36 protein-coding genes, 4 tRNA genes and 1 pseudogene are annotated in these 48,576 nt (G+C 63.7%); 23 read left to right on the top strand and 18 right to left on the bottom strand.

What is annotated here, in order from left to right; translation table 11 throughout:
• The coding region (locus ACGYLA_RS17780; protein WP_394434238.1) for a hypothetical protein at nt 1-320 on the top strand (320 nt) is incomplete at its 5' end.
• Between the two features lie 566 nt (nt 321-886).
• Here ACGYLA_RS17780 and ACGYLA_RS17775 read toward each other — a convergent pair.
• Nucleotides 887-3,754 carry a response regulator gene (locus ACGYLA_RS17775; RefSeq protein WP_394434236.1) on the bottom strand — a complete coding sequence of 956 codons (2,868 nt, stop codon included), beginning with the start codon at nt 3,752-3,754 and terminating at the stop codon, nt 887-889.
• A 373-nt stretch (nt 3,755-4,127) separates the two neighbouring features.
• Here ACGYLA_RS17775 and ACGYLA_RS17770 point away from each other — a divergent pair, with 373 nt between their 5' ends.
• The 3 genes from ACGYLA_RS17770 to ACGYLA_RS17760 all read left to right on the top strand — a co-directional run bounded on the left by ACGYLA_RS17770 (nt 4,128) and on the right by ACGYLA_RS17760 (nt 9,034).
• Nucleotides 4,128-5,258, top strand: a complete 1,131-nt coding sequence (locus ACGYLA_RS17770) for an exonuclease SbcCD subunit D (RefSeq protein WP_394434234.1) — start codon at nt 4,128-4,130, stop codon at nt 5,256-5,258.
• Nucleotides 5,255-7,855, top strand: a complete 2,601-nt coding sequence (locus tag ACGYLA_RS17765; RefSeq protein WP_394434232.1) for a chromosome segregation protein SMC — start codon at nt 5,255-5,257, stop codon at nt 7,853-7,855. The genes ACGYLA_RS17770 and ACGYLA_RS17765 overlap by 4 nt, the downstream gene beginning before the upstream one ends.
• A 72-nt stretch (nt 7,856-7,927) precedes the next feature.
• Nucleotides 7,928-9,034, top strand: a complete 1,107-nt coding sequence (locus ACGYLA_RS17760) for an AI-2E family transporter (RefSeq protein WP_394434229.1) — start codon at nt 7,928-7,930, stop codon at nt 9,032-9,034.
• Nucleotides 9,035-9,040: 6 nt separating this feature from the next.
• Here ACGYLA_RS17760 and ACGYLA_RS17755 read toward each other — a convergent pair whose 3' ends face one another.
• The 3 genes from ACGYLA_RS17755 to ACGYLA_RS17745 form a co-directional block, all read right to left on the bottom strand.
• Complete coding sequence (locus tag ACGYLA_RS17755; protein ID WP_394400591.1) at nt 9,041-10,441, bottom strand: TRAP transporter large permease; 1,401 nt, start codon at nt 10,439-10,441, stop codon at nt 9,041-9,043.
• Nucleotides 10,441-11,070 carry a TRAP transporter small permease subunit gene (locus tag ACGYLA_RS17750; protein WP_067260512.1) on the bottom strand — a complete coding sequence of 210 codons (630 nt, stop codon included), beginning with the start codon at nt 11,068-11,070 and terminating at the stop codon, nt 10,441-10,443. Before ACGYLA_RS17750 ends, ACGYLA_RS17755 begins: the two co-directional genes overlap by 1 nt.
• A 97-nt stretch (nt 11,071-11,167) precedes the next feature.
• On the bottom strand, nt 11,168-12,184 hold the full coding sequence (locus ACGYLA_RS17745) for a C4-dicarboxylate TRAP transporter substrate-binding protein (protein WP_271689627.1): 1,017 nt from the start codon (nt 12,182-12,184) through the stop codon (nt 11,168-11,170).
• A 349-nt stretch (nt 12,185-12,533) separates the two neighbouring features.
• Between ACGYLA_RS17745 and acs the strand changes: the two genes are divergently transcribed.
• Nucleotides 12,534-14,489: an acetate--CoA ligase gene (gene acs, locus ACGYLA_RS17740; RefSeq protein WP_394434227.1), complete on the top strand. Its 1,956-nt coding sequence runs from the start codon at nt 12,534-12,536 to the stop codon at nt 14,487-14,489.
• Nucleotides 14,490-14,549: 60 nt separating this feature from the next.
• A complete protein-coding gene (locus ACGYLA_RS17735; RefSeq protein ID WP_394434225.1) occupies nt 14,550-15,122 on the top strand; it encodes an MOSC domain-containing protein in 573 nt (190 codons plus the stop codon).
• A 72-nt stretch (nt 15,123-15,194) separates the two neighbouring features.
• On the opposite strand, the gene ACGYLA_RS17730 is transcribed toward ACGYLA_RS17735, so the two are convergent.
• On the bottom strand, nt 15,195-15,701 hold the full coding sequence (locus tag ACGYLA_RS17730) for a DUF992 domain-containing protein (protein WP_209218611.1): 507 nt from the start codon (nt 15,699-15,701) through the stop codon (nt 15,195-15,197).
• 278 nt (nt 15,702-15,979) lie between these two features.
• Between ACGYLA_RS17730 and ACGYLA_RS17725 the strand changes: the two genes are divergently transcribed.
• Entirely contained in the window at nt 15,980-16,498 is a 519-nt protein-coding gene (locus ACGYLA_RS17725; protein ID WP_067260558.1) for a flavin reductase family protein, read from the top strand.
• A gap of 33 nt (nt 16,499-16,531) precedes the next feature.
• Here the strand turns inward: ACGYLA_RS17725 and ACGYLA_RS17720 are convergent, their stop codons facing one another.
• The 3 genes from ACGYLA_RS17720 to ACGYLA_RS17710 form a co-directional block, all read right to left on the bottom strand.
• Nucleotides 16,532-20,692 (bottom strand): translocation/assembly module TamB domain-containing protein, encoded by a 4,161-nt coding sequence (locus ACGYLA_RS17720; RefSeq protein WP_394434222.1) that lies wholly within the window; start codon nt 20,690-20,692, stop codon nt 16,532-16,534.
• The gene (locus tag ACGYLA_RS17715) at nt 20,692-22,506 is read right to left on the bottom strand and encodes an autotransporter assembly complex family protein (RefSeq protein WP_394434220.1); all 1,815 of its coding nucleotides are present in this window, start codon (nt 22,504-22,506) and stop codon (nt 20,692-20,694) included. Before ACGYLA_RS17715 ends, ACGYLA_RS17720 begins: the two co-directional genes overlap by 1 nt.
• A 290-nt stretch (nt 22,507-22,796) precedes the next feature.
• A tRNA-Leu gene (locus tag ACGYLA_RS17710) sits at nt 22,797-22,882 on the bottom strand.
• 220 nt (nt 22,883-23,102) lie between these two features.
• On the opposite strand from ACGYLA_RS17710, the gene ACGYLA_RS17705 reads away from it, so the two are divergent.
• The 5 genes from ACGYLA_RS17705 to ACGYLA_RS17685 all read left to right on the top strand — a co-directional run bounded on the left by ACGYLA_RS17705 (nt 23,103) and on the right by ACGYLA_RS17685 (nt 26,893).
• Nucleotides 23,103-23,783 (top strand): DsbA family oxidoreductase, encoded by a 681-nt coding sequence (locus ACGYLA_RS17705; protein WP_394434218.1) that lies wholly within the window; start codon nt 23,103-23,105, stop codon nt 23,781-23,783.
• Nucleotides 23,784-23,829: 46 nt separating this feature from the next.
• On the top strand, nt 23,830-24,510 hold the full coding sequence (lipB, locus tag ACGYLA_RS17700) for a lipoyl(octanoyl) transferase LipB (protein WP_394434216.1): 681 nt from the start codon (nt 23,830-23,832) through the stop codon (nt 24,508-24,510).
• 186 nt (nt 24,511-24,696) lie between these two features.
• On the top strand, nt 24,697-26,370 hold the full coding sequence (gene ctaD / locus ACGYLA_RS17695) for a cytochrome c oxidase subunit I (RefSeq protein ID WP_067261244.1): 1,674 nt from the start codon (nt 24,697-24,699) through the stop codon (nt 26,368-26,370).
• A gap of 218 nt (nt 26,371-26,588) precedes the next feature.
• Nucleotides 26,589-26,663 (top strand) — tRNA-Gly (locus ACGYLA_RS17690).
• Nucleotides 26,664-26,818: 155 nt separating this feature from the next.
• Nucleotides 26,819-26,893 (top strand) — tRNA-Gly (locus ACGYLA_RS17685).
• Between the two features lie 250 nt (nt 26,894-27,143).
• Here ACGYLA_RS17685 and rlmB read toward each other — a convergent pair.
• Nucleotides 27,144-27,920, bottom strand: a complete 777-nt coding sequence (rlmB, locus tag ACGYLA_RS17680; RefSeq protein WP_394434213.1) for a 23S rRNA (guanosine(2251)-2'-O)-methyltransferase RlmB — start codon at nt 27,918-27,920, stop codon at nt 27,144-27,146.
• Nucleotides 27,921-28,033: 113 nt separating this feature from the next.
• Between rlmB and ACGYLA_RS17675 the strand changes: the two genes are divergently transcribed.
• Nucleotides 28,034-28,117 (top strand) — tRNA-Tyr (locus tag ACGYLA_RS17675).
• Between the two features lie 80 nt (nt 28,118-28,197).
• Here ACGYLA_RS17675 and ACGYLA_RS17670 read toward each other — a convergent pair.
• Complete coding sequence (locus ACGYLA_RS17670; protein ID WP_394434211.1) at nt 28,198-28,773, bottom strand: hypothetical protein; 576 nt, start codon at nt 28,771-28,773, stop codon at nt 28,198-28,200.
• A gap of 92 nt (nt 28,774-28,865) precedes the next feature.
• Between ACGYLA_RS17670 and ACGYLA_RS17665 the strand changes: the two genes are divergently transcribed.
• Together ACGYLA_RS17665 and ACGYLA_RS17660 are read left to right on the top strand one after the other, a co-directional pair.
• A complete protein-coding gene (locus ACGYLA_RS17665) occupies nt 28,866-29,870 on the top strand; it encodes a hypothetical protein (protein ID WP_394434209.1) in 1,005 nt (334 codons plus the stop codon).
• Nucleotides 29,871-29,946: 76 nt separating this feature from the next.
• Nucleotides 29,947-31,239 carry an O-acetylhomoserine aminocarboxypropyltransferase/cysteine synthase family protein gene (locus ACGYLA_RS17660; RefSeq protein ID WP_394419256.1) on the top strand — a complete coding sequence of 431 codons (1,293 nt, stop codon included), beginning with the start codon at nt 29,947-29,949 and terminating at the stop codon, nt 31,237-31,239.
• A gap of 51 nt (nt 31,240-31,290) precedes the next feature.
• On the opposite strand, the gene ACGYLA_RS17655 is transcribed toward ACGYLA_RS17660, so the two are convergent.
• On the bottom strand, nt 31,291-31,992 hold the full coding sequence (locus tag ACGYLA_RS17655; protein WP_394434206.1) for an SIMPL domain-containing protein: 702 nt from the start codon (nt 31,990-31,992) through the stop codon (nt 31,291-31,293).
• Between the two features lie 151 nt (nt 31,993-32,143).
• Between ACGYLA_RS17655 and ACGYLA_RS17650 the strand changes: the two genes are divergently transcribed.
• A complete protein-coding gene (locus tag ACGYLA_RS17650) occupies nt 32,144-34,927 on the top strand; it encodes a hypothetical protein (RefSeq protein ID WP_394434204.1) in 2,784 nt (927 codons plus the stop codon).
• Between the two features lie 63 nt (nt 34,928-34,990).
• On the opposite strand, the gene hppD is transcribed toward ACGYLA_RS17650, so the two are convergent.
• The gene (gene hppD, locus ACGYLA_RS17645) at nt 34,991-36,085 is read right to left on the bottom strand and encodes a 4-hydroxyphenylpyruvate dioxygenase (protein WP_394434202.1); all 1,095 of its coding nucleotides are present in this window, start codon (nt 36,083-36,085) and stop codon (nt 34,991-34,993) included.
• Nucleotides 36,086-36,222: 137 nt separating this feature from the next.
• Here hppD and ACGYLA_RS17640 point away from each other — a divergent pair, with 137 nt between their 5' ends.
• Nucleotides 36,223-36,678: an Lrp/AsnC family transcriptional regulator gene (locus ACGYLA_RS17640; RefSeq protein ID WP_271689612.1), complete on the top strand. Its 456-nt coding sequence runs from the start codon at nt 36,223-36,225 to the stop codon at nt 36,676-36,678.
• Between the two features lie 18 nt (nt 36,679-36,696).
• A complete protein-coding gene (locus ACGYLA_RS17635) occupies nt 36,697-38,610 on the top strand; it encodes a monovalent cation:proton antiporter-2 (CPA2) family protein (protein ID WP_394434200.1) in 1,914 nt (637 codons plus the stop codon).
• A 46-nt stretch (nt 38,611-38,656) separates the two neighbouring features.
• Here the strand turns inward: ACGYLA_RS17635 and cobT are convergent, their stop codons facing one another.
• Nucleotides 38,657-39,670: a nicotinate-nucleotide--dimethylbenzimidazole phosphoribosyltransferase gene (gene cobT, locus ACGYLA_RS17630; protein ID WP_394434197.1), complete on the bottom strand. Its 1,014-nt coding sequence runs from the start codon at nt 39,668-39,670 to the stop codon at nt 38,657-38,659.
• A 79-nt stretch (nt 39,671-39,749) separates the two neighbouring features.
• Between cobT and cobS the strand changes: the two genes are divergently transcribed.
• On the top strand, nt 39,750-40,556 hold the full coding sequence (gene cobS / locus ACGYLA_RS17625; RefSeq protein WP_394434195.1) for an adenosylcobinamide-GDP ribazoletransferase: 807 nt from the start codon (nt 39,750-39,752) through the stop codon (nt 40,554-40,556).
• Between the two features lie 52 nt (nt 40,557-40,608).
• On the opposite strand, the gene ACGYLA_RS17620 is transcribed toward cobS, so the two are convergent.
• The 5 genes from ACGYLA_RS17620 to ACGYLA_RS17600 all read right to left on the bottom strand — a co-directional run bounded on the left by ACGYLA_RS17620 (nt 40,609) and on the right by ACGYLA_RS17600 (nt 45,763).
• The gene (locus tag ACGYLA_RS17620) at nt 40,609-41,121 is read right to left on the bottom strand and encodes a CarD family transcriptional regulator (RefSeq protein WP_007120274.1); all 513 of its coding nucleotides are present in this window, start codon (nt 41,119-41,121) and stop codon (nt 40,609-40,611) included.
• 313 nt (nt 41,122-41,434) lie between these two features.
• Complete coding sequence (fdxA, locus tag ACGYLA_RS17615; RefSeq protein WP_067262482.1) at nt 41,435-41,770, bottom strand: ferredoxin FdxA; 336 nt, start codon at nt 41,768-41,770, stop codon at nt 41,435-41,437.
• 51 nt (nt 41,771-41,821) lie between these two features.
• Nucleotides 41,822-42,205 carry an RNA-binding S4 domain-containing protein gene (locus tag ACGYLA_RS17610; protein ID WP_394434193.1) on the bottom strand — a complete coding sequence of 128 codons (384 nt, stop codon included), beginning with the start codon at nt 42,203-42,205 and terminating at the stop codon, nt 41,822-41,824.
• Nucleotides 42,206-45,190 carry a helicase-related protein gene (locus ACGYLA_RS17605; RefSeq protein WP_394434191.1) on the bottom strand — a complete coding sequence of 995 codons (2,985 nt, stop codon included), beginning with the start codon at nt 45,188-45,190 and terminating at the stop codon, nt 42,206-42,208. It lies immediately after the preceding gene.
• Between the two features lie 15 nt (nt 45,191-45,205).
• Entirely contained in the window at nt 45,206-45,763 is a 558-nt protein-coding gene (locus tag ACGYLA_RS17600) for a hypothetical protein (protein WP_394434189.1), read from the bottom strand.
• 74 nt (nt 45,764-45,837) lie between these two features.
• Here ACGYLA_RS17600 and ACGYLA_RS17595 point away from each other — a divergent pair, with 74 nt between their 5' ends.
• The 4 genes and pseudogenes from ACGYLA_RS17595 to ACGYLA_RS17580 form a co-directional block, all read left to right on the top strand.
• A complete protein-coding gene (locus ACGYLA_RS17595; protein ID WP_067262473.1) occupies nt 45,838-46,128 on the top strand; it encodes an SCP2 sterol-binding domain-containing protein in 291 nt (96 codons plus the stop codon).
• The gene (locus ACGYLA_RS17590; RefSeq protein ID WP_394434187.1) at nt 46,128-47,075 is read left to right on the top strand and encodes an alpha/beta fold hydrolase; all 948 of its coding nucleotides are present in this window, start codon (nt 46,128-46,130) and stop codon (nt 47,073-47,075) included. Before ACGYLA_RS17595 ends, ACGYLA_RS17590 begins: the two co-directional genes overlap by 1 nt.
• 57 nt (nt 47,076-47,132) lie before the next feature.
• Nucleotides 47,133-48,137: a ligase-associated DNA damage response exonuclease gene (locus tag ACGYLA_RS17585; protein ID WP_394434184.1), complete on the top strand. Its 1,005-nt coding sequence runs from the start codon at nt 47,133-47,135 to the stop codon at nt 48,135-48,137.
• A pseudogene (locus ACGYLA_RS17580) lies at nt 48,134-48,576 on the top strand (ATP-dependent DNA ligase); the annotation flags it as partial. The gene ACGYLA_RS17585 and the pseudogene ACGYLA_RS17580, both read left to right, overlap by 4 nt.

The raw sequence follows: 48,576 nt of genomic DNA, 5'->3' as shown, positions 1-48,576 counted from the left end.
CGATCGCCTGTCAGGATGGTTGGTCTGTTCATTTTGCGTGTTCTCATGAATTGAGAGGCAGCGCGTCGGGAAGCTTGGAAAACAAAAGGCCGCCCGTGCGGCGGCCTCGGAATACGTTTGGTCATCCGGCCACCCTGTCAGGAGGCCAGCCACCAGTTCATTGCGATGGTCGTAGTGTTTTCCATAAGACGGCAGATATCGTCGACACGATCATGCGTCAATCGAATGGTAGAAAGAGTTTGATCAAACGTTTCGCTGCAGGAGTAATGAAAGTCCGCTCAGTCCTGTCAGCTGGCGTTAACGCAGCACGCAGCGAATGACGGATTTCTGCTTTCTATCCCCAAGTTCTTACATCCGCAGAGAAAACTGAGCGCCTGCAGCGAACGGCAGAAAGGTTCCACTCAACTATTCCAACCAGAGTATCGCCGATGCGTAGGTGAGCAAAACCGCACAGGCCGCGCCGGCGCAGAAAAATGTTGCGTGCATCGCGATTTCCCGGTCGAGTTCTTGCTCAAAGCCTCAAACGAGAAGCCACCCAGCCATTGCCCTCGACGGCATCGAGCCCCATCCGGTGCGGCGATCAATTTTGGAAACTAAGCTCAAACCTTTGAGCGCCCAACTGTGCTACTAGAGCGCTACAAACCTCGGAGATGGTCTGTAAGACACTGAAGCAAAACGATAAAAAGAACACCCTACCGATCCATCATGGGTGCCACGCTTAGGCGCGCGGCGCGGTAAACCTCGGCATGGGTGAGCTTTTGCTCGTGCATGCGGCGGGCTCCGTCTTTGGGTCACGGCCTTCTGCACGGCTTTGCAGGGGTGGCGCAAGCTGTTCTTATGCCGCAGCCGCCCCCGCGCGGGATGTCGCGAAGCGCGGCTGGCCGCGTCATACCGCCGTCGCCGTTTCCGCCAGAATGCCCAAACGCGTGAAAACCCGTTCAAGGTCGCGGTCGCCGAAGGGTTTCTGCACCACGGCACAGCGGCCCAGCGCCTCGGCGGCGGGCACTTCTGCTTGGCCGGTGGCAAAGATGATCGGGATATCGGGATGCGTTGCCCGGACCCGGGTCGCCACCTCTTCGCCTGAGATATCTGGCAGGCCCACGTCGATCAGCAGTGCGTCGTATTCGCCAGCCTGCAGCCTATCCAAGGTTTCCTGCCCCGAGGCGGTTTCCGTGACTTCAGTGCCAAGCCCGCTGAGGATATCCGCCAGATCGAGCCGGATCAGCGCGTCGTCTTCGCAGAGCAGCACATGACGGGGCCGGTCGGGTATCTCCTGCGCCGGAGTCTTGGTCGAGGCGACCGGGGCCGAAGACAGCGCATCGCGCACCTTGATCGCCAAAGCGTCTTTGGTGAAGGGTTTGGCGAGGAACTGTACCCCGGCGTCGACCCGGCCATCGCGCACGATCGCATCGCGCGAATAGCCGGAGATGAACAGGATCGGCAGATCGGGCCGCTCGGCCTGAAGGGTTTCGGCCATCTCGCGGCTGCTGAACTCGCCGGGCATGACGACATCCGATATCACAAGGTCAAAGTCCGGTGCTTGCCGCGCTGATTTGAGCGCCGCGGTGGGGTCTTCTGCGGTGCGCACGCTATAGCCCAAATCCGTCAGCAAGGCAGCGGTGGCGTCGCGCACCTCGGCGTCGTCTTCGACCAGCAGCACGGTCTCACTCCCGCCTGCGATCTCGGATGGGTCGTGCCACTGCAATGGTTCCGCCGCCGTCTCGGCCCGCGGCAACAGCAACGTCACCGTCGTGCCCGCGCCGGGGCGGCTGGCGATGGTCACCCGCCCGCCCGATTGCCGCGCGAAGCCGTAGACGGTGGACAGGCCCAGCCCGGTGCCCTTCCCCACGGGTTTGGTGGTAAAGAAAGGGTCAAAGACCTTGGCCAGCGTCTCGGCCGGGATGCCGGGCCCCTGGTCGATGATTTTGACCTCAACATAGTCGCCCGCCACCATGTCAGGCTCACCAAAGAGCTCTTCGGGGCCGACGTGCCGGTTTTCGACAGCGATCTTTAGCTTGCCGCGCCCCTCCATCGCGTCGCGCGAATTGATCACGAGGTTCAGCACCGCATTCTGGGTGCTGGCCGCATCGGCATAGGCGGGCCAGAGGGCCTCGGGCGTGTCGATCTCGACCTCCATCCCCTCGCCCAAGGCGCTGCGCATGATGTCGTCGATATCCCGCAGCAGATCGCGCAGGTCGATCGAGCGGGGTTGCAACGGCTGGCGGCGGCTGAAGGCGAGCAGTTGCGAAGAGAGCGAGGCACCGCGCTCCACCGCGCGCATCGCCGCATCGATCCGCACCCGCGCAGGCGAATCCGCGGCGATCTCGCGCGCGGCCATGGTCAGGCTGCCGGTCATCACCTGCAACAGATTGTTGAAGTCATGGGCGATGCCCCCGGCAAGATTGCCCACCGCCTCGACCCGCTGGCTCTGCGCCAATCGGTCGTGCAGCTCTTCCAACTCACGGTTGCGCTTCTCGACACGTTCTTCCAACGTCGTGTTCAAATCGGCCAGTTGGCGGGAGAGTTCTTTCTGCTCGTGGATGTCGGAGTTCGTGCCGACCCATCGGATCAGCGCGCCATGCTCATCCTTAATCGGTGCGCCCCGAACCAGATGCCAGCAATAGGCCCCATCGGCCCGCCGCAGCCGGAATTCCGTTTGATAGACCGATCCAGTTTCCACCGCATGGGCCCAAGTCGTCAAGGCCTTCGCACGGTCATCGGGGTGAATGATCGTCGGCCAAGCATCCCCCACCAGACTGCCCGGCTCGGCCCCGGAAAAGGAATAGACCTGATCGCTGATCCAGTCCAAATGTCCATCGGCGGTGGCGGTCCAGACATGAACCGGCATGGTATGCGCCATGGTGCGGAACCGTTTCTCGGCCTCGCGCAGCCGGATTTCGGCAAGCTTATGGGCGGTCACGTCATTGCCTTGGATCATGATGCCGATGGTCTCGCCCCGCACATTGTCGAGCGGTTGGAAAACGAAATCGACGACGACACGCTCCGCCGGGCCATCTGCGCTGCGTTGCAGCCACGCCTCGGCCCCATGCTGGCTAAGGGCCTTGCCGGTCCGATAGACTTCGTCCAGCATTTCGAAAAAGCCTTGGCCTGCGATTTCGGGCAAGGCTTCGCGGATGGGTTTGCCAATTAGCTCGCGTTGGCCCACCAATTGCATATAGGCGGCGTTGACCGTCCGGAAGACGTGGTTCGGCCCCATAAGGGTGACCATGAAGTTCGGCGCCTGTTCGAAGATCATCTTGAAAAGGCTTATGCCGGTATCAAGCTCTAGGTTCTGCTGCGTCACCTCATGTGCACGGCGCATCACGGCGGCATGGGCAGAGCCCGCTCGCTCTTCGCCGGGGGTCTCTGCGATATAGGCTTCGGTCACATCCTGCGTGTGTTGCAAAAGGAATTCCACCTCCCCTTCCGGGCCCAGGATCGGCGTATGGGTCGCACTCCAATAGCGGTCTTCGGTTTTGCCGTCGGCCGTGTCGATCGGATAGGGAATGACAGGCAGGTGATCCGTGGTGCCATCGCGGAACACCCGCTCGAAAGACGCCCGCAGCATCCGCCCCGACTCGCTTTCGGGGTCCGAGGGGAACTCGTCGAAGAGGTTCTTTCCAATAAGCCCCTCCATCTTGCGGTCCGTCACCTGCAGATAGGCGTCATTGGCCCAGACCACCCGAAGCGCACTGTCCAACAACACGAAAGGCGACGGCGCAGCTTGGAGGATTCTTTCAAAGTCGTGGTTCATATTGGGGGGTCTTCTATCCAATGGAAAGTGCTGGTCGACAGGCCGAAGGGCGCAAGGACGCCCGCAGCTGACAAGCGGTGCCCGCCACGTTGGGGCGGATTTCGAATGCGGGTCTACATGGTATCCTATCTCGGAACTGTCGGGTTTGGGCAATGGCGCCGCTGCGTTTCGAACGCGTTTCGGGCATAGTTAGCGCGCAATCTGCCGAGTGCCAGAAATTCCCGCATATTTTGCATGGCCTTGCACTCCGCGCTGAGTTTGCGATGAATGGGGAGGCAGCGATGGGCCGCCCCGGCTGGCCGCGCAGCCGATCGACCATTGCCCTCTGCCTATTGAACCCCCGCCCTTTGCCAAAGCCATTCAGGACCCCCGCATGACATTCCGCTTCATCCACGCGTCTGACCTGCACATCGGGCGTAAATTCGCGAATATCCCGCAGGCGCCCGATGGCAATATCCGGGGGCGCCTGATGGAAGCGCGGCATGGCGCCATTGCCAAACTGGCCCAGGCCGCGCGGGATCACGGGGCGGCGCATGTGCTCTTGGCGGGCGATACATTCGACACCGCGACACCCTCGGCCAGCGTGCTGCGGCAGGCGCTCACCGCCATGGGCGAGGCGGCGGAGGTGACATGGTGGCTCCTGCCCGGCAACCACGACAACCTGCGCGATGCCGAACCCCTGTGGGAGGTCATCGCCCGCGATGCGCCGCCCAATCTGCGTGCCCTTACCAAAGCCGTCCCGACTGAGATCACCACGGGCGTCAGCCTACTGCCCTGCCCCATTGCCTTTCGCACAGGCGCCAGCGATCCAAGCGCGCCCTTGGACCGGATGACCACCCCCGAGGGCCATCTGCGGATCGGCCTTGCCCATGGCGGGGTCACGGATTTCACCGAAAGCGGGGACGCCATCGCGCCCGACCGGGACCAACGCGCGGGGCTGGACTATCTCGCGCTTGGCGACTGGCACGGGCGGATGACCGTCTCGGACCGGGTGCAATACTGCGGCACGCCCGAGCAGGATCGTTTCAAACATGGGCGTCGCGGCGTCTGCCTTGCTGTCGAAGTGTCAGCTCCGGGCGCCCTGCCCACGGTCGAAGAGGTCGAGACCGGCAGCTTCCTGTGGTCGGAAGCCGAAGTCACCCTGCACCCCCGGCAAGACGCGGCGGCGGCATTGCAAGCGCTCTTGCCCGCCGCAGGCAGGCGCGATCACCTGCTGCGCGTCAAAGCGTCCGGCTGGGCGGGGCTTTCCGATCGGGCGGCCCTTGCCCGCGCGGCCGAATCCTGCGCCCCCGATTTCGCGCATTTCGAACTTCAGACTGACGGCTTGGGCACGCAATATGAGGCTGCGGACCTCGACGACATCGACCGCGGCGGCGCGCTTCGCATGGCGGCGGAGACCTTGGTAAGCGAGGCGCAGTCCGAGACCCTTTCCCAGTCCGAACGTGACGTGGCCGCCGACGCGCTGGCCCGGCTGCATGCCTATGTGCAGGGGGCCAAAACATGAAAATCCGCGCCATCACCCTCAACAACGTCCGCCGTTTCACCGACCCCGCACAGGTCACCGGGATCGGCGATGGGATCAACGTGCTGAGCGAGCCGAATGAACACGGCAAATCCACTCTCTTCGATGCGATACAGGCGCTGTTTTTCAAACCCTTCGGTTCGCGCGACAAAGAGGTATCGGCCCTGCGCCCCCATGCAGGCGGCGCGCCTGAGGTCACCATCGAGGTCGAGACCGAGGCGGGCCGTTTCGCCCTGCACAAACGCTGGTTGCAAAAGCCCCTCGCCACCGTGCACCGCGAGGGCAAGCTGATCGCGCAGGCGGATGAGGCCGAAGCATGGATCGCGCAGCTTTTGGGCGGCGATGCGGGCGGCCCCTCGGGGTTGATCTGGGTGCGGCAGGGGATGACCGCGCTGACCGGCGGCTCGACCAAGGAAGAGAAACTGGCGCTGGAAGCACGGCGCGATCTGATGACTTCGGTCGGGGCCGAGGTAGAGGCGATGACCGGCGGGCGGCGCATGGACAAGGCGCTGGCGCAATGCCGCGAAGAGCTTGCCCAATACGCCACCAGCACCGGAAGGCCACGCACCGGCGGGCCGTGGAAAGAGGCGCAGGATCAGGTCGAGGCGCTGACGGCCACGCGCGATCAACTGGCCGCGACCGCACGCGCGTTGCAAGACGCTTTGGCCGAACGCCAGCGCGCGCGGCGCGCCTTGGCCGAGCTTGAAGCGCCCGAGGTGGTCGCCGAACGGCGCGAAAAACTGGAGGCCGCCCGCGCCGCCCATGCCGCCGCGACCCGCCATGCGGAAGAGATGGAAGCGTTGAGCCGGGCCGTGGAACTGGCCCGTCTCAACGCCGATAATGCCACATCGCGTCTCAACAACTACCGCGCCGGAGAGGCCGAGCAAAAGGCCGCCCGCCGCGCTGAGGCCGCAGCACGCGAAGCGGCGGAGGCGGCCCGCGCCGCCCTGTCAGACCGTCGCGCCACGTTGGAGGCCGCAGAGGCCGCCGCCGCCGAGGCCCGAACGGCGCTCAAAACCGCCGAGGATGACCACCGCCACGCCCTCCGCGCCCGTGCGGCCCGCGACGGCGCTGACCGACGCCAAGCGCTCGAAGCGCGTATCAAAGAGGCCGAAGACGCCCGCCGCCGGATGGAGAGCGCCAGAGCCGCCGCCAAATCCGGCCCGGACGCCGCGGCGCTGCAGCGGTTGGAAAGACTATCCGCCGAACTCTCTGCCAGCCGCGCCGCCCGCGACGCGGCAGCCCCGCAGGTGACAGTCCGCTACGCCCCCGGCCAATCAGGCGCCATCCACGGCGATGACGGCCCCTTGGCCGATGGCGCCCCCCTGCCCCTGCCGCGCCGCACCACCCTGCGGATCGACGGGATCGGCGATTTGGAGATCGAGCCGGGCGCGGACGGCGGCGAGGACGGCTCCGTCGACGCCGCCGCGGCCCGGTTGCAAACCGCCCTCGACGAGATCGGCGCGGCTGATCTGGCGCAGGCCCGCGCCGCCGGTGCTGCGCGTGTCGAGGCCGCCGCGCGGGAGGGAGAGGCGAAAGCTGTGCTGGCCAGCCTCGCCCCCGATGGGATCGACGCGCTGCACCAAGCCCTCGCCGCCATTCCTGCGCCGGAAGAGGTCTCGGGCGCGCCGGATCTCGCGCAGGCCGAAGACGCGCTGCAAACCGCGCAGACCGTACATGAGCGCTGCCGCATCGCGCGTGAGACTGCCGCCGAGGCGCTGGCCGATGCCAAGGCCGATGCGGCGGGCAAAGAGGCGCAGCTTGCCTCGCTAAGCGACCGGCTGCAGCGCGCCGAGGCGCAGCAGGCCAAGCTGGGCGATGTCACAGAAGAAGACCTCGCCGCCCAAACCGTCACCACCGCTGCCGCGCTGGAGGCCGCCCGCCTCGCCCATGCCGAAAAGGCCAAGCACGCGCCGGATGCGGCCAGCCTTCAAGCCGCGCTCACCCGCGCGGAATCGGTCGAGGCGCAGGCCCGAGAAGAGATCGCCCGCCTGCACCCCCTGCTCGCCCGGCTGAGCGAACGCATCACCCGCGCCTCGGGCGACGCGGTGGAGGAACGGCTGGCCGAGACCGAAGACCAATTGCAAGCCGCCGAAGCGGCCCTTGCCCGGATCGCCCATGAGGTCGCGGTGCTGACCCGGCTGCAAGAGGCCTTGCAGGAGGCAAGGAACGAGGCGCGAGAGCGCTATTTCACCCCCATCGTCAAGGAACTGAAACCGCTGCTGCAACTGCTTTGGCCCGATGCGGAACTGACATGGGGCGAGGAATCGCTCCTGCCCCATGCGTTGATCCGTGAGGGCCGGGAAGAGCCGATCGAGGTGCTTTCGGGCGGCACGCAGGAACAGGTGGCCCTGCTGGTGCGGCTAGCCTTCGCGCGGATGCTGGCCCGGGCGGGGCGTATCGCGCCGGTGATCTTGGACGACGCGCTGGTCTTTACCGATGACGACCGGATCGAGCGGATGTTCGACGCGCTGCACCGGCAGGCGGGGGATATGCAAATCATCGTCCTGACCTGCCGCCAACGCGCCTTTCGCGCCCTTGGCGGGCAGGCTTTGCGGCTGCAAGCGGTGGCCCCCTAGCCGCGAATGAACTTTTCCCCCCGTTCCGCGTTAGCCTTCTGACGTATGCGCAGGGCATCTGGGGGGAAGACATTGAACGATATCGCCGCGATCAGACGGCTGTTGGAGGTGCTCGTTCTGATCGCCCTCTTCGTGACTGCCTATTTCGCCAAGGATTTGCTGCTGCCCATCTTATTGGGCTTCCTTCTTGCGCTGACGCTTAGCCCGCTGATCCGCTCTTTTGAAAAGTTCGGCATTTCCCCTCCTTTAGGCGCCGTGCTGCTGATCGGCTGTGTCGGGCTGATCATCTTTGTGCTGGCCGGTCTGTCGGCGGGCACCGTGGCCACTTGGTCAGACGAAATCCCCAGCATGGGCAACGAGATACGGCGCAAGCTGCAGGGCTGGGCGCAGACGGTTGAGGATGTCCGCTCGGCCACCGAACAGGTCGAACAGATCGGCACCGAGAATGGCAGCGGGAAGCCCGAAGAGGTGGTGGTCAAACAGCCCGGCCTGCTGGACAACGCCATGAACACCGGCGCGCGGATCGGGGGCACCGTGGCGGTCGCTTTGGTCTTGGCGCTGTTCCTGCTTGCCTCGGGCGATCTGTTCTACCTCAAGCTCGTGCAGTCCTTTCAGACCTTCACCGGCAAGAAACGCGCCTTGAAAGCGGTCTATGATGTGGAGCGCCGCGTGTCGCGCTACCTACTGACCATCACCATCATCAACGCAGGCCTGGGCATTTCGGTGGGGCTCTACCTCTTCGCGCTTGGGCTGCCCGTGCCCTACGTCTGGGGCTTGGCGGCGTTCTTGCTGAACTTCCTGCCCTATATCGGCGGGGTGATCGGCGCGGTGCTGGTGGGGGCCTATGCCATCGCGACCTTCGACAGTGTCGGCTATGCCATCCTCGCCCCGCTTGGCTATCAGATCCTCACCGGGATCGAGGGGCAATTCATCACCCCCTACCTCGTGGGGCGGCGGTTGGAATTGAACACCGTCGCGGTGTTCCTCACCGTGGTCTTCTGGGGCTGGCTCTGGGGGATTGCGGGCGCGCTCGTGGCGGTGCCCTTCCTCGTGGTTTTCAAGGTGATCTGCGAGAACGTGACCGCACTCAACATGATCGGGCATTTTCTGGATAAATCCGCCCCTGATGTGGCGGCAACCGCGGCGGATGAACCCGCCGCGGAAAAGCCCGGTGGCTAGGGCCGCTTATCCCGCGAGGGACGGCAGCCAGAGCACGATCTGCGGGAAGGCGACCAGAAGGCCGATTGTGACCGCATCGGCGATGAAGAAGGGCATCACACCGCGGAACACGTCCTGCACGCTGAGGTCGGGGCGCACGCCCGCGACGACAAAGCAGTTGAGGCCGATTGGCGGGGTGATCAGACAGAACTCCGCCATCTTCACCACCAGAATGCCGAACCAGATCGCGCACATCGGACCCGACATGCCAAAGGCACTGTCGGCGGCCGAGACCATCTCGCCCCCGTTGAGCGCCATAACAGCCGGATAGACCACCGGCAGCGTCAAGAGCAGCATCCCGATGGCGTCCATGAACATGCCCAGCACGGCATAGGCCAAGAGAATGCAGATCAGGATCAGCATGGGCGAGGTTTCGAGCGATGAGATCCAGTCGGCAAAAGCGCCCGGCAGATCGGCAAAGCCGAGGAAGCGGACATAGATCAGCACGCCCCAGATGATGGTAAAGATCATCACCGTCAGCTTCGCGGTCTCCAACAGAGCATCCTTCAACTCGGCCAGCCGCATGCCACGGAAGACGGCCATGCAGAAGACGATAAAGGCGCCCACGGCCCCACCCTCGGTCGGGGTGCCCCAAGCGTCGCCGAAGGGGTTGTAAACGAAGAAGATGATGATCACGACCACGGCGACAATCGGCATCGCAGCGGGGAGCGAGGCAAAACGCTCGCCCCATGTAAAGCCGCGCACCGGCGGGCCGACGCTTTTCCAGATCATCGCGATGCCGATGATCAACACCGCATAGACCACCGCCGAGAAGGCACCCGGGATAAAGCCCGCGAGCAGCAACTTGCCCACGTCCTGCTCAACGATGATCGCGTAGATCACGAGGATCGCCGAGGGCGGGATCAATGAGGCCAGCGTGCCCCCTGCCGCCACGACACCGGCTGCGAATTGCTTGTTATAGCCGATCTTGAGCATTTCGGGGATGGCGATACGGGCAAAGACCGCCGCGGTCGCGACCGACGCGCCTGACACTGCCGCGAAGCCCGCCGTGGCGAAAACGGTCGAGACCGCCAAACCGCCCGGCACCCAGGCGAACCAACGTTTCGCCGCCTCAAAGATCGCCTTGGTCAGGCCCGCGTAATAGGCCAAAAAGCCGATCAGAATGAAGGTCGGGATAAGCGAGAGTGTCTGGCTCGAAACCTTCGAGTGCGGCACTTGGCCTGCGGTCTTGATCGCCACGGTCAGCGCCCAGCCAAGCTGGTCCCACTCCATGCCCTTCTTGGCCCAGAAAATCCAGATCAGGCCGACAAGCCCCGCCATGGCCGCGGCAAAGGCCACCCGCATGCCAAGCACCACCATGACGAGCATACCGCCCGAGACCCAAAGGCCGATTTCAATAGGATCCATCAGTCACGTCCATCCAGTTGTTCGGCCTCGGCCATTGCTTGTTCCGCCGCCGATTGTACCAGCGGCACGGCCACGGGGCGTTCCAGCCCCAGCACCAAGGCCCGGCCATAGCCCCAAATTTGCAGGCAGAGCCGCAGAGAGATCACGACGAAAGCCAGCGGCACCACCAGTTTGCTGGGCCAGATCGGCAGGCCGATGTCGATCGAACTGTCGCGGCTCCACATTGGGGCGTTCATGTCAAAGCTGCGGTCGAAATGCGCCCAAGCGCCCCATGTCAGCGCCAGCATCAGCAAAAGGATCAGCACCACCGACAGCAGTTCCGCCGCCCAAAGCGCGCGGCCCTTCAGCTGGCCGATCAGGATGTCCATGCGCACATGGCCGCCCATCCGTTGGGTATAGGCGATGCCCATGATGGCGATGAAAGGCATCGCCGCTTCGATCCAGTCGACATAGCCCGCCAGCGGCGTGGAAAAGAACTTGCGCCCTCCCACGGACCAGACGGCCAGTATCATCAGTGAGAAAACGGCAAGCCCCGAGATCAGGGCAAAGAAGGTTTCCAGCTTCAGCAGGCCCCGGTCGAGGCGGCTGAGGAGGCTGCTGTCCTCCAGCACGGCGGATGATCCGGCCATCGGCTCTCCTTTTCAGAAAGTCTGTTTGTTGCGTTTTGGAAGTCGAAGGGGCCGCGCGGTCAATCCGCACGGCCCCCACAGTCATGCCCGGCTGGGCTTAGTTCGAGGCGCGCTCTTTTTCCAGCGTCTCCATCACGAGGTCATAGAGTTCCTGACCCGGGATGCCCTGCGCTTCCATGTTTTCGATCCATGCTTCGCGCGCGGGATCGGCCGCTTTCTCTTTGAACTCGGCGATGACTTCGGGGGAATACTCAACCTTCTCCACGCCTTTTTCTTCGAGAACGGAATCCCATTTCTCCAGCAGTTCCGCATAGTTGGCGAGATAGTGATCCAGCGCCTCATCGACCGAGCTGTCGAGCGCTTCACGCTCTTCGTCGCTCAGCATTTCATAGGCGTCGATGTTCACCACGACAGGGCAGTTCACGGTGCCGGGGTTGAGGTTCGCGGTCCACCAATCGGCTTTGTTGATGGTGCCAAAGGACAGATGCGCGTGCTGGGCGAAGGCCACGGTGTCAACGACACCCGATTCCATCGCGTTATAGGCTTCGGTCGCAGTCACGGATGTGGGCACAGCGCCGACGGCTTCAAAGGCTTTGCCCAGACCGCCGGTGGCGCGGACGCGCATGCCGTCGAAATCTTCCAGCGTTGTGCGCGGATCGCCGGTGCCGACAAGGTTGTACTGCGGCATGGGCGAGGTCATCAGCATTTTCGCGTTCCACTGCGCCATCTCCTTGGCGACGGCGGGGTGGTCATAGACCGCTTTGGAAACCGCGACTTCCTCTTCAAGGTTGCTCACCCCCAGAAACGGCAGTTCCAGCACGGTGATCGCGCGGTTCTTGTCGGCGTGGTAGCCGGCGCAGAACTGGGCCATCTCGAAAGCGCCGATGGAGATACCATCGAGGTTTTCGCGGTTCTTGGACAGGCCGCCGTAGCTGACATTGATGGTGAATTCACCGTCGGTCTTCTCAGAGACCAGTTCGGCAATCTTTTCCACATGTTCGGTGAAGGCGCGGCGCTTGCCCCAGACCGAGGCGTTCCATTCGGTCGCGGCAGCTTCGCTTACAAACGCGACAGTCAGCGCACAGGCGGCGGCACCGCTCAGCAGATTTTTCATGATGGCTCTCTCCCATAGTTGCCGCCCTTGGGTGGGCGGATTGGCGCACAGGCTACCCCGCGGGGGCTGGCCTGCCAACCCCGTCATGCCGCGCAAATACGACAGCCGCAAGACAGTAGCGCCAAGTTTGACTGGCAAGGCTTTGAAAAACCGCGCCAATCACCGGGCAAGAGCGGAAAATTTACAGAAATAACCCCGATCGGGAAAAACCTTTACAGGCAAGCCCTTGTAATCCAGTTGCTTATTCCCTTCTTTTCACGGGCCGCTATGATCCGGCTGAGGAGGACGCCACGGCCACCGGGTTTGACCCGCGCCCCGTGGCGATGCGAACATCAAGGGAGGAACCACCATGTCCGACGCCACCGCCAAGACCTATCCGCCATCCGCCGACATGGCCGCCCGGGCCCATGTGGACGCGCAGACCTATGACAAGATGTACCAAGCCTCGGTCACCGACACCGATGGGTTCTGGCGCGAACAGGCGCAGCGGATCGACTGGATCAAACCCTTTACTCAAGTGCGCGATGTGAACTTCGAACTTGGGTCGGTCAGCATCAATTGGTTCGCGGATGGCGAATTGAACGTCAGCGCCAATTGCATCGACCGCCATCTTGAGACGCGCGGCGATCAGACCGCGATCATCTGGGAGCCGGACAGCCCCGAAGATGAGGCCAAACACATCAGCTACCGCGAGCTCCACAGCGCCACCTGCCGCATGGCCAATGTGCTGCGTGATCTCGGCGTGGGCAAAGGCGACCGCGTCATCATCTATATGCCGATGATCCCCGAAGCCGCCTATGCCATGCTGGCCTGTGCGCGGATCGGGGCGATTCATTCCATCGTCTTTGCCGGGTTTTCCCCGGATGCGCTGGCCGCCCGCGTCAACGGTTGCGAAGCCAAGGTCGTGATCACCGCGGATGAGGCCCCGCGCGGCGGCAAGGCCACACCCCTCAAGGCCAATGCCGACAAGGCGTTGGCGCGATGCGATGCGTCCGTGCAATGCCTCGTGGTGCGCCGCACGGGCGGTGACGTGGCATGGGACGATGCCCGCGACCGTGATTACAACGCACTGATCAAGGATGCCGCCGAGACCTGCGAAGCGGAAGCGATGGGCGCCGAAGACCCGCTCTTCATCCTCTACACCTCAGGCTCCACCGGTCAGCCCAAGGGCGTTGTCCATACCACCGGCGGCTATATCACCTATGCGGCGCTGACCCATGAGGTGACGTTCGATTACCACGACGGCGACATCTACTGGTGCACGGCGGATGTGGGCTGGGTCACCGGGCATAGCTATATCGTCTATGGCCCGCTGGCCAATGGCGCCACCACGCTGATGTTCGAAGGCGTGCCCACCTACCCCGATGCCAGCCGTTTCTGGCAGGTCTGCGAAAAGCACAAAGTTACGCAGTTCTACACCGCCCCCACCGCAATCCGCGCGCTGATGGGGCAAGGCAATGACTATGTGACCAAAAGCGATCTGTCGTCGCTGCGCATCCTTGGCACCGTGGGCGAGCCGATCAACCCCGAGGCGTGGAACTGGTATCACGAGGTCGTCGGCCAGAACCGCTGCCCCATTGTCGACACGTGGTGGCAGACCGAGACCGGCGGCCATCTGATGACCCCCCTGCCCGGCGCGCATGACATGAAACCGGGGGCCGCGATGAAACCCTTCTTCGGCGTCAAACCGGTGGTGCTGGACCCAACATCGGGTCAAGAGATCGACGGCAACCCCGCTGAGGGCGTGCTTTGCATCGCCGACAGCTGGCCGGGGCAGATGCGCACCGTCTGGGGCGATCACGAAAGGTTCGAAAAGACCTATTTCGCCGATTACCCGGGCTATTACTTCACCGGCGACGGCTGCAAACGCGATGCCGATGGCGATTATTGGATCACGGGCCGCGTCGACGACGTGATCAACGTCTCGGGCCACCGCATGGGCACGGCCGAGGTGGAAAGCGCCCTTGTCGCGCATGACAAAGTGGCCGAAGCCGCCGTGGTCGGCTACCCGCATGACGTCAAAGGCCAAGGCATCTATTGCTATGTCACCTTGATGAGCGGTGAGGAACCTTCCGAAGAGTTGCGGGCCGAGTTGCGCAATTGGGTCCGGCAAGAGATCGGCCCCATCGCCTCGCCCGATCTGATCCAATGGGCGCCGGGCCTGCCGAAAACACGTTCGGGCAAGATCATGCGCCGCATCCTGCGCAAGATCGCCGAGGATGATTACGGCGCGTTGGGCGACACCTCGACGCTGGCGGACCCCGGCGTGGTGGACGATCTGATCGGCAACCGCATGAACCGCTGACACGCTGCGCGGCGCGGGCGGCTACCTGCCCCCACGCCGCGTTGCATGAGAAAGAGAGACATGGACCAAACCGCCCCCCAAGTGCCGCCCCCCGCCTCCGCTGCGGAATGCGACGCCGCCCTGCCGGATATCCTCGCCGCGCCCAAGGATGGCGCCGTGATCGAAGAACTTTGCTTTCGCCCCGATTACGGGGAGCGGGATTTCCGTGATGAACTGGATCTGACCGTGGCCCAAGGCATCCTTGGCGAACGTTGGACCGAGAAACCTTGGCTAACCCTGCCTGACGGCAGCCCCGATCCGCGGATACAGGTCTCCATCCTGCCCAAACGCGTGATGGACCTCTGCTGGCGCGACCGGGCAAACACGCCGCACCCCGGCGATACGATGATCGTGGACATGGACCTTGGCCATGAGAACCTGCCCGTCGGCACGCGCCTTCAAGCCGGGTCTGCGGTGCTGGAGGTGAGCGATAAGTTCAACACCGGCTGCATCAAATGGCGCGATCGCTATGGCCAAGACAGCCTGCGGTGGATCAACCGAAAGGAAAACCGCCCGCATCGGCTGCGCGGCGTTCTGTGCAAAATCGTGAAGGACGGCACCGTTCGCCGTGGGGACCGGCTGACCAAGCTCTGACGCCTCTCACATAGAAATGGGCCGCCCCCAAGGGACGGCCCGGATCGTCAGTTCAAGCGTTTTCGCGCGGGTTTAGCCTTCGACGCGCTGCAGGTTGATCTCACCCACGCCCACGGCAAAGTTTACGCCGGTCTGGGTGTTCACGCTCAGCGGCTGAAGCGCCAATGTGTTCTCGGAACCACCCGTCATCAGGTTGGCCCCCGCGCCGACACCGACAGTCGCCTCAGCGGAAACGCCTTTGTAGCTGCCGTTCAGCCCGCCTTCGGAATATTCCTGCTCGGTCGGGGCCAGCACTAGCCATGACATCTGGCCGTTCTCGGTCTTGCCGATGTCGACGCCCCAGCGGTTGATCTCGCCCACATAGGTCTCATCTTCGAGACCTTCTTGAATGGGGTTGAAGGTGCAGGTCAGCTCACGGGTGGAGCCGAAAACGAAGCCGGTGCCCTCGCCCACATCGCAAGACAGGGAGCCGATCTCGACGTGGTCGACGGTCTCATTGTCATCGGCCATCGCGGTGGAGCCGAAGGCGGTGGCGCTCAGAAGGGCCGCACCGAGGGTGAGTTTGCTTGCATACATCATCTTTGTCACTTTCCGGCGCGACGAGACGCGCCTTTTCTGCTGTGAACGGCATTCGGGTGCCTTGGACAGACGGCGCAGACCTCCTGCGCCGCCCCTTTCAGACAGCCAGCATCGACACCAATTGGGGCCGATGATGCCTCTCATCGCTGGCCCAACGCCGGGCCTTGGCAGCGGTTCCTCGGCCCAACTGCGGGGGCAAAAATCCGCGCAAGAGGGACGATGTGCAACGCACCGGCACCGCTGGACAAATCAGCAGCTACATGGCACCGCTTGTCGCTATGAGTGATGATCTGATCCCCTTCTCGCCCGACAGCGGCGATGCCCCGGCGCTGCGCCGCGCCTTCGGGCGTTTCGGCACCGGTGTGACCGTGGTGACCGTGAAAACCGCACAAGGGCCCTTGGGGATGACCGCGAATTCTTTCGCTTCGGTCTCGCTCGATCCGCCCTTGGTGCTGTGGTCGCCTGCGATCTCGTCCAAGCGGCACGACAGTTTCACCTCGGCGGCGTCCTTTTGCATTCACGTTTTGGGCGCGGATCAAGAGGATTTGGCCCAGCGTTTCGCAAGCCAAGGCCATGATTTCTCTGGTTTCGATTGGACGGAGGACGCCGCCGGTGTGCCCACTTTCGCAGGCTGCCTCGCCCGGTTTCACTGCGCGACCTATGCCGTGCATCCGGCGGGCGACCATTCGCTGATCTTGGGCCATGTGCAACAGGTCGCTTTGCGCGAGGATGGGGCGGCGGGCTTGATGTTCGACCAAGGCCGTTACGGCCACTTCACCCCCCGCGACGACAGCTAAGAAAAAGGGCGCCCCGCGAGGCGCCCCTTTCAATTAATAGTCCCGCTCGAAGAAGATGCCGATACTGCTATCGCCGTCCGAGCCAAGTGTGCCCTTGGCCGTCAGGCTTTCGGTGATATCGAGGTTGAGCGACACCTCCCCCGTGCCATCCGAGGCCGCCGTCACATCGGTATAGATGTTGTCGGTCAGGTATTTCCCCAGCCGCAGCGCCGTCTCGCCCTCCTCCGTGGTGGTCACGTCCAGATCGTCGAGACCAAAGCCCTCACGCAGGTTGCCGATCACCCCGTCGCCGCCGCGCCCTGCGAGGGTCGCCACCGCACTGGCCAATTGCAGCGCCTGAAAGGCCGAGATTTCCGAGATGTTGCGCCCAAAGAGGAGTTGCGACAGCACCTCGTCCTGCGGCGCGGCGGGGGTGGATTCAAAAGTGACTTCCGGCTCATTCGCCGGGCCGCTCACGATGACACGCACCTCCCCCGCTTCGGTATCGGTCGAGGTGACGAATCGGATATAGGGGATGAAATCACCCTGAAACTGGATCGACCCTTCGTCGAGCAAGAAGCGTTTGCCCAAGATATCGAGCCGCCCGCGGATCAACTCGAACCGCCCGGCCGAGATGATGCGGTTGGTCGTGCCGCTGAGGTTCAACGCGCCGCCCAGTTCCGCATCCAGCCCGCGGCCCCGGACGTAAATCCGGTTCGGCGCGTTGAGTTGCAGGTCCAGCCCGAACCCGGGGCCGGACGCCTCCGCCGCGGGATCATCCCCGGCCTCGGCCCCCTCCAACCCGGCCTTGCGGCGGGTCGCCAGCACATCGGCGGGCGCGTTGACATGGGAGATCTGCGGGATGTCCCCGATCGAGGTCAGACCCGTTGCGGGCACCTGAATATTCGTCTCGCCCGCGTTGATCACCCCGGTGATCTGCGCCCCCCCGCTCAAGGGACCTGCAAGCCGCAGATCGCCGTTCAGCGTGGTGCTGTAAAGGCTCGGGTCCGCATAGACGAGGTTGCGAAGGGTCACGTTGATATCCGCAGGCAAGGCCGGTGTCAGGGTGATCGCCCCCGCCACGCGCAGCTCTCCGCCATCGACGGCCTGACCGGTCACATTGAGCTGCGCCCGGTTGTTGCCAAGTTGGACATCCGCGTCGATCCCCCGCAAGGCCACGCGCAGGTTCGGCGCGGTGAAGGTCGCGCCGCTGGTGGTGATGCGCCCGCTGACCGACGACAGCGCCGCCGGTCCGTTGATCTGCAAATCGAACCGCGCTTGGCCTTGCAAATTGCGCGGGGCGAGGAAGGGACGCGACAACCCCAGCGGCGCATTGCCCACGATATCGAGGTTCAGCGTCCCGTCGGTATTCACCAGCCCTGCCACGGTCGCCTGCGTGCCCGCGGGTCCATTGGCGTTGGTGTCGATGCGCCATGCCTCCCCCTCGCGCCGGGCCGAGCCTGCGACGCTGAGCGGGCCGTTCACCTGCTCCACCAGTGCGCCGATGTCGGGCATGTTCAACTGGAAATCGACCGCCGCATTGGGGCCGGTGACCAAACCTTCGACCGTCGCCCGCGCGCCGTAAGGCCCGCTTGCGCTGGCATCAAGGATCACGCCGTCATCGGTCTGCCGCGCCACGCCATTGGCGGCGAAAGAGCCGGAGACGCTGGGCACCAGCGGGTTCACATTGGGCACCGAGACGTCGAAGCGCATCGAGACCTCACCGGTGACCAGCCCTTCAACCATAGCACTGCTGCCATAGGGACCGTCAGCGCTCACATCCACGGCGATCCCGTCTTCTGTTTGGCGGATGTCACCCTTGGCCGAGAGTGGGCCGTCCACACCGGGGGCCAACGGGCTGACATCCGGCAAACTCAGGTCAAAACGCAGCGCCATGTCAGGCCCCGTTGCCAAGCCTTCGACCGCGACGCGGCTGTCGTAGGGGCCATTGGCAATGGTATCGACGACAAACCCCTGTTCGGTCTGCTCCAGCGTGCCGCTGGCCGCGACCCCGCCGTTGATCTGCGGGACAAGGGGTTGGATGTCGGGCAGCGACAGGTCAAAGGCCACATCGACGCGCGGCATGACCAGCCCTTCGACCGAGGCCTGCGCCTCCAACGGGCCGCTGGCTTCGGTGTCGATTTTCCACCCCTGCGGCGTCTGGCGCAATGCGCCCTTGGCGGTGACCGGGCCGGTGATATCCGCCTCGGGCAGGAAATCTTCGATCCGGGGGATATCGGCGGTAAAGTCGATCTGCGCGTCCTCGCCCGTGGCCAAGCCCGACACGGTGAGCGCCGCGTCATAGGGCCCATCGGTGACCGCGTCGACGACCCAGCCGGGGGTCTCTTGCACAGCTGTCGCCTTGACCGCGATGGGGCCTTCGTATTGCGGCAGCACCAGCCCGACATCGGCGAGCGTGAAGTCCAAGGCCGCGCGGCTGTCTTCGCTGCGCAGCTCAACATCGCCGGTCAGGTCCAGCGCATCGTTCTTGAGGTCCAGATCGCGCAGGAAAGTCCCCGTCTCGTTGCGTTTCGCGACCATGCTGAGGCTGGTCCGCCCCGCCAGAACCGCATCCGCCTGTTCGATCCCGATCACAAGGTCATCAGTCCCGCCCGCAATTGCCAGATCGAACATCCCGCCTAAAGGCGTGACCGTGCCGTTCAGCGCCAGCGCCGTGGCGCCCGCGATATCGCGGCCCGCCAGCGCGGAAAAGCGACTGATATCTTGGGCTTCGAGCGTCATCTTCAACTGGGTGAGCAGCCCCGTGTCGACCCCGTCGATCGCGGCTTCGCCGGTCAGGCCATAGTCTTCGCCCGATAGGGTCAGCCCGTTGATTTCAATCGGTTCACCTTCGACAAAGCGGATCTCGGCGCTGCCGGTGATCGCATCGCCGACGGCCTCGGCACTTGCCGGATCGGTCAGCGTCAGCCCCTCGGTGGTAAAGGTCACGTCGCCAAGGAATTGCCCCAGACTGCCAAGGTTCCCTTCGAGAATACCGTCGAGCGCCAGTTGGGTCTGCGCAATTTGCAGCGCGCCCGTGTCCAGCCCGGTGATGTCGAAGGCGCTGTCGAAACGGTCGCCATCGGCAGCATCGTAATCCACCCGCAGGGTCACAGCTTCGACCCGCGTGCCCTCACCCGAGTTCGGCAGAAGGGTCGAGGTGCCATCTGGGTTTGCGATCCGGCCTGAGATGTCGATCAGCGTCGGCCATTTCTCTTGGTTCAACGTGACCTGCCCCTGCAGATCGACGGAATTCGCGGCAAGGGCAAAGCTGCTGACTTCAACTGCACCGTTGCTTTCCAGCAGCGCATCCAGCGCTAGCCGCACGTCCTCGCCGAAGAAGTCGCGGTAGCGCGGGGCGAGCAGCGCGGTGATGTCGCCGCCGATATCAGCTTGAATGCGGCGGTCCGGTGTATCGCTGGCACGGCGCGGGGCCTGCGTGCCAAGGGTCACCTGCCCCGCCAAACGCTCTTGCCCATCGGTGGCGATGGTCACGTCGGTCGCAAAATCATCCAGCGGCCCTGCGCCTTCGACGGTCATCTGCACCGAAGGCTGCCCCGGCAGGTTCAGGAGTTTCGAGGCGATGCCTTCGGGGTCTTCGGTCAGGTTCAACAACAGGTCCAGCACATTTTCGGTGCGGTCAAAATCGGCCTGAATGTCGAACTCGCCCCGTTTGCCATCGGTGCGGCGGGCCTGAAAATCGACGATGCCGACCGTATCGGTCAGCCGTGCATTGGCGCTTACCGAAAGCTGCGCCGCCTCGCCCAAGATCGGCGCGCCCAAGTTGATCTCATCCACCGAGAAATCCGCGATTTCGATGGAGACAGGCAGATCAGGCAAGGCAAAGGGTTTGGCCTCGGCATCGGGCAGATCGACTTCGTTACTGACCGGCAGACGCTCGACATCGAGCCGTCCGGCGGTGAGTTGCTCGACCTCCAGCCGTCCGCGCAGCAGGGCCGAACGGTTCCAATCCAGCACCACGTCATCAAGCGTCAGCCAGATGCCATCGTCATCCGCAATCGTCATCCGGTCAAAGGAGGCCTCCGAACTCAGCGCCCCTGCGAATCCGTCGATACTGACGGTGCGGCCCGCGCCGCTCAGCGCGTCTTGAATGGTCCGGGTGAGAAAGCCCTTGTCGTCATCCAGTGCGGCAGCCGGTGTGAGGCAGGCCAGATAGACAAGGCTGGCGGTGAGGAACTGCAAAAACTGTCGCATTAAAACGCCTGTCCAATCCCAATATAGACTTGGAAATCTTCATCCACTTCCGGCCCCGATGTGGGCACGGCCACGTCCAGCCGGATCGGCCCGATGCCCGTGGCATAGCGCAGCCCCAGACCTGCGCCCGAGTGCCAAGTGCCTGATCCGTCGTAGAATTCTTCCGACCCGATATAGCCCGCATCGGCAAAGCCCACGACGCCGATCTTCTCGGTCAGGGCCACGCGCGCCTCTGCCGAGAGCCCGACAAAGCTGCGCCCGCCCACGGTGTCGCCGCTCGGCAGCTCAACCCCAAGCGTTTGATAGGGTTGTCCGCGGACGCTGCCGCCCCCGCCGGAGTAAAAGAGGTAATCCGCCGGGGCTTCCGACAGGTCCGGCCCCGCGACCGAACCAAGCTGCCCCCGGAAGGCCAGCGTCACCGGGCGCTCCGTCCCGAAGCTGCGGTAGTAACGCGCATCAACATAGGTCCTCAGACCGCTTTCAGACCCCGACAGGGCGACAAAGGGCGTGAGGCTGGCGTCGATGTAATAGCCATCGGTGGCGTCCAACTCATTGTCGCGGTAGTCGAACTCGGCCCCCAGCGGCAGGGTCAGAAGGGTGTATTGGTTGGTGCCGAAGGCATCCTCGGTCTCGGCCACACGCAGGCCGAGGCCCGCGGAATAGGTGCGATTCTGGTTGGCAATCCGCTCGATCCCCGCCTCCAGATCCAACTGGCGGGAAAAGTAATTCACCTCATCAAGCTGCTCCAACGTCGCCAGAGCGTAGAAATCGGTGTCTTCGTTAAAGGTCGCCGGACGTTCGAACCGGGCAGAGAGCGTATAGTCTTCGCCGCCCGAATTGCCGCCGATGCCTTCGATCTCAGCCGAGAGGCGCAGACGTTCGGCCCCGCCCAGCAGATTGCGGTGCAGCCAGAAAGTGCTCAGCGTCAGCCCTTCTAGCGAGGACAGTTCCGCACCGAAGCCAAAGCGCCGCTTGGGCGCTTCGGTCACCTGCGCGGTGATGGGCAGCGTGTCGTTGGGGCCAATGCGATCCGCTTCGATGAGCGCCACAGCGTCGAACGCGCCGGTGCGGCGGAGCCGTTCGGTGGCCAGTTCCAACTCTTCGGGAGAGAAGACCTCCCCCTCCGGCAGGCCCGCGATTTCGATTAGCCGCGCGGTGCGCACGTCTTCGTTGCCGGTCACTGTCAGCGCGCCAAAGCGCAGCTTTGGCCCCGGAGCCAGCCGCAGGGCAGCGTCGATCTGGCGCTCACTGTGTTTGGCCACAAGGTCTTGATCCGCCAATGCCGCTTTCGCGTGGCCCACATCGCGCCAACCGCTGACGCCAGCCGAGACGGTTTCCTTCAGCACGCCAAGGCTCGCGGTCTCCCCAACGGCAAATCCGTCCGGCAACTCGGTGCCCGGGGCTATGGGCGCGATGCGGGTCGCGCCAAAGCGGAACTTCGGCCCCGGGTCTACCGTGATCACGGCCCGGTCGATGCGGCGCGGTGGTTGGACAGGGGGAATCGCGGCGGCATCGACGCCATCCAAGGTGATCTTGAGTGTCGGCCCGAAATACCCGTTGTCGTAAAGCAGCGCCAAAAGCCGCCCATAATCGGCCTGCGCCGCTGCGACCAACTCCTGCGGCGTGGCAGGCTCGGCATCCTCATCGGTCTGCTCGGCCAGCAAGGACCCATCGCGCAGGGTGGCATAGAGGTCCGAATCCGCCGCGATGCCGGTGATGGCCAGTTCCGCGGCCTGTGCCGCAGCCCCCCCGCCAAGAAGTAGTCCAAGAGCGAGACAAAGCGCCGCCCCTTGAGTCTGCCCTTGTTGCGCCACGCGCTACCCTCCTTGCGTTCGTCACCCCGGTTTTCGCGCCGGTTCTCCTTTGCCCGCCCAAACGGGCCTTATTCTTAGCAACCGTTAAACGGCATTGCCGCCTTGGCTGCAAACACTCTGCCGGGGGAATCGCGCGATGAGAACGGTCTGCCCCGCCCCGCGCAGGTGTCACGCGCGGAATCGGCAAGATACCGCGTAGCAAGACTGTAGGCTGACCACGCCCCGAGACGAGGGTAAAAAGGATTTTTCTTTCAGGGGGTCCGACCATCGCTTTGCATTGCAAAGCATGGTGGTGCGGTCGGAGAGACTCGAACTCTCACGGGTGTTACCCCACAGCGACCTCAACGCTGCGCGTCTACCATTCCGCCACGACCGCACGCCATGGTTGGTGGGCGGGGTTTAGCCAAAGACCAAGGGCTTGTGAAGAGGCAATCTGCAAATTTTTTCAATGCGTTTCAGAAAGCGGGTTCAGCCCCCGAGTTTCCGCAGCCGCACCCCCGATCACAATCCCCTTACCGCCCTGCAATCTGACGGCTCAGCCGTTGAAAGCGCGCGTTCGGCGGGCCATCTGTGACGGAAGCAAGAAGGAACACGCCATGCCCGCAGACACCGCCACCCCCACAGATACCCCCACCGTGCAGATCGACATCGTATCGGATGTGATGTGCCCTTGGTGTATCGTGGGCTACAAACAACTTGAGCAAGCGCTCGGCGCGGTTGGCGTCGGCGCCTTCGTGCGCTGGCACCCCTTTGAGTTGAACCCGCAGATGCCAGCCGAAGGCCAGAACATGGCCGAACATCTGGCCGAGAAATACGGCTCCACCCCTGCCCAATCGGTCGAGAATCGCAAACGGCTGACCCAGATGGGGCAAGACCTCGGCTTTACCTTTAACTTTTCCGACGACACGCGGATGCAAAACACCTTTGCCGCGCATCAACTGCTGACATGGGCGCAGGTCCAAGGGCTGCAACACCCGCTGAAGATGGCCCTTTTTGACGCGCATTTCAGCCAAGGGCGCAATGTGAACGACATTGATGTGCTCGCCGATGTTGCCGCTTCCGTCGGATTGGACCGGGATGAGGCGCTTGAGGTGCTCCGCAGCGGCAGCTTTGCCGAACAGACCCGCGAAGCGCAGCAATTCTGGACCTCGCGCGGCATCTCCGGCGTGCCGTCGATGATCTTCGAGGGCAAATACCTCATCACCGGGGCGCAGGGAGCAGAAAACTATGCCCAAATCCTGCGCAAGGTCTTGGAGGAACGCGACGCCGCCGCCTAACACTGTGCCTCTGGCGGTGCGGCGCGGGTCTTGCTAAGGCATCCCCATGGTTGAATGGATCATCACTGACGGCTTGACCGACTACCGCAGCGCCGAGGCGTGGATGGAGGCGCGTGCCACCGCCATCGCCGCCGGTGAGGCCGAGGAATGCATCTGGCTGGTCGAGCATCCCCCGCTCTATACCGCCGGAACCTCGGCGCGGGCCGAAGACCTGACAGAGCCCGACCGCTTTCCCGTCTACCCCACCCGGCGCGGCGGGCAGTATACCTATCACGGGCCGGGCCAGCGTGTGGCCTATGTGATGCTCAACGTCGCCGCCCGGGGGCGCGATGTGCGCTGTTTCGTGCGCCAGCTCGAAAACTGGGTCATCGCCACCTTGGATCAATTCAACCTGCGCGGCGAAATCCGCCCCGGACGCGTCGGCGTTTGGGTGCAACGGCCCGAGAAACCCGCCCAGCCCGATGGCAGCCCCGCCGAAGACAAGATCGCCGCCATTGGAATCAGGCTGCGCAAATGGGTCAGCTTCCACGGCATCAGCATCAATGTGGAGCCGGACCTCAGCCATTTTGGCGGCATCGTCCCCTGCGGCATCACAAACTACGGCGTGACCTCACTGGTCGATCTGGGCCTGCCCGTCACGATGGACGATGTCGATCTCGCCCTGCGCGCCACCTTTGATGAGGTTTTTGCCAGCGACCCCACAGGCAGCTGCGACATCATCCCCTAACAGCAGCAAAGCACGCGCCAAGCGCCCCAAAGGCCGGATTTTACGGCGATCACCACAGCGCAAAAAATACCCACCCTGCGACCATCGCGCCCATTGCCCCCGCGAGACGGTCGCTCTAAAACGGGCGCGACACCGCATGTGCCGCCTATGGCGCCATGTGTCCAATTCATTTGCAGGAGGCACCGCATGGCAGACGCAGCCATTCACGGCCAAGATCATCACGACGACCGGGGGTTCTTTACCCGGTGGTTCATGTCCACCAACCACAAAGATATCGGTATTCTGTACCTTATCGTCTCGGCCTTGGTCGGTCTTATTTCGGTGGCATTCACCGTGTACATGCGCCTCGAGCTCATGGATCCGGGCGTTCAATACATGTGTATGGAAGGCGCGCGTTTCATCGCGGATAGCTCTGCCGCCTGTACGCCAAACGGCCACCTGTGGAACGTGCTGATCACCGGCCACGGCATCCTGATGATGTTCTTCGTCGTGATTCCCGCGCTCTTCGGCGGTTTCGGCAACTACTTCATGCCGCTGCAAATCGGCGCGCCGGACATGGCCTTCCCGCGGATGAACAACCTCAGCTTCTGGCTCTATGTCGCAGGCACCACCCTCGCGGTCTGCTCCCTGCTGACACCCGGCGGCAACGGCCAGCTCGGCTCCGGCGTGGGCTGGGTGCTCTACCCGCCGCTTTCGGTGCGCGAAGCGGGCATGTCGATGGACTTCGCGATCTTCGCGGTGCACGTCTCCGGCGCCTCCTCGATCCTCGGCGCGATCAACATGATCACCACCTTCCTGAACATGCGTGCCCCCGGCATGACCCTGTTCAAAGTGCCGCTCTTCGCCTGGTCGATCTTCGTCACAAGCTGGCTGATCCTTCTGTCCCTGCCGGTTCTGGCGGGCGCGATCACCATGCTCTTGATGGACCGCAACTTCGGCTTCGCCTTCTTCGACCCCGCAGGCGGCGGTGACCCGATCCTCTACCAGCACATCCTGTGGTTCTTCGGCCACCCCGAAGTCTACATCATCATTCTGCCGGGCTTCGGCATCATCTCCCACGTCATCGCGACCTTCTCGCGCAAACCAGTCTTCGGCTACCTGCCGATGGTCTGGGCGATCATCGCGATCGGCGCATTGGGCTTCGTCGTCTGGGCGCACCACATGTACACCGTGGGCATGACCCTGAACCAGCAGGCCTACTTCATGCTGGCCACCATGGTCATCGCGGTGCCAACGGGGGTGAAGGTCTTCAGCTGGATCGCCACCATGTGGGGCGGCTCGATCGAGTTCAAAACACCGATGCTCTGGGCCTTTGGCTTCCTGTTCCTCTTCACCGTCGGTGGCGTCACCGGCATCGTGCTGAGCCAGGCCGCTGTGGACCGTGCCTATCACGACACCTACTACGTCGTGGCACACTTCCACTACGTGATGTCGCTCGGCGCCGTCTTCGCCATCTTCGCGGGCATCTACTTCTACCTGCCCAAGATGACGGGCCGCATGTACCCCGAATGGGCCGGCAAACTGCACTTCTGGGCGATGTTCATCGGTGCAAACCTGACCTTCTTCCCGCAGCACTTCCTGGGCCGTCAGGGCATGCCGCGCCGCTACATCGACTATCCTGAGGCATTTGCCTACTGGAACCAGTGGTCCTCGATCGGCGCCTTCCTCAGCTTCGCCTCCTTCCTCTTCTTCTTCGGGGTGATGGCCTACACGCTGACCCGCGGCGCGCGCTCCACAGCAAACAACCCGTGGAACGAATTCGCGGATACGCTGGAATGGACCCTGCCCAGCCCGCCGCCCGAACACACCTTCGAGCAGCTTCCGAAACAGGAAGACTGGGACAAGCAGCACAGCCACTAAGCTGACCCAAACCACAAAGGCCCCGCTCCCCGCGGGGCCTTTTCTTTTGCCCCCACTCCTCTGACAGCCGCCCCTCCCCTCTAACTTCATCCTTTCTCAAATACCCTCGGGGGTCCGGGGGCAGAGCCCCCGCCTTACGCAAATTTTTCCACCAAAAACCACATTTCCCTCTTGAAGCCCCCCGCCCCAATAGGTATCTCGCCTTCACCAGACGGTAAGCGGGCGTAGCTCAGGGGTAGAGCATAACCTTGCCAAGGTTAGGGTCGGGCGTTCGAATCGCCTCGCCCGCTCCATCTGGACTTCACAGGGTCGCATCTTTGGATGCGGCCCTTTGTGTTTTTCGCCCCCAAAACCACCGCAAAAAAAATTGCCGCGCGACGCTTAGATCACTTCATTTCCCCCTTGCAGCCCCCTGCGGGAATGGGTATTCCCCCCTCACCAACCGGATGCGGGCGTAGCTCAGGGGTAGAGCATAACCTTGCCAAGGTTAGGGTCGGGCGTTCGAATCGCCTCGCCCGCTCCAGGTTGATCCTACCACCCCGTAGGAAACGCAAAGCCGCCCTTTGGGGCGGCTTTTGTGTATCTAGCCCTACATAAAAAAACGCCCCATGACGAACACGGGGCGTAAGGTACGGAACGAGGGACAGTAGGTGGCCGGCAGGCGTTCCGGGCCTGCGGTCGCCTTTAAATTTAGGAAGCCTTAGCCGTTTTCAAAGGGGCCGGGCCCGGCCGCCCTGCCCCCTGCTCGGTTTTGAGCCAGTTCTTGCCGATTCTCAGCCGCCAAGCCGGCTGGCATAGAGCGCGATGGCCGCCGCGTTGGAGACGTTGAGCGAGCCGAATCCGCCCGCCGCATCGATCCGCACCAGCGCGTCTACGGTCTCGCGGGTCTTCTCCCGCAGCCCCGGCCCCTCGGCCCCCAGAACAAGCGCCACGGGGCGATCACGGCGGCCTTCGACGGCTTCCTCGATGGTCTGCGTCGCCTCGCCATCAAGCCCCAGCACCAGATAGCCCATCTCCTGCAAGGCCCGGATGGCATCGGCAAGGTTGCGGACTCTCAGATAGGGCTGGCGCTCCAGCGCACCGCTGGCGGTTTTGGCCAGCGCCCCGGTCTCGGGCGCGGAATGGTGTTTGGTGCCGATGACCGCCGAGGCGCCAAGCACTTCGGCAGAGCGTAGAATCGCGCCGACGTTATGCGGATCGGTCACCCGGTCGAGCAGCAAGAGCCGCGGCGCAGAATCACCGATGGCCACATCCTCCAATCGGCCCCAGTTCAGCGGCTTCACCTCCAGAACAGCGCCTTGGTGGACCGAGTTCGGATCGAGCGGCGGGCGGAACTTGCGCGGGTCCACGACCTGCGGCGTGATTCCCGCCTCGGCGATGGCCTCTTCCAGCTTCGCCTGCGCGTTCGGCGTGACCATCAACTGCAATTTTTCACGCCGCGGGTTCATCAGCGCATCGCGCACCGCATGCAGGCCGAACAGCCAGACCGTCTGCGCCGCTTCGGCCTTCTTGTCCTGCTCTTTTTGCACGACCCATTTGGGTTTCTTCATCTCTTTATCCTTTCGTGCGATTTCCCCAAGATTTCTCAGGAATTCGCCTTGACGCTTCTTTGGCTCGCTTGTAATCACGCCCCCACGTCAGGTGCAATGCACCGGGACAAAGTGGGCGACAGGCCGCAAGGTGTGGCAGGGGACTGTAACTCCCTCGCGGAGACGCACGCCTGGTTCGATTCCAGGGTCGCCCACCACTTTCTCCCCCCTCGCGATAGTTCGTATGCGCAGTTAAGGCGCGCTCGTGGCGACCGATCAACGCCGCGCCCGGGGGCTATCAAGGGATCAACACATCGCGCCGCACAAAACCCTCAATCGCCATTCCCAAATCGTCGTAAACCACCTGAACCCGAACCCTCTCAACCGACCCGAGATCGAACGTCAGGTAAGGCTGCGGGTCCCCCTCCAGAATCGCATTCGGCGTGGGCGATGAATCGTGACAGGGCGGCATCGGCAGATTCTGCATCGGCGCGTCGTTCACCGCGATTGCCATGGCGGCCAGCCCGCAGCGCCAGCTCCACAGGTGGGTCACATAGAGCAAGTCTCGCCCATCATACTCCCGCACGGCGATCCAATTCCCGCGGGTGGCGTCCAGGATCGGACGCACCTCTGCGGCGGTGGTGAAACGGCCCGTGGGTGTCTGGTCTTCGGCGACCAAGCCGGGGGGCACGGCATCCATGTAGAATGCAGGCGGCGGGGCCGCGGGTGCCGGGGGCGCCGCCGGGCTGGCCGGGGCTGCGGGGCGTGCCGGAGCCTGCACCGTCATCGGCGCATCCGGTCGGCCTACCCCGTCCGAAGGCGCAGAGGGGCCGCCCAAGCTGATAGCGATCACGGCAAAGACAAAATCGAACATTCGAACCCCTTTCGCAGGCCGCTCAAATTGCTGGCTTTTGCCGACAGAGCCCTGCCCCTATACTGGCCGAAAACCAAAGGCCGCAGTTAAGTATGACACGCAATTCGCGTATCCCGCAAATTTTCAACGTCGTCATCGTGGGCCAAGAGGGGCGGCTGGCCTATGAGGCGTTGCTTTTCGCCGCCTCCCTGCGCCATTCCTGCCCGGAGTTTCAAGGCCGCCTGCTGATCGCCGAGCCGCAGCCCGGCCCGCTATGGGACAGTGATCCGCGCATCACCGACAGCGCGCTGCGCGAGGCGCTGAGCGAGCTTGGGGCGGAGTTCGTCCCCTTTGACAATCAGCATTTCGGCGGCACCTACCCCAATGGCAATAAGATCGAGATGCTCAGCGCCCTGCCCGCGGGCGAACCCTTTGTTTTCTTTGACACCGATACGCTGATCACCGGCGATCTGACGGCGGTGCCGTTTGATTTCGACCGCCCCTCGGCCTCTCTCAAACGCGAGGGGACATGGCCCGAGCCGCAGCTATACGGGCCGGGCTATAGCGCGTTGTGGAAGTCGCTTTACGACAAGTTCGGCCTCGACTTCGCCAGCAGCCTCGACCTGAGCCAACCGGATGAATATTGGCGGCGTTATCTCTATTTTAACGCCGGGTTCTTCTACTACCGCTGTCCGCAGGAATTCGGTGATCTCTTCCTGCGCTACGCACTCGCTGTGCGCGACGATCCTCCGGTTGAGCTTTGCGCGCAGAGCTTTGACCCATGGCTCGACCAAATCGTGCTGCCGCTGGTGATCCACGCCCTTGGCGGCGGGCGGGGCACCCTGCCCGCTGGCCTGCTGGATGGCAAGGTGTCCTGCCACTATCGCTTTCTGCCCCTGCTCTACGCGCGGGAGAGCGATCAGGCGATCGAGGTGCTGGAGATGATCACGGCCCCCAACCGGATGAAAAAGGTGCTCAAGCAGCGCGATGCGATCAAGCGGATGGTCTATCAGGGCCGCGGGGCCAAGGTGCGCGCGCTTTTCGATCAAGACAACCTGCCCCGCCGCGAACAGGCGATCCGCAACCGGATCAAATCAAACGGTTTCTGGATGCGCTGAGCCCCGCCTGCCCCGTTGTCTGGACGAGTCTTTGCGCCTAGGCTGCGCGAGAACCATTTTCTGAGAGGACAGACCAATGGCCGACAGCCCCACCCCACATTTCGACACGCTGCAAATCCACGCAGGCGCCAACCCCGACCCGGCCACCGGCGCGCGGCAGACGCCGATCTATCAGACCACAGCCTATGTCTTTCGCGATGCCGATCACGCGGCGGCTTTGTTCAACCTTGAGGAAGTCGGCTATATCTATTCGCGCCTGACCAACCCCACCAACGCGGTCCTGCAAGAGCGTATCGCCACGCTCGAAGGCGGCGTCGGTGCGGTCTGCTGCTCATCGGGTCATGCGGCGCAGATCATGGCGCTGTTCCCGCTGATGGGGCCGGGCAAGAATATCGTCGCCTCTACCCGTCTCTATGGCGGCACGGTCACGCAGTTCAGCCACACGATCAAACGCTTTGGCTGGTCCTGCAAGTTTGTCGACTTCGACGATCCGCAGGCCGTGGCCGATGCGATCGACGACGACACCCGCGCGGTCTTTGGTGAGGCCATCGCAAACCCCGGCGGCTATATCATGGATGTGCGCGCTATTGCGGATGTGGCCGATGCGGCGGGCATTCCGCTGATCATCGACAACACCAGCGCCACCCCCTACCTCTGCCGCCCGATTGAGCATGGCGCGACGCTGGTGGTGCATTCCACCACCAAATACCTCACCGGCAATGGCACCGTTATGGGCGGCTGCGTGGTGGATTCAGGCAAGTTCGACTGGTCCGCGAATGACAAATTTCCCTCCCTCAGCCAGCCTGAGGAAGCCTATCACGGCATGAAGTTTCACGAGACCTTCGGCCCCATGGCCTTTACCTTCCACGGCATCGCCATCGGGCTGCGCGATCTGGGGATGACGATGAATCCACAGGCGGCGCATTACACGCTGATGGGGATCGAAACCCTGTCGCTGCGGATGGAGCGGCATGTGCAAAACGCGGTCAAGGTCGCCGAATGGCTCGAACAGGACGACCGGGTCGAGTATGTCACCTATGCTGGGCTTAAATCCTCGCCCTATCACGAGCGGATGCAAAAGGTCTGCCCCAAAGGCGCCGGCGGGCTTTTCACCTTTGCGGTCAAGGGCGGCTATGACGCCTGTGTGAAACTGGTCAATAGCCTTGAGATCTTTAGCCATGTCGCGAACCTGGGCGATACGCGCTCGCTGATCATTCACTCCGCCTCCACCACCCACCGGCAACTGACGGCAGAGCAGCAGGAAGCGGCGGGGGCCGGTCCGGGCGTCGTGCGCATCTCTATCGGGACCGAGGACGCGGACGATCTGATCGCTGATCTCGATCAGGCACTGGCCAAGGCGACCAGCTAAACCACCTTCCCCCGCCGATCACCTCGGCGGGGGTTTTCCATCTGCGGCAGCTTACTGCCCCGGGGCAATCGCAAAGGTCATCGAGACCTGCGCCCGCACCTCGACCTCACCTTCGGCCACGGCACTGTCCATCGCCATCCCCATACGGGCGGATTCGAACATCTTGGGCTGCGCGTGGGAGTTTTCGGTCATGCGGATCAGCGTGCCGAGCTTCACCCCTGCCGCCTCGGCCAACTGCCGCGCGCGTTCGGTGGCATCCGCAACGGCGGCTTTGCGTGCCTCGGCCAGCGCATCTTTCGGGTCTTGAAGACCAAAGTCCAAGCCGTTGAAATCATTCGCTCCTTCGTCGATCACCGCATCCATCATCGCGCCCAAGCGCTCCAGATCGCGCACTTTGACCGTTACGGAGTTGCCCGCCTGATAGCCGGTGATGCGCGGCGCCTCGCCGTTTTCATTCGCGCGGCGGTCATGCACCGGGCGCAGGTAGAAACGGCTGGTCTGACGGTCCTTCGCAGCGACGCCCTGCGCGTCGAGCTGGGTGAGGATCGCGCTTACGGCGGCATTCACCCCGTCCATCGCGGCCTTGGCGGTTTCGGCCTCTTCGGTCACGCCCAAAGTGATCGTCGCCATGTCGGGTGCGGCGGCGATGCTGCCTTGGCCGGTGACGATAATCCCCTCTTCCGGTCCCTGCTGGGCCGAGACCAATCCGGCCCCCGCCATCCACGCCAGCGCCACCCAATTCATCAGTCGCATGTTCGTTCCTTTCCGTGCATCAATGCGCCGCCATTTGCCCATCGCGGGCCGGTTCTGACAAGCACCTGCGCGGTGCGCACCCTTCCCTTGGGCGAACTCCTGCTCTATCCTTCGCCATGACTGCGGCGCGTCTGTAAGTGCGCCCGACCCCATGCTAAAGTCGACCGCGATGAAGCCGAATTTTACCCTCTCCCTGTCGTTCGACGGCATTCGTTTGCTCCACCGCACATCGGGCGGATGGCAGCTTGTTGGTGAAGTGGCGCTCGACAGTGCCGATCTGGCGGCGGAACTGGCGGTCTTGCGCAAAACCGCCACGGCGTTGGAGCCCGGCGGGCTGCGCAGCCTGCTGTTGATCCCCGACGCGCAGATCAAATACCTCACCCTCGACACGCCGGATATGGACCCCGCCGCCCGCCGTGCCGCAGCGGCAGAGGCGCTGGAGGGGGCCACGCCCTATCCGGTTTCCGATCTGGTGTTTGACGTGCATGCCGATGGTGGGAAGAGCCTTGTTGCAGCCGTGGCCCGCGAGACTTTGGACGAAGCCGAGGCTTTCGCGGTGGAGCATCGTTTCCACCCGGTCAGCTTCGCCGCCGCCCCGGCCAATGAGAGCTTCGATGGCGCGCCGCATTTCGGCATGACGAAAGCCGCGTCGGACCTGCTGGAACCCGGCGAAACCGTGGAGCCTGAGGCGGCTCCCATCGTGATTTCCGGCGTGATGAACGCGCCCGAAGGGCCGGTCGTGGACACGGATGAGACGACCCCCGTGGCCGAGCCTGAGCTTGCTCCGCCGCCGGTAGAGGAAGACCTGCCGGATTTGGGCTCGACCGAGGACGTTTCGGAAGCCGCCCCCGCGTTGGAGCCACCCCCCGAAGACACGCCACCGCCCTTGGACGAAGACCTGCCCGCCTTGGACGCTGCGGCGGAAACGGAGGCGACGGAAGACCCGGCAGAGGCTGAGCTGGCCCCCACTCCAGAGGAAACCCCACCGCCGTTGGCAGAAGACCTGCCCGCGTTGGAGACCCCCGCGCCAAGCGAGGAACCGGAAGAGACGGAGGCGGACGCGCCGCCCGCCCCCACGGGCAGCGTTGCGGCATCCGCAGCCCCCCTTGCGGCGGCGGCAAGCACGCAGGCCGCGCCGCAGCCCGAGCCTTCGCGCAAGGTTGATTTCTCGGCACCGCCCTCGCGCAGTGCCCCTGCCGCCGGTTTTGCAAGCCGCCGTGGCGGGTCAGACAACGCGCCCAGCCTTGGCGGCGCGAGCCGGGAAACACCCCCGCCTGCCGCCAAAGCGGAAGCGACGCCCGCGCCCGCCCCCAGCACAGCCTCCCTGCCCGTCGGCGCACCTTCGCCCGCTGCGGCCCCGCTTGCGCCGCAGATGCCCGTCGAACCGGCCACCGCCGCCGCCGCGACGGAGGCCGCAGCCCCCCAGCCTGACAGCAGCTCGCTGACGCCCGAGACGACCACCTCGACCGGCACCTTCCTCAGCCGCCGCAAACCGAAAGCGTCGAAAGACCGCCGGACCGCCCCTGCCAGCCCCGCCGCGGCCACCCCAGCAACAGAGGCCGAGCGGATGACCGTTTTCGGCGCGCGCCGCCGGAACGAAGTCGGTGGCAAGCCGCGCTTCCTTGGCCTGATCCTGACGGCGGCGCTTTTGGTCTTCTTGGCCGGTGTCGCGGCTTGGGCCTCGATCTTCCTCGACGAGGGCAGCGCGCTTTCGCGGCTCTTTGGCGACCGGAGCCCGCGCAGCACCGCCGAAGCCTTGGCCCCTGCGGAAACCCCTGAAATCGAAAATGACATTGCCGTGCTGCCCCCCGAACCGGCAGAGCCTGACGCAATCGAAACCGCTGCTTTGGACGCCGGCTTGACCGACGAAGACGGTGCCGTGCTCGACGCGCTGCGCGACCCTGAGCCGCGCCCCCTGTCAGAGATGACCGAGGCCGAGATCGACGCCAAATATGCCACCACCGGCATCTGGGCCCGCGCCCCGGACGTGCCCCCGGCCCCGGCAGCGGCGATTGATATCGACGATCTCTACCTCACCAGCATCGACCCGATCAGCAGCACGACAGACGCCGTGGCCCTGCCGCCCGCCGATGAGTTCGGCACCGACATTGCCCCCGGCGCGGTCAGCTCTCCGGCGGCGGCGGGCACACGCTTTGCGCTGGACGCGCGCGGCTTGGTCAAACCCACGGCGCAGGGGGCGCTTAGCCCCGATGGCCATCTGGTCTACCTCGGACGCCCCGCCGTGCAGCCCCCCGCCACTCTGACCCGGCCCGAAGCCGAACCGGCTGAGCCCGAGGTCGACAGTGCCTTGGCCGAGGCCCGGCCCCGTCTGCGCCCCAACGATTTGGCAGAGACGACCGAACGCGCCCAGCTTGGCGGGCTGACACGTTCCGAATTGGCCGATCTGCGCCCGCAACTGCGGCCCAAATCCGTTCAAGAAATCGCTCAGGAAGCGCTCGCCGCTGCCACGCCTGAGCCCGAGGTTGCCCCCATCGACACCAGCGGCGCGGTTGCCGCCGCCCTCGCCACGCCGCCCGCAATCCAGAACGCGACGAAACAGGCCACAACCCAGTCGCGCCGCCCCGATACCCGGCCCCGCAATTTCGACCGGATCGTGAAACGCGCCGCCCGCCGGGCTGCGCCTGCGCAGGTCGCGAGCGTGGCACCCAAGGCCGTGCAGCCCCGCTTTCCATCGAAAACCTCCGTGGCGAAACAGGCCACGGTGAAGAATGCGATCAACCTGCGCGACGTCAATCTGATCGGCGTTTATGGCAAACCCTCGAACCGCCGCGCTCTGGTTCGGCTCAGCAACGGGCGCTATCAAAAGGTTGAGGTCGGCGACCGGATCGACGGGGGCCGCGTCTCGGCCATTGGCGATAGCGAGTTGCGCTATGTGCGCCGGGGTCGGAATGTCGTGCTGAAGATGCCGAACTAGGTCTCACCACATAAAAAGAGACGCCGCAGCGCCCCTTTTTCCCTCCCCCGGATGTACTTCTGACTAGGTGGCCTCAAGCTCACCATTGTCGATCTGCTCTTGCTCGATCGATTCAAAGAGCGCTTTGAAGTTGCCCTCACCGAAACCGTCGTCACCCTTGCGTTCGATGAACTCAAAGAAGATCGGCCCGATCACGGTTTTCGAGAAAATCTGCAACAGGATGCGCGTCTCGCCCCCGTCGACCACGCCTTCGCCGTCGATCAGGATGCCGTGTTTCTGCATGCGGTCCAGCGGCTCTTCGTGGCCGGTCACCCGCTCTTTCGACATCTTGTAATAGGTCTCGGGCGGCCCGGGCATAAACTTCAGCCCATTGTCGGCAATCGCATCGGTGGCGTCATAGATGTTACGCGCACCGACGGCGATATGCTGGATGCCCTCACCGTTGTATTTCTTGAGATAGGCCACGATCTGCCCGGTCTCGCCCCGGTCCTCGTTGATCGGGATGCGAATGCGCCCGCAGGGCGAGGTCAGCGCGCGGCTGGTGAGGCCCGTATATTTGCCTTCGATGTCGAAGAAGCGGATTTCGCGGAAGTTGAACAGGTCGCCGTAGAACTTGAACCAGACGTCCATATTACCCTTGTGCACATTGTGCGTCAGGTGGTCGAGGTAGTAGAACCCCACGCCCTCGGGCTTGGAGGTGGCGATCCAGTCGTATTCCCAGTTGTAGGGCGAGGTGTCGTAATACTGGTCGACGAAGTAAATCAGCGAGCCACCGATGCCCATGATCGCGGGCACGTCGAGCACCTTGCCATCGCCCTTGTATTCCTCGGCCCCATTGGCCACCGCGTGCGCCAGCGCCTTTTGCGCATCCACCACGCGCCAGCCCATCGAGGGGGCGCAGGGGCCGTGCTTTTCGACAAAACGCGCGGCAAAGCTCTCGGGGTCGTGGTTCAAGACGTAGGTGATGTCGCCCTGCTGCCAAAGCTCGATCTTCTTGGTCTTGTGATTGGCGACATGGGCATAGCCCATTTTGGTGAAGACATCGCGCAGCGCCTGTGGGTCGGGGCTGGCAAATTCGACGAACTCGAAACCATCGGTACCAGCGGGGTTCTCTGCCGTGATCTGCGATTTCGGGGCGTCATGCGGGAAAGGGCCCATGTCAGTCTCCTCTGCTTTGGGATTTGCCCCAGTCTACGCAGCAACCGCCGCGCGAATTGCGCGTATCGCAGCATTCAACTGGTCAATTTCGCGGAAGTGACGCATATTACCTCCAAACCATGCGGAGATTGCGCATCATGCTCGATGAGATCGACAGGCGGCTGCTAACGGCGCTGCAAAAGAACGCCCACCTCACGGCGCAGGAGTTGGGACAAGAGCTGAACCTCTCCCCCAGCCAAGCCGGGCGCAGGCGTCAGCGGTTGGAGGCGGAGGGCTACATTCGCGGCTATCACGCGCGGCTTGATCCGGTGCGGATGGGGCTGAACGTGCAGGGCTTCGTGCAGGTCCATCTGGGCACCCACGGGCCGGAACATTCGGCGAGCTTTGCCCGGCTCATGGCCACCCGTCCCGAGATTGTGAGCGCTTGGACGATGACGGGGGATGCGGACTACCTCCTGAGGGTCTATTGTGACGATCTGCCGAGCCTGAACAGGCTCATTCACGACGTTCTTCTGCCCCATCAGGCCGTGAGCCGGGTGCATAGCCAGATTGTCATGGACCAACTGAAACAGGACGGGCCGCTGCCCACCTGACGCTGAGAGAGGACCGCAATGGAAGGTTTCCTGTTCCAAGCCTCCGTCTATCTGGCCGCCGCGGTGATTGCCGTGCCCATCGCCGCGCGATTGGGGCTGGGATCGGTGTTGGGCTATCTGGCGGCGGGCATTCTGATCGGGCCGGTGCTGGGCCTTGTCGGGTCCGAGACGAAAGACGTGCAGCATTTCGCGGAATTCGGCGTTGTGATGATGCTCTTCCTGATCGGGCTGGAGTTGGAGCCGCGCGCGCTCTGGGACATGCGCCACCGTCTGCTGGGCTTGGGGGGCTTGCAAGTGCTGCTGTCGACCGCGGCCCTCATGGCCATCGCCATGGCTTACGACCAGCCGTGGCGCGTGGCACTGGCAATCGGGTTGACGCTGGCGCTGTCTTCGACGGCCATCGTGTTGCAAACCCTCTCGGAAAAGGGGCTGATGCGAACCCAAGGGGGCCGCTCCGTCTTCTCTGTCCTGCTGACGCAGGATATCGCGGTGATCCCCATCCTCGCCTTCCTGCCGTTGCTCGCCACGGGCATTCCGGGCGGGCTTCTGCCCGATGGGTCAATCTCGCTCGACCCTGAGGCGGTGGAGAATGCCCATCACGGGGCCGAGGGCAGCCACGCGGGCGACGTCGCCCATGCCGCGCAGACCTTCGTGCAGAGCCTGCCGGGCTGGGGCGTTACGCTGGTGACCATCGGAGCGGTCGCCGCAATCATCCTCGTGGGCATCTACCTGACCCGTCCGGTGTTCCGCTACATCCACCTCGCCAAGCTGCGCGAGATGTACACCGCATTGGCGCTGCTGATCGTGGTGGGGATTTCCTCGCTGATGACCGTGGTCGGCTTGTCGCCCGCCCTCGGCGCCTTTCTGGCGGGCGTGGTGCTGGCCAGCAGCGAGTTCCGCCATGAGTTGGAAACCGACCTCGAACCCTTTAAGGGGCTGCTCTTGGGGCTGTTTTTCATCACCGTGGGGGCGGGCATCAACTTTGTCCTGCTGTTCGAAAAACCGCTCATCCTGATCTGCATGGCGCTGTTGGTCATCATCGTCAAAGCGCTGATCCTGATGGTGCTGGGCCGCCTCTTCCGCCTCAAAGGCCGCGACGGTTGGCTTTTCACGCTGGCGCTGGCGCAGGCCGGGGAATTTGGCTTTGTGCTGGTCAGCTTTTCCCTCGCCACCGGCGTCATGCCCGACCCGATTGGCGAGACGCTTTTGCTGGTCGTGGCCCTAACCATGCTGATCACGCCGCTGCTTTTCATCCTGCACGACCTGATCAGCCGACGCCTTGACGACGGCGGCCCCGTCATCGCCGATGAGATCGACAGCAGCGGTCCGGTGATCATCGCGGGCGTCGGTCGCTTTGGCCAGATGGTGAACCGGATGGTCCAAGCCAGCGGGTTTCAAACCGTCGTGCTGGACCACAACCCCGAGACCATTGCCGTCATGCGGCGCTTTGGCTTCAAGGGGTTTCTGGGCGATCCGACGCGGCCTGACATCCTGCGCAAGGCAGGGCTGCAAGACGCCAGCGTCTTGGTGGTGGCCCTTGATGACCCAAAATCGGCGGTCTCTCTGATCTCCTACGCGCGGAAAGAGAACCCGAACCTGCATATCGTCAGCCGCGCGCGCGACCGCGAGGAGGTCTACCGCCACTATCAGGCCGGGTCGAATGACATCGTGCGCGAAATGTTCGACAGCTCACTTCGGGCCGGGCGCTATGTGTTGGAAAACATGGGGCTTTCGGATTTCGAGGCGAATGAGGCGCAAAAGCTTTTCTACGCCCATGACCGGGTCTCGGTCCGGGAATTGGCGGCGCTTTGGCGGCCCGATGTGCCGCCTTCGCAGAACGCCGCCTATGTGGCCCGGGCGAAGGAGTTGCAAAAGGATTTGGAGACCGCCTTTCTCAACCTTGGCGAGGACAAGGGCAAGGAAAGCGCCTGAACCGGGCAGCCCCCCTTTTTCTTTGGGGGGGGCCGCCCGCACCGCCCTATGCGTCGCTGACGCCCGCTTCGGCAAAAGTGGCCATACCCGCGTGACAGGCAAGCGCGGTCTTGAGGATGCCAATCGCCAAGCCCGCGCCTGAGCCCTCCCCCAGACGCAGGTTCAACTCCAGCAGCGGCTCCTTGTCCAACGCGCCCAAGAGCCGCCGGTGACCGCTTTCCGCGCTGAGATGCCCCGCGACGCAGTGATCCAGCGCGCCGGGTGCCGTGCGCGCGAGGCTGAGCGCGGCGGCACAGCAGATGAAACCGTCGAGGATCACCGGGATGCGCAAGGCCCGCGCCCGCGCCAGTGCTCCGGCCATCGCGGCCAATTCCCGCCCCCCGAGGCGGCGCAGCTGCTCTAGCCCATCGCCCTTGTCCGCATGCAGGGCGACACCCTCGGCCACGACCTCGGTCTTCAGTGACAGGCCCGCGTCATCCACCCCGGTGCCGCGCCCGGTCCAGAACTCCGCCCCGCCGCCCAAAAGCGCCGTGGCAAGTGCCGCCGCCGAGGTGGTGTTGGCGATGCCCATCTCACCCACGACAAGCAGATCGGCCTCGGGATTCACCGCCTCCCAGCCCGCCCGGAGCGCCTCGACGAATTCGTCTTCCGCCATCGCGGGCGCGACCGTGAAATCCTCGGTGGGCCTGTCCAAGGACAGCGGCACCACGTCGAGGCTCGCGCCATTGACCCGCGCGATCTGATTGATCGCCGCCCCGCCGTGCTGAAAATTCGCCACCATCTGCGCGGTCACCTCTGCCGGGAAGGCCGAGACGCCCCGCGCGGCGACCCCGTGGTTGCCTGCAAACACGATGATCTGGGGCGCGGCGATCTCGGCCCGCGCCCCGCCGCGCCAGCCGCGATACCAGACCGCGAGGTCTTCCAACCGGCCAAGCGCGCCGGGGGGTTTGGTCAGCATGGCGTCATGGGCCCGCGCCTCTGCCATCGCCGCGTCGTCGCAGGCGGGCATCGCACGCAGCAGGCTGCGAAATTCGGTAAGACTGGCGAAAGACGTGTTCATATACGGCCCTTTGCGGATTGATATTCAATCGTTTCTAGCCTTAGCCTGTCGGCGCTGAAAGTGCCGAAGGGGCGAAATAATGGCCATTCCCGACATCACCGCCCTGAGGCAGGTCTTCCGGCTCCGCGACATCGCCGTGGCCTTTGCATTGCTGACCCGCCTGCCCCTGCCACATTTCCATTTCCCGACCGAGCCGCACCGCCCCCCGGCCCGCAGCGCTTGGGCCTATCCGCTGGTCGGGATTGTGTTGGCGCTGATTGCCGGGACCGTTGGTGTGGCGCTGACGCGCCTAGGCGCGACGCCGCCGCTGGTGGCCGCCTTCGTGGTGCTGACGCTGGTGATGCTGAGCGGGGCGATGCATGAGGATGGCCTTGCCGATTGCGCCGATGGGTTCTGGGGCGGCTGGACCCGCGAAAAGCGCCTGAAAATCATGAAAGACAGCGTGATCGGCACCTATGGCGTCGTGGCGCTGGTGCTGTCGCTTTTGCTGCGTTGGTATCTCATCAGCGAATTGATCACGGATGAGGCGCTGATTTGGGCGCTGGTCGTCGCCTCCTGCGCATCGCGGGCGGCAATGGTCTGGGTGATGGACAGCCTGCCCACCGCCCGCCGCGACGGGCTGTCTGACCGTACGGGCCGCCCCGGTGAATTGGCGACGGCGGTTGCCGTGTTGATCGGCGTGGGGGTGATCGTGATGGCACCGGACTATTCGGCGTGGCGTTTAGCGCTGTTGGGGCTTCTGGCCGCGCTGGTGGTCCGTCAAATCGCCAAGCGCAAGATCGGCGGACAGACCGGAGATGTCTTAGGCGCCACCCAGCAGGTAACCGAAATTGCCCTGCTAACTGGCTGTCAGATGATGGCCTATGGCTGGCAGGCCATTCCATAAAAAAAACCACGCCCCCGGAAGGGACGCGGCCTTTTCTTAAATTCTGCGGCCTTTAGGCGGCGACGCGGCTTTCCAGCACATCGCCGACCTGTTTCGCAGCGGCGAGTTCGTCGCCCCCCGAAACAGCGGCCACTTCACGGGTCAGGCGCTCAAGCGCTGCTTCGTAAAGCTGACGCTCGGAATAGCTCTGCTCGCGCTGGTCGTCGGTGCGGTGCAGGTCGCGCACAACCTCGGCGATGGCAATCAGATCGCCGGAGTTGATCTTTTGCTCATACTCCTGCGCGCGGCGGGACCACATGGCGCGCTTGACCTTGGCCTTGCCCTTGAGCGTCTTCATCGCATGGTTGATCACATCGGGTGTCGACAGGGCGCGCATGCCGATTTCGGTCGCCTTATGGGTCGGCACCCGCAGGGTCATCTTGTCTTTTTCAAAGGAAATTACGAAGAGCTCCAGCGCGATGCCGGCAACTTCCTGCTCCTCAATCGAGACGATCTGCCCGACGCCATGCGCAGGGTAGACGACGAATTCATTGGGGCGGAAATCAAGCTTTTTCGATTTGGTCATATAGATCGCTCCTTGGCGCGCGGGGGAAGCCCCGCCATTAACTCAGACACCTGAACAGCACGTAAAACGCATGCGAAACGCAGCCTGAGCGGTCTGCGTTCGGGTGCGTTTGAGTTAGAAATGTGAGGTCAACCTTGGCAGCAGGGTCGAAACATTATCAGGCTCGTGTGTTACAGCTTGAAGACACTATAGCACAGAATCACGCCTTTCGGAAGCGCCCCCAAGCCGCCATCGGCGGTTTCCCGGTCAATTCAGCGGGTTAACACGCAAAGTTGAGGTCACAGAGTTGTCACAGGGCGCGAATCGCCGTGCCTTAGCCGCCCTCGCCCGGTTTTTCGGAGAAGAGCTCCATCTTGCCCTCTTTGCCATCCATCTCTTCCGCTTCGGGCAGCGGGTCTTTCTTGGTGATGATGACGGGCCAAAGTTCGGAATACTTGCGGTTGAACTCCACCCATTTTTCCATATCCGGCTCGGTGTCCGGGCGGATCGCGTCGGCGGGGCACTCGGGCTCGCAAACGCCGCAATCGATGCATTCGTCGGGGTGGATCACCAGCATGTTCTCGCCTTCATAGAAGCAGTCCACCGGGCACACTTCGACGCAGTCGGTGTATTTGCAAGCGATGCAGGCGTCATTCACGATATAGGTCATGCGGAAACTCTGGCTGGATATGTGAGAGACTAGCTAAACCGGGGCGCGGGATCATTCAAGGTGGCGCGCCTTAGAAAGATCAAGCTGCCTGCGGTCGCGCTTGGTCGGGCGGCCCTTTCCCTCGAAACCGGGATTTTCGGGCTGTCTGTCCTTTGATTTGGGCTGCGGCGGGGACAGATCGGTGTAAAGCGCCTGTGCCTCGGGGGCAGGGCCGCGCCGATGGCCAATCGCTTCGATCTGGATCACCCGCACATGATCGCCCTGCGTAAAGGTCAGCACATCGCCGGGGCCGACACTGCTGGCGCGTTTCTGCGTCGGCGTGCCGTTGATCCGAACCGCGCCGCCCGCCACCTGCGCGGCAGCGAGCGAACGGGTTTTGAAAAAGCGGGCGTGCCACAACCATTTGTCCAGCCGCAGTTTCGCGCCCGCCTCCACTTACTTGTCGTCCTTCAGCCCCATCAACGCGGCGGCAAAGGGGTTGTCAGGGTCGATCTGCTTTTCCTTACGCGGAGGACGGGCAGAGAAGTTCTGCGACTTACCGCCCTTGTCCCCGCCGGGCTTGCGCCCTTTGCCCTTGGCAGGCTTGCCACGCGGCTTGCCTTGCCCTTGATTGCGGTCCCCGCCGCGACGGTTGCCACCGCCATTGCCACGGGGAGCGCGCGCCCAAGTGAAGATGTAATAGGTCTCCATCTCCGGCCCGGCGACATCGGCATCGGGCGCGGTGCCCTGCGGGATTTCTTCCGCTGGCACTTCGGGGATGTTGGTGTCAACCTCAGGCTCTTCGGAGGCCACATCGGCCATGGGGGCGATGCCATCGTCGGGCATCTGCGCCACACCCGCAGGGCGGTCGTCGGGGTTGGTCTCATCCGAAGGGGTATCGATGATACCGCCTGCAGGTTCCTCGGCGTCGACATCCATGATCGGCTTGTCGGCTGCGTCGTCACCGAGCAGATCGCTGTCGAGTTTCTCTGGCACCACGGTATCGGCGGAGGGGTCCATCGCGTCATGGCTGCCGTCTTTGGGCATCACCACATCGACGGGTTTCACCTTGGTCCGCTCATCCTTCTCTGCCTTATAGCCCAGACCTTCCATCAGGTCGGCGAATTGCTCAAGCGTCATGCCGGTGATCGACAGCATGTCAGGCTTGGCCTCGAACCCGCCGCGCGAATCTTCGGCCCGCAGCATATCAGCGAGACGTTCCAGCATGTCGATGCGGATCGCGCGTTTGCCGGCGTTGCGGTAGCCCGACATGGTGTCGGCCCCGGCGGGCGCTTCGGTTTCGACCGGAATGGTCACCAGACCGGGCGGGGGGGATTCTGGGAATTCGTTCAGCCCTTTGGCCAGCGACCAGAGCACCAGACGCAGACGTGTCGGCGCGGGTTTGAGCATCAGCGGCATGAAGATGGTGAACTGGCCAAAACGAATGCCATGTTTGCGCAGCGCACCGCGGGCGTCTTGATCCAGCGCCTTCACATCCTCGGCGACTTGGGCGCGGGGCAGAATGCCGAAATTCTCAACCAGTTGGAAAGCAAAGCCACGGGCCAGACCGGTCAACGTGTCATCCTTGCTCAGCCCCAGCAGCGGCTCGAACAGGGCCGCGACCTTGCGGTCGATGAAGTGCTGGAGGCGGCGTTTTACCTTCTCGGCCACTTCAGGCCCGGCGATATCATCGACAAAGACTTCGACCTGCGGCTTCAGCGCGTCGCTGCCAGCGGTCAGTTTGCCCACCGCAGCGCTGCCCCACATGAGGCCGCCCTGTTCGGTGAAATCAATCTCGGTGTCTGGGGCGTTGTAGAACCGGTCGGCGCGCAGATGGAACTGCGGAGCCAAGGCCTGCAATGCGGCGGTTTTCACCGTTTTGTCTTCAGCCGCACCCGCGCCCTTGTCCACCCGAAAGCGGAACCCGTCCAGCTTGCCTACAAATTCACCTTCAACGGTGACTTCACCGGTCTCGTTTACATCGGCCACCATGGCTTCCTTCTGTCCAAGCCGGCGCAGCAATACACTCGTGCGCCGATCTACAAATCTTTGAGTCAAACGCTCGTGCAGAGCGTCCGACAAGCGGTCTTCTACGACACGCGTCGTGTCGCGCCAATGGCTTTCGTCCTTTGTCCAGCCCTTGCGCTGCGCAACGTAGGTCCATGTGCGAATAAACGCGAGTCGTTTGGACAACGCATCAATGTCGCCATCGGTTCGATCAATTCGTTTGATTTGTCGTGCGAGCCAATCATCGGGGATATATCCGCGCTGGTGCAGATCGTTGAAAATGGTCTCCAAGAGCCCCGCATGTTCCGCATGGCTGATGCCGCGGAAATCGGGAATCCGGCAGACATCCCACAGGAGCCGCACCGAAGCGCCATCCGTGGCCCGGGCAAAAACCTCATCCACCTGCGCCAGCGCCTTGAGCGCGCGCAGATCGTCGGATTCCCGCGCCCTGACCAGCCGCTCGTCTTCGGGCGGCATTTCCAAGGTCTTGATCAGGCGGTCAATGCTGCCGAATTGCAAAGCGTGGTTGCGCCAGTTGATCTTGTTCTGCGGGGTAAAGTTGTGATCCATAATCGCGCGGGCAACGTGATCGTCCAGCGCAGGCGCGTCCCCGGTGGTGCCAAAAGTCCCGGATTTGAACCCGCGCCCTGCCCGCCCCGCGATCTGCGCCAGTTCATTCGGGGCCAGGGGCCGCATCCGCCGCCCGTCAAACTTACTGAGCGCCGAGAAGGCCACATGATCGACATCGAGGTTCAACCCCATGCCGATGGCATCGGTGGCAACCAGATAGTCGACCTCTCCGTTCTGATACATCGCCACCTGCGCATTGCGCGTGCGCGGAGAGAGTGCGCCCATCACCACCGCCGCACCGCCCTTTTGGCGGCGGATCAGCTCGGCGATGGCATATACATTCTCAACCGAAAAGCCGACGATGGCGCTACGAGGCTTCATCCGGCTTATCTTTTTCTGACCTGCATAGATCAATTCGCTCATCCGGTCGCGGCGCATGAAATCGACCCCCGGCACCAGCGCCGCGATGGTGCCGCGCATGGTGTCTGCCCCCATGAACAGCGTCTCATGCAGGCCCCGCGCGCGCAGCAGACGGTCGGTAAAGACATGGCCGCGCTCGGGATCGGCGCAAAGCTGGATCTCGTCGATGGCCACGAAATCCGCACCGATCTCTTGCGGCATCGCCTCGACGGTGCAGACCCAATATTGGGTGCGCGGGGGCACGATACGCTCTTCACCGGTGACCAGCGCCACCACCGAGGGGCCGCGGGCCTTTACGATCCGGTCATAGACCTCGCGCGCCAGCAGGCGCAACGGCAGGCCGATCACCCCCGTACGGTGCGCCAGCATCCTTTCGATCGCATAGGTCGTCTTGCCGGTATTTGTCGGGCCGAGAACGGCCACGACGCGCTTGTTGCCTGCCACCTGTCTATCCTTGAATTAAAGCTCGCGTCCGATGCCGTCCCGGCGCAGACCCTCAAGGGCCGACCGGGCGTCTTCGTGATGCGGGTTGAGGGCGAGCGTCTTGCGGTAAAGTGCGGCCGCGCGGCCCAAATCTCCGAACTCCTGTATCATCACGGCAAGGCCGAAGATCGCGTTGTAATTGTCGGGGTTCAGCGCCAGCGTCCGCTCCAGATCATCCAACGCAGGACCATAGAGGTCGGCCCCGTAATAGGCCTGCGCCCGGGCATGGAACCCTTCGGCGAAACCGGGGGCGTGATCGGTCAGCGCGGTCAAATGCTCGATCGCCAAACGTGCATCGCCATCCGCCATTGCCTCCCGCCCCCGCGACAGCAGCAAATCCATCGCAGCCGAACCGGAGCGCTGCCAATGCGCCTCGATCTCATGGGCTATTCTGGGGGCCTCCTCCGCTGGGGCCTCGCGCAGCTTTTGCATCAGGTCGGGCGGGGCCTTCTCGGCCACGGCCATGCCCGCAAGCAACACAAAGCTACCAACTGCCGCAACGGTATGTTTGAGGTTGACGGGTATGATGCGCATAACAAAACTGAATGTAACAGGCTGCCGCCGCAATTCCAGACGTAGCGGGGCCAAATGCCAAAAAAGGGCGAGCGATGAGCGATATTGTGAACGAAGCGGTAGTGGTGCTGAACGAAAAGCTGGCCGGCAGCGATTTTGACGGCACGGCCAAGTTCGACATCGAAGGTGAAGGCACCGTGATGATGGACGAAAACGGCGCCCGCGCGGCGGACGAAGAGGCCGACGTGACGCTGAGCGCGGATGCCGAAACCTTCCAGTCCATCCTCGAAGGCGACACCAACCCCACATCCGCATTCATGACCGGCAAGCTCAAGATCGACGGCGACATGGGCATGGCGATGAAGCTCGCCGCTGTTCTCGGCTGATGCATCTGGACCCGGCCCCGCTCTACACCGATATCGCCCCCGGCCCCGATGGGGGCCAAGCCCATTGGGCCGAGACATCGGATGGCAAGCGGATCAGGCTGGGTCATTGGCCCTGCGCAGGCGCGCGGGGCACGGTGCTGCTCTTTCCGGGGCGGACCGAATATATCGAAAAATACGGGCTTTGCGCCGCCGATTTCGCGCGGCGCGGCCTTGCCACCATGGCGATCGACTGGCGCGGTCAGGGACTGTCGGACCGGCTTTTGCCCGACGCGCGCGTCGGCCATGTGGATGTTTTCAGCGACTATCAGAAAGACGTCGCCGCCATGCTGCGCGCCGCGCGCAGCCTGAACCTGCCGCGCCCCTATTTCCTGCTGGCCCACTCCATGGGCGGCTGCATCGGCCTGCGTGCCGTGATGGAAGGACTGCCGGTGCAGGCCGTCGCCTTCACCGGCCCGATGTGGGGCATCTATGTCGTCCCGCATCTGCGCGCGCTAGCGTGGTCCTTGGCGCAGTTCATGCCCCGCGTCGGACAGGGCCACCGCCTGCCCCCGGGCACCAAGATCGAAGCCTATCCCGCCATCGCCCCTTTCGAGGACAACCTGCTGACCACCGATCCGCAGATGTACGCGATGATGCGCGATCAACTGGCCGCCCATCCGGAGCTAAGCCTCGGCGGCCCGAGCTTCGTCTGGCTGCGCGAGGCACTGGCCGAGACCAAACACCTCGCCGGACGCTCGGCGCCCAACATTCCCTGCGTCACCTACCTTGGCAGCAACGAGCGTATCGTCGCCACCGACCGCGTTCACAAGCGCATGGCGCAGTGGAAAGGCGGGCGGCTTGAGATCGTACCGGGCGGCGAGCATGAGGTGCTGTTGGAGAGGCCCGAGTTGCGCAAGCCAATCTTCGACGGGCTGGAAAAGCTCTATCTGGGCAATATCACCGGTTAACGCCGCGCCCGCGTCATTTTCCTGTGCAATCCGCCCGCGCCGCCTAGATTGCTTTGGATGACACGCGAACCCGTCCTCAGCTTCACCGAAAACGGCATCTACTGCGCCGCCGGTGACTTCTACATCGACCCCTGGCGCCCCGTCGCCCGGGCGCTGATCACCCATGGCCACGCCGACCACGCCCGCGACGGGATGGGCAGCTATCTGGCGACCCATGCTGCGCTCCCCGTAATGCGCCACCGGTTGGGCGAGATCGCCATTGAGGGCATCGCCTATGGCGAGACGCGCCAGATCGGCGGAGCCACGGTCTCCTTCCACCCCGCGGGCCATGTCCCCGGCAGCGCGCAGATCCGCATCGAGGTCGCGGGCGAGGTCTGGGTCGCTTCGGGCGATTACAAGGTGATCGACGATGGCATGTCCGAGGCTTTCGAGCCGGTCCGCTGCCACCATTTCATTACTGAGAGCACCTTTGGCCTGCCGGTCTTCCGTTGGGCGCCACAGGCCGAGGTAGCAGCCCAGATCAACGACTGGTGGGCGGGCTGCAAGGCGGCGGGCAAGACCGCTTTCCTCGGTGCCTATTCACTGGGCAAGGCACAGAGGCTTCTGTCGATGCTCGACCCCGAGATCGGGCCGATCCTGACCCACACGGCGGTGGAGAACACCAATGAGGTGCTGCGCGGCCAAGGCATTGCGCTAACCGAGACCACGCTGGTCACGCCCGAGCTTAACCCCAAGGAACATCCCGGCGCGCTGGTGCTGGCCCCGCCCTCCGCGCTCGGCAGCCAATGGGCGCGGCGGTTCGGCGCGCAGGAGAGCGCCTTCGCCTCGGGCTGGATGGCGCTGCGCGGGGTGCGCAGGCGGCGCGCGGGGGACCGAGGCTTTGTCATCTCGGACCATGCGGATTGGCATGGGCTGCTCTGGGCGATCCGGGAGACCGGGGCGGAAAACATATATGTTACGCATGGTTACACGGATACCTTCACGCGATACTTGAACGATCAGGGCTGGAACGCCGAAGTCGTGCCGACCCAATTCGAGGGCGACGGGGGCGACAGCGAATGAAGGATTTTGCCACCCTCTTCAACGCCGTCGACCAGACCACCAAGACCACGGTGAAAGTGGCCGCACTGGCCGAGTATTTCACCAGCGCCGCCGAAGATGACCGCCTCTGGACCGTCGCGCTTTTCTCAGGCCGCCGCCCGAAACGCGCCGTGACCACGACCCGCCTGCGCGAATGGGCTTCCGAGGCTTCCGGCGTGCCGCTGTGGCTCTTCGAGGACAGCTATGCCATCGTCGGCGATCTGGCCGAGACCATCGCGCTGGTCCTGCCACCGGTCGAAAGCGAGGACACCGGCACGCTCACCTCGTGGATCAACGCCCTGCGCGGGTTGAAGGATCTCGACGACACGGCGCGCAAGGAATTCGTGCTTTCGGCGTGGCAGCAACTCGGCGGCACCGAGCGGTTTCTCTTCAACAAGCTCATCACCGGCGGCTTTCGCAT

Origin of the sequence: Sulfitobacter sp. 1A13679 (assembly GCF_043557115.1) — a bacterium.
Classification (GTDB): Bacteria; Pseudomonadota; Alphaproteobacteria; order Rhodobacterales; family Rhodobacteraceae; genus Sulfitobacter; species Sulfitobacter faviae.
Note: the sequence above shows the minus strand (reverse complement) of the source record. Positions and strands in the feature narration are given on the sequence as shown.

Coding starts and splice junctions, on each gene's coding strand:
- ACGYLA_RS17775 (WP_394434236.1), bottom strand. CDS start 3,754: ATGAACCACGACTTTGAAAGAATCCTCCAAGCTGCGCCGTCGCCTTTC.
- ACGYLA_RS17770 (WP_394434234.1), top strand. CDS start 4,128: ATGACATTCCGCTTCATCCACGCGTCTGACCTGCACATCGGGCGTAAA.
- ACGYLA_RS17765 (WP_394434232.1), top strand. CDS start 5,255: ATGAAAATCCGCGCCATCACCCTCAACAACGTCCGCCGTTTCACCGAC.
- ACGYLA_RS17755 (WP_394400591.1), bottom strand. CDS start 10,441: ATGGATCCTATTGAAATCGGCCTTTGGGTCTCGGGCGGTATGCTCGTC.
- ACGYLA_RS17750 (WP_067260512.1), bottom strand. CDS start 11,070: ATGGCCGGATCATCCGCCGTGCTGGAGGACAGCAGCCTCCTCAGCCGC.
- ACGYLA_RS17745 (WP_271689627.1), bottom strand. CDS start 12,184: ATGAAAAATCTGCTGAGCGGTGCCGCCGCCTGTGCGCTGACTGTCGCG.
- acs (WP_394434227.1), top strand. CDS start 12,534: ATGTCCGACGCCACCGCCAAGACCTATCCGCCATCCGCCGACATGGCC.
- ACGYLA_RS17735 (WP_394434225.1), top strand. CDS start 14,550: ATGGACCAAACCGCCCCCCAAGTGCCGCCCCCCGCCTCCGCTGCGGAA.
- ACGYLA_RS17730 (WP_209218611.1), bottom strand. CDS start 15,701: ATGATGTATGCAAGCAAACTCACCCTCGGTGCGGCCCTTCTGAGCGCC.
- ACGYLA_RS17725 (WP_067260558.1), top strand. CDS start 15,980: ATGAGTGATGATCTGATCCCCTTCTCGCCCGACAGCGGCGATGCCCCG.
- ACGYLA_RS17720 (WP_394434222.1), bottom strand. CDS start 20,692: ATGCGACAGTTTTTGCAGTTCCTCACCGCCAGCCTTGTCTATCTGGCC.
- ACGYLA_RS17705 (WP_394434218.1), top strand. CDS start 23,103: ATGCCCGCAGACACCGCCACCCCCACAGATACCCCCACCGTGCAGATC.
- lipB (WP_394434216.1), top strand. CDS start 23,830: ATGGTTGAATGGATCATCACTGACGGCTTGACCGACTACCGCAGCGCC.
- ctaD (WP_067261244.1), top strand. CDS start 24,697: ATGGCAGACGCAGCCATTCACGGCCAAGATCATCACGACGACCGGGGG.
- rlmB (WP_394434213.1), bottom strand. CDS start 27,920: ATGAAGAAACCCAAATGGGTCGTGCAAAAAGAGCAGGACAAGAAGGCC.
- ACGYLA_RS17670 (WP_394434211.1), bottom strand. CDS start 28,773: ATGTTCGATTTTGTCTTTGCCGTGATCGCTATCAGCTTGGGCGGCCCC.
- ACGYLA_RS17665 (WP_394434209.1), top strand. CDS start 28,866: ATGACACGCAATTCGCGTATCCCGCAAATTTTCAACGTCGTCATCGTG.
- ACGYLA_RS17660 (WP_394419256.1), top strand. CDS start 29,947: ATGGCCGACAGCCCCACCCCACATTTCGACACGCTGCAAATCCACGCA.
- ACGYLA_RS17655 (WP_394434206.1), bottom strand. CDS start 31,992: ATGCGACTGATGAATTGGGTGGCGCTGGCGTGGATGGCGGGGGCCGGA.
- ACGYLA_RS17650 (WP_394434204.1), top strand. CDS start 32,144: ATGCTAAAGTCGACCGCGATGAAGCCGAATTTTACCCTCTCCCTGTCG.
- hppD (WP_394434202.1), bottom strand. CDS start 36,085: ATGGGCCCTTTCCCGCATGACGCCCCGAAATCGCAGATCACGGCAGAG.
- ACGYLA_RS17640 (WP_271689612.1), top strand. CDS start 36,223: ATGCTCGATGAGATCGACAGGCGGCTGCTAACGGCGCTGCAAAAGAAC.
- ACGYLA_RS17635 (WP_394434200.1), top strand. CDS start 36,697: ATGGAAGGTTTCCTGTTCCAAGCCTCCGTCTATCTGGCCGCCGCGGTG.
- cobT (WP_394434197.1), bottom strand. CDS start 39,670: ATGAACACGTCTTTCGCCAGTCTTACCGAATTTCGCAGCCTGCTGCGT.
- cobS (WP_394434195.1), top strand. CDS start 39,750: ATGGCCATTCCCGACATCACCGCCCTGAGGCAGGTCTTCCGGCTCCGC.
- ACGYLA_RS17620 (WP_007120274.1), bottom strand. CDS start 41,121: ATGACCAAATCGAAAAAGCTTGATTTCCGCCCCAATGAATTCGTCGTC.
- fdxA (WP_067262482.1), bottom strand. CDS start 41,770: ATGACCTATATCGTGAATGACGCCTGCATCGCTTGCAAATACACCGAC.
- ACGYLA_RS17600 (WP_394434189.1), bottom strand. CDS start 45,763: ATGCGCATCATACCCGTCAACCTCAAACATACCGTTGCGGCAGTTGGT.
- ACGYLA_RS17595 (WP_067262473.1), top strand. CDS start 45,838: ATGAGCGATATTGTGAACGAAGCGGTAGTGGTGCTGAACGAAAAGCTG.
- ACGYLA_RS17590 (WP_394434187.1), top strand. CDS start 46,128: ATGCATCTGGACCCGGCCCCGCTCTACACCGATATCGCCCCCGGCCCC.
- ACGYLA_RS17585 (WP_394434184.1), top strand. CDS start 47,133: ATGACACGCGAACCCGTCCTCAGCTTCACCGAAAACGGCATCTACTGC.